Below are 57671 nucleotides of genomic sequence, written 5' to 3'. Positions count from 1 at the left end.
CACCCGCGGTTCCGCGCGGGCCCGCCCCCGACCCGGTGGCGTGGAACGGCTGCCGCCTCCCCCGGACGCAGCCTGCGCAAGCCGCCCACTCCACGTGGGAAGCTTCGCTGCGGGAGGGGCGAACACGGGCCCGCTGCCGGCCGTAAGGGCGCGGACGTTCGAATCACGCCTGTGCAGGGTCGGTGCGCCGGCCGCGCTCGGCCCCGGTCCGCGTACGGCACCGTCGTCGCCAGTACGGTCGCGAACCGCACGTTCGTCTCCAGCGGCGGCTCGGCCGTGTGCCGCACCGTGCGGGCCACGCCCGCGACGTCCCCCACCGGTTCCGGAGCGGTCTCCCCGTTCGCCCGGAGCGCCCCGGACCCCCGTGCGGCCGGCGCCGCCGTCTCCTCCAGCGGCTCCTCGCGGCGCCCGGCCAGCACCACCGGCCACCCCCGCGCACCGGTTCCACCGTCACCGCGCGCCCGGTGCCGGAGCCCGCCCCGGTGACCACGGCGATCCCTGTCCGTCCGTTCGCCGGGCGTTCATGGGCCCGCAGCGTACGGGGGTCCGTCATGCGGACCTCATGCGACCGTCATGCGAATGCTGTGTACGCGTCAATGCGTGGTCGTCCCCGGCCACTCCAATTCCTCCCGCATCCATATGCCAGGGGAGGAACGGATGACATCCGAGGCCCGTCAGTCCCAGCACGCCCCCGAACTCCGCGCGGCTGCCCGCCACATCGGCCGCCGCCGGTTCCTGACCGTCACCGGCGCCGCCGCCGCGCTCGCCTTCGCGGTCGACGTGCCCGGCGCGGGCACCGCGGCCGCCGCCGAACTCGACGCCGCGCAGCTCACCGACGACCCGTTCACGCTCGGAGTCGCCTCCGGCGACCCGCTGCCCGACTCCGCCCTGCTGTGGACGCGCCTGGCTCCCGCCCCCTACCAGGCCGACGGCGGACTGCCCGCCCGACGCGTCCCCGTCGGCTGGGAACTCGCCCTGGACGAACGGTTCCGCCGCGTCGTCGGACGGGGGGAGGCCACCGCCCACCCCGAGTTCCACCACACCGTGCACGTCGAGGCCGGCCACCTCGCCCCCGGCCACGTCTACTACTACCGTTTCCGGGCCGGCCGCTTCGTCAGCCCGGTCGGCCGCACCCGCACCGCGCCCGCCACCCGCGGCAGGGCCGACGGCCTGACCTTCGGCGTGGTCTCGTGCCAGCGCTACGACCAGGGCTACTACACCGCCTACCGGCACCTCGCCGAGGAGGACGTGGACGTCGTCTTCCACCTCGGCGACTACCTCTACGAGTACGCGGTCAACGCCGTCGCCGGCTCGCGCGCCTATCCCGCGGGCACCCTGCCCGCGCTGTTCGGCCGCGAGACGGTGACGCTGGAGGACTACCGACTGCGGTACGCCCTCTACAAGTCGGACCCCGACCTGCGGGCCGCGCACGCCGCGCACCCCTTCGTCGTCACCTGGGACGACCACGAGACCGAGAACAACTACGCCGGCGACATCCCGGAGAACAACGTCCCGCCGGAGGAGTTCCTGCTGCGCCGGGCGGCCGCCTACCGGGCCTACTGGGAGAACATGCCGCTGCGGCGCCCACAGCTGCCCGAGGGCCCGGACCTGCGGCTGTACCGCCGCCTGCACTGGGGCCGGCTGGCCCAGTTCGACGTGCTCGACACCCGCCAGTACCGCTCCAACCAGGCGTACGGGGACGGCTGGCAGTACCCGGGCCCGGAGTCCGAGGACCCGGCGCGCACCCTGACCGGGGACGCCCAGGAGCGCTGGCTGCTCAACGGCTGGCACCGGTCGGACGCGGTGTGGAACGTGCTGCCCCAGCAGGTCACGTTCTCCCAGCGGTTCAACTCGGCCACGGCGCCCTCCAAGGTCTCCATGGACTCCTGGGACGGCTACCCGGCCTCCCGCGAGCGGGTGCTGGCCGGCGCGCAGGCCGCCGGTGTCGAGAACCTCATGGTCCTCACCGGCGACGTGCACGTGCACTACGGCTTCGACGTCAAGCGCGACTTCTCCGACCCGGACTCCCGGACCGTGGGCACGGAGATCGTCACGACCTCCGTCACCAGCGGCGGCAACGGCTCGGAGAAGCCCTCCGACTGGGACACCTACATGGCCGCCAACCCGCACATGAGGTTCTACAGCGGGCTCCGCGGCTACACGACGGTGTCGCTCGGCCGTGAGCTGGCGCGCGTCGACTTCAGGACGGTGCCCCACGTGACCACGCAGGGCGCGCCGCTCACGACCGCCGCCTCCTTCGTCACGGAGGTGGGGGAGCAGGGGCTCAAGCCGGCGTGACGGCCTGCCGGTCCTGCTCCGTCTCGCCGGGGTAGCGGACGCCGACGCGGTCCCGGATCGCGTCGAGCGTCCGCATCACGGCGAGGGTGCCGTCGAGCGGGACCAGCGGCGACTCGGTCTCGCCGGCCCGCAGGGCCCGCATCACCTCGGCGGCCTCGTGCTTGAGGCTGGCGCGGGGACCGTCGGCCGGGTCGGCCGTGAACTCCTCGGCGTCCCGGCCGTCCCGGTGCAGCACGAACCGCTCCGGGAAGAAGAAGCCGTACGGGATGTCGATGCGGCCCTTGGAACCGGTGATCGAGGCGGAGGTCGCCGTACCGCCCACGATGGAGCAGTGCACCGAAGCGAGAGCGCCGCTCTCCCACGAGAGCAGTGCCCCCGTCTGGAGATCGACGCTCTCCTCCGAGAGCATCGCTCGCGCCGTGATGTCCGACGGTTCCCCGAGCAGCAGGTGCGTGAACGACACCGGGTACACGCCCAGGTCCAGCAGCGCGCCCCCGCCCAGTGCCGGGTCCCGCAGCCGGTGCGACGCCGGGAACGGCCCCGCGAGACCGAAGTCCGCCTGCACATGGCGCACTTCACCGATCGCGCCGTCGTCGACCAGCGCCTTCAGCCGCCGCACCATCGGATGGCAGTACATCCACATGGCCTCCATCAGGAAGCGCCCGTTGCCCCGTGCCAGCGCGACCAGCTCCTGAGCCTCCCGCGCGTTCAGCGTGAACGGCTTCTCGCACAGCACGTTCCGCCCGGACTCCAGCATCAGCCCGGCCGCCGCGCGGTGCGCCGAGTGCGGAGTGGCGACGTAGACGACGTCGACCTCCTCGTCGAGCGCCAGGGACCGCCAGTCACCGTACGCCCGCGGTATCCCGAACCGCTCGGCGAACGCCTTCGCCGGCTCCGCCGACCGCGACGCCACCGCCACGACCTCCGCGTCCGGCATGTCGACCAGGTCCGCGGTGAACGTCGCGGCGATCCCTCCGGTCGCCAGAATGCCCCAGCGCACCTTCTGCTCCGTCATGTGTCCCACCCTGTTCGTGTCGTTCGTCACATCGTGAAGGAATGTAGGTGGAAGCGCTCCCATGACATCGCCGTCGACGCCGAGCACTCCGTACGAGCTGAGAGCATAGGGAGCCGATGGCATGAAAAGGGAGGGGCCACATGCCCGAAAGCAGGGCGTCCATATCGAACTCGGCGGCGAACCCGACAGCGAACCCAGGAGCGAGCGGGGCACCGGACAAGACCGGTCCGGACCCGACGACGGCCAAAGCGGCGCTCCGCGCGACCGCCGCCCGCCGCACCAGCCTGCTGGTCACGCTTCTCCTCGGCGGCCTCACCGCCACGCCCCCGCTGGCGATGGACATGTACCTCCCCGCGCTCCCGGAGGTCACCCGGTCCCTGCACGCGCCCGCCGCCACCGTCCAGCTCACGCTCACCGCCTGCCTGGCCGGCATGGCGCTCGGGCAGCTGGTGGTCGGCCCGATGAGCGACCGGTGGGGTCGCCGCCGGCCGCTGCTCGTCGGCCTCGCGGTCTACGTCGTCGCCACCGCGCTGTGCGCCTTCGCGCCGACCGTCGAACTCCTCGTCGCCTTCCGGCTGGCGCAGGGCCTCGCGGGCGCGGCCGGCATCGTCATCGCGCGGGCGGTCGCCCGCGACCTGTACGACGGCATGGCCATGGCCCGCTTCTTCTCCACCCTCATGCTGATCTCCGGGGTCGCGCCGATCGTGGCGCCGCTCATCGGCGGGCAGATCCTGCGGGTGACGGACTGGCGGGGCGTGTTCGTCGTCCTCACCGTCGTCGGGGCGCTGCTGACGGCCGTCGTCTGGGCGAAGCTGCCGGAGACGCTGGCGCCGGCCGACCGGCACGGCGGGGGCGTCGGCGAGGCGCTCGGCTCGATGCGCGCACTGCTCGCCGACCGGGCCTTCACCGGCTACATGCTCGTGGGCGGATTCGCCTTCGCCTCCCTCTTCGCCTATGTCGCGGCCTCCCCGTTCGTCGTGCAGGAGATCTACGGCGCCTCCCCGCAGACCTTCAGCCTGCTGTTCGGACTCAACTCGATCGGCCTGATGATCATGGGGCAGGTCAACGGCAAGGTGCTGGTCGGCCGGGTCAGTCTGGACAGGGTGCTCGGCATCGGTCTCGTCGTCGTGGTGGTCGCCGCGGTCGCGCTGCTGGTGATGTCGCTGGGTGTGTTCGGTGAGGCCGGGCTGGTGCCGGTGGCCGCCGCGCTGTTCGTGCTGATGTCCGCGATGGGCATCACCCTGCCGAACACGCAGACGCTCGCCCTGATGCGCACCAGGCACGCCGCCGGCTCCGCGTCGGCGCTGCTCGGCACGACGTCCTTCCTCATCGGGGCGATCGCCTCCCCGCTGGTCGGGATCGCCGGGGAGGACACCGCCGTCCCGATGGCCGTCGTCCAGCTGGCCGCCGCCCTGGTGGCGCTGGTCTGCTTCCTGGGAATGTGCCGTCCGTGGGGTGGACGGACGGGCGCGAAGGGCGGGAAGGGAGGGGGCGTCTGAGCGCGCCGCGGCTGCGTGAGGGCACACCGGAACGGGCCGGACTCGACGCGCGGGAACTCCGGCGCCTGGTTTGGGAGGTCCGGGCCCGCACCGGTGGCGAGCGGCCCTGGGCGGCGGGCGCCGTCGTGGTCGTCGGGCGCGGCCCGGTGCTCGCCGTGCAGGAGGCGGCGGGCTGGGCCGTGCGCTACGCGGCGTACGACGGGGAGACGGACACCCCGGTCGAGCTGCCGCCGGCCGAACGCGTCCCGATGACCGTGGACACCCCCTTCGACCTGGCGTCGCTGACCAAACTGTTCACCTCGGTGGTCGCGGTGCAGCAGATCGAACGGCGCACGCTGGGCATCGACGCGCGGGTGGGCGCGTACCTGCCGGACTTCACGGGGGCGGCGCGGCACGGGATCACCGTCCGCCAGCTGCTCACCCACACCTCCGGGCTGCGCCCCGAACTCCCGCTGTACGACTGCGCCGACGACGCGCAGCGACTGGCGCTGCTGCGCGCGGAGCGGCCCGTCGGGGCGCCCGGCGCGTACTGCTACTCCGACCTCAACATGCTGCTGCTCCAGCACGTGCTGGAGCGCGTCACCGGCCGAACGCTCGACGTCCTCGTGCACGACGGCGTCACCCGGCCGCTCGGCATGACCGCGACCGGCTTCGGTCCGTGCCCGGACGCGGCGGCGACGGAGGACCAGCGGCGGCCGTGGGCCAAGGCGGACCGGGGGATGCTGCGGGGCGAGGTGCACGACGAGAACGCCTGGGCGCTGGGCGGGGTGGCGGGCCACGCCGGGCTGTTCTCCGTCGGGCGGGACCTGGCGGTCTTCTGCCGGACCCTGCTGGCGGGTGGTTCGTACGGTCCCGCCCGTATCCTCGGTCCCGGCTTCGTGGACCTGCTGTTCACCCCGCCCGGCCTGGGCTTCGCCCTGGACCAGCCGTGGTTCATGGGCGAACTGGCGGGGCGGGGGGCCGCGGGCCATACCGGCTTCACGGGCACGTCCCTGGTCCTGGACCGGGCCACGGACACGTACGTGGTCCTCTTGGCGAACACGGTCCATCCACGTCGCCCCTCGACGCCGGACAACACGCTCAGAGCGGCGGTGGCCACGCGGGTGGCCCGTGCGGTGAGAGGAATGTGAGCACTGCTCCCGGTGGCGAGTACTGCTCTCAGCGGTGAGCGGTGCTTCCGGAGGTGAGCGGTGTTCTCGATGTGAGCGGTGCTTCCGGAGGTGAGCGGTGCTCCGCCCCCCGTTCGGCCTCGTAGAATCGCCGGGTGAACGCCCCCGCCTCCCTGCCCACCGCCGAAACGCTGCGCTCCGCCCTCGCCGGGCTGCTCGACGGGCTTCCGGCGCGGCAGGCCGCACAGGCCGTCGAGCGGCTGATCGCCACCTACCGGGGCGCCACCCCGACCGAGGCGCCGATCCTGCGGGACCGGGCCGACGTGGCCGCGTACGCCGCCTACCGGATGCCCGCGACCTTCGAGGCGGTGCGGTCCGCGCTCGAGGCGTTCGCGGACGCCGTGCCCGGATGGGCGCCCGGCGGCCACGTGGACGTCGGAGGCGGCACCGGCGCGGCGGCCTGGGCGGCGAGCGCGACCTGGGGCGGGGAGCGCCCCGTGACCGTCCTCGACTGGGCCGAGCCCGCCCTCGCCCTCGGCCGGGAACTCGCCGCCGCCCACCCCGCCCTGCGCCACACCCGATGGCACCGCTCCCGTATCGGATCGGCGCTCACCATCGAGAGCACTGATCTCGTCACCGTCTCCTACGTCCTCAACGAGCTCACCGCCCCCGACCGCGCCGCCCTTGTCGACGCCGCGGCCGCCGCCGCACAGGCCGTCGTGATCGTCGAACCAGGCACCCCCGACGGCTACGCCCGCGTCATCGAGGCCCGCGACCGCCTGGTCTCCGCCGGCTTCCACGTCGCCGCCCCCTGCCCGCACAGCGCCGCCTGCCCCATCGCCCCCGGCACGGACTGGTGCCACTTCTCCGCGAGGGTCAGCCGTTCCTCCCTGCACCGCCAGATCAAGGGCGGTTCCCTCGCCTACGAGGACGAGAAGTTCAGCTACGTCGCCGCCACCCGCCTCCCGGTCGCCCCGGCCCCCGCCCGCGTCGTCCGCAAGCCGCAGATCCGCAAGGGCCAGGTCCTCCTCGACCTGTGCGAGAAGGACCCGGCCCTGCGCCGCACCACGGTCGCCAAGCGCCACGGCGACCTGTACCGGGCCGCCCGGGACACCGACTGGGGCGACCCCTGGCCGCCGGGCGGCGACGTATGACCGGCGCCTGACCGAGCGACGTTCCCTTCCTTTCGTCCCCTTCCCCGCCGGCTCCCGCCGCTTCCCCTCCGGCCCGCGCGGCAGTTCCCGCTTCTGCGTCTGCGGGCCGAGCCCGTCCCCGGCGTGTCCGGCGTGCCCGCCGCCGCGCGGGGCCTCGCGGTCCAGGCGTCGTCGGGTGCCGCCGATGCCCAGCGTGTTTCCGGCTCCGCCCCGCGCACGGCGATCCTCTCCCGCTGACGCGAGGCGCTTCGTCCCGCTTCCGGCGGTCGCCACTGCCCGGCGAGACGCACCGTATTGTCGAGTGGTAGATTCGCCCCATGGCCCAGAACCAGCCCGCCCCCGACGCCACCCGCCGCAGCGAGCGCTCCCGGCGGGCCATCTACGACGCCGCCCTCGCCCTGGTCGTCGAGGTCGGCTACCCGAGGACCACCATCGAGGGCATCGCCTCCCGCGCCGGAGTGGGCAAGCAGACGATCTACCGGTGGTGGTCGTCGAAGGCGGACGTGCTCCTGGAGGCGTTCCTCGACATGGCCGAGCGGACGGCGGCGGCGGCCGGCCAGGCCTCGTACGCCTTCCCGGACACCGGCGACCTCGCCGCCGACCTCAAGCTCGTCCTGCGCGCCACGGTCGACGAACTGCGGGACCCCTCCTTCGAGGCTCCCTCCCGTGCGCTGGCCGCCGAGGGCGTCGTCGACGGGGAGCTCGGCCGCAGGCTCGTCACCCAGCTGCTGGAACCCCAGCTCCAGCTGTACGTCGACCGGCTGCGCTCCGCCCAGGCCGCCGGGGGCCTCCGCCCCGACGTCGACCCGCGCATCGCCCTGGAACTCTTCGTCTCCCCCCTCGCCCAGCGCTGGCTCCAGTACACGGGCCCGATCACCTACGACTACACCGACACCCTCGTCGACTACGCCCTCAACGGCCTCGCACCCCGCTGACCGGCACGGACGGCCGGCGGCCTCACCGTCCCGGCACCGTGCTCACGCCCCCGGCACCCGCGCCGGAGGCCGGGCCGGCCGCTCCGGCGCGTCCGTGATGACGCCGTTGCGGTCCAGCGACGCGGCGCGGTCGCGTCAGGGTCGCGTCGTGGAAGACCGCCGACGTGCCGTCCCGCGGCGCCCGCGTGTCGAAGTCCGGCACCCGCGCCGTACCGGGCCGGTACGCCGCCGTCGGCCCCGACATGCCGTTCCCCGGGACCTCGCGGGCCCCGCCCCGGTGGGCGGCGTGGGGGCGCGCGGCAGCGAGTCCGCCGTCGGCGGCCCGGCGCTCACTCCAGAGGGCGGTGCCGCCGTGGCCCGTGAGCGTCGGCGAGGCCACGGAAGCCGCGGCCGCCAGCCCTGTCGACGCGACACGTGCGAGCAGGAGGACCACGGTGGGTCCGTGGATCACCGCGGACCGCCCCATGACACCCGAACCGGTGCGGACGCCCCTGTCGTGCTCCCCTGCCGTGCGCCTCCGTCACCCCTCCTGCGCCGTGCGCGCCCCCTTCACCACCGCTCGTCCCGTCGGATCCCCCTTCGTCCCACCTGCGCCGATTGTGCGCTCCGGCCCCCCGACGCGCACGATCGTGGGACCATGGGGCATGCTGTGTGGCACGACGGCGAGGCGAGGGGATAGATGAGCGCGGAGTTCGACGGCCGGACCGGCCGGCAGGGCAGGCTCTCCCAGTGGCTGCGAGGACGCCGCCCGAAGCAGGCCGCCGACGAGGGCGGCCGTGAGACCCTGCTGCTCGCCGCCGCCGAAGCGGGACTGCCGCTCGCGCCCGCCGCCCACCCCGCCGTCGGATACGGCTGCTCCTGCGACCGTGTGGGCTGTCCCACCCCCGCCCGGCACCCGGTGTCGTTCGCCTGGCAGACGCAGTCCACCACCGACCGCGCCCAGATCGAGAGCTGGGCCCGCCATCAGCCGCAGGCCAACTTCATCACCGCCACCGGCATGGTGCACGACGTCCTGGACGTCCCCCTGGACGCAGGCCGCGAGGCGCTCACCCGCCTCCTCGACGCCGGCACCGAGGTCGGCCCCGTCGCCGAGAGCGACGACGGCCGCATGCTGTTCTTCACCCTCACCCGCGGCACCCCCGAGGACGAGGACGAGTGGTGGCCGTGCGAGCTGGACTGCCACCCGGAGACCATGGACGAGCACCCCGGCCTGCGCTGGCACTGCCGCGGTTCCTACGTCCTGGTCCCGCCCGCCCGTCTTCCCGGCGACGACGACCAGTCGGTGCACTGGGTACGCGGCCCCGAGCATCCCCTCCCGGACCCGCTGAGCCTGCTGGAGGTCCTCACCGACTCCTGCGCCCGCCACGTCGGCGGACAGTCCGATCACGCGGGCGCGGCCTGGCCCCTGCGCCACTGACGGGCGGGTCCGCCGCTACTCCCCTTGTGCCGACGTCAGCCCCTGGAGCCGCCCCAGGATCCCCACCTCGCCGTCGGCCGGATCTAGCGCCACCCCGTTGGAGACGAACTCCATCGTCAGCGACTGCCGTATCTCCCCGGTCGTCAGCGCCAGCACGTCCCTGTTCGGCGTCGGCACCGACGCCCCTGCCGCGGCGGTCCGCTTCTCGAAGTGGCGGGTGGCGAAGAACACCAGCGCCCCGCCGTCCTCCGTGCGCAGCGCCAGCGGCGCGTAGTCGCCGTCGGTCAGCGGCTCGTCGATGTACTGCGTGGCCAGCCCCGGCCGCGACGACTTCTTCCCGCGCTGCGCCCGCCACCCGCTGGTGTACGGTCCGTCGGCGAAGGCGTCCCCGCCGTCCTTCAGATACGTGACGTAGTGGTTGCTCAACTCGCCCGGCTTCACAGCCAGTTCGGTCGAGTTCGCGGGTACGGCCTCGGCCCACCCGTCCTTGTCGGTCCTGAACTCCGGTATGTCGTCCGGGGCGACCAGCGTCAGATACGCCGCTTCCCAGGTCTCGTCCAGCCCGTTCCGGGTGAACACCAGCAGCCAGCGCGACTCGCCGCCCTTGTTGCCGGCCGCGTCGGCGAGGAACCAGCGCGGCCAGCCGGCCTTCTTCGGGATGGTGAACTTCGCGTCCGTCAGCTCCAGCGGCGTGTGCGAGGCGTTGCCCTGTGGGCTGTTGGCCCGCCCGGCCTTCAGCCGCGCCCCGTCGATGTCGGCGAGGGCACCGGCGGTGTGGTCGGCGTCCAGGGAACTGTCGTACGCCTTGTCGGCCTTGTTGTACGCGGCCGTGAACTCCTCGAGTACCTCGGCGGCTTCGGCGCGGGTGGTGGCCGGGAGCACCTCGCGCTCACCGTGCACCACCACGCAGCCGCTCGCCGTGACCGCCAGAGCGATCACGAGCACGCACGAGTCGAGCCTGCGGTGCCTGCGGAGCCTTCGAAGGCCGAGATCCCTGCTCATCCGGTTCCTTCACCTTCCCCTTCCCGGAGGCGAACCCTACCGGGGTGGGGAGCGGCGCGAGCGCCGGGACCGGATCCAGCGGCCTCACCGTGACCCGGCGGACGGCCGGGCCGGGCCGTCGTGCTCCGGGCGGTCAAGGAGGTCACGGCGCACTGCGCGGTCACGGGAGAGCACCCGCGGACCGCCTTCGGCGACCCGGCGCCCACGCCGTCCAGGTCGCCGGGCGGCCGGCGCCGGCGGACCGGGCGGCACGACGCCGTGGGGACGAGCTCAGCTCCATGCTCAGGAGGGCAGGGGACGTCGCCGGTCCGTGACCGGTCGAGGTGCCCTCCGTCACGGCCGGTGCACGGGCTCCGGTGCGGCTTCCCTCCGTTTGAGCGCCGGAGTCGGTGATGCCGATCCCGCCGGACGAGTGCCGACGGGTCGTCAAGGAACGCCGGTAGGACGGCCTCCCCGCCCCACGACGACGCCCACTCCCGCCTGGCCCGTCCCCGGTCGCCCTTGTGACCTGGCACGACCTCGCGGCTCGCGCGGTGCTTGAATGCCGTCCGTGACTGACTACGACGTGCTGCGCGTCTTCTGCGGACCTCGCGGCGGGTACGGCAACGAACTGGGTGTCGTGCGCGAGGGTTCGGTGATGCCCGAGCGGGAGGACCGGCAGGCGTTCGCCGCCGAACTCGGCTTCAGCGAGACCGTGTTCGTCGACGACCCGGAGCGCGGGGTGATCGACATCTACACCCCCACCCTGCGCCTGCCCTTCGCCGGCCATCCCTGCGTCGGTACGGCCTGGCTGCTGGACGTGCCCGAGCTGGTCGTGCCGGCCGGGGTGGTGGGTGCCCGGCAGGACGGGGAGTTCTGCTGGATCGAGGCGCGGGCGGAGTGGGCGCCGCCGCGCACCCTGCGCCAGTACGCGAGCGCCGCCGAGGTGGACGACCTGCCCGTGCCGCCGAAGGGGGAGTGGATCTACGCCTGGGCCTGGCTGGACGAGCCGGCCGGCCGGATCCGGGCCCGCGCCTTCCCCGGCCGGGACGACGGCATCGACGAGGACGAGGCGACGGGCGCCGCGGCCCTTCTCCTCACCGACCGCCTGGGCCGCGCCCTGAACATCACCCAGGGCACGGGCTCCCAGATCCTCACCGCCCCCCAGCCGGAGGGCTGGACGGAGATCGGCGGCCGGGTCCATCTGGAACGCTGACGGCCGTCGGCCCGACCGTGCGGGACACGCTCCCGTGCGTCCCGTCCGCAGGGGAACCCGAGGCGGCCGGGCCCGTCAGCACGCCACCGGTACGATCAGGGCCATGACGGCACCGGAACCGACCATCCTCGCGACCTCCGGCGGACATCGTGTCGGGGGACGGACCAGGGTCGTGTTCGACGCCCTGGTGCACCACGCGGTCGACCTCTCCGGGGTGCACGGCCGACGCCCGCGCATCATGTACGTCGGTACCGCCGTCGGGGACGCCGAGCACTTCACGGCCCGTATGACCGAGGCCGCGCGGGTGGCGGGATTCGACCTGACGCCGCTGCACCTGTTCCCCATGCCCAATGTCGACGACGTCGAGGGCACGGTCCTCGACCACGACGTGGTCTGGGTCATGGGAGGCTCGGTGGTCAATCTGCTGGCGGTGTGGAGGGCGCACGGCCTGGACCGTGTCATGCACCGCGCCTGGCAGGCCGGCGTCGTGCTGAGCGGGGTCAGCGCGGGCTCCCTCTGCTGGTTCCGGGGAGGCGCGACCGACTCGTTCGGGCCGGAGCTGCGTCCGGTCACGGACGCGCTCGGTTTCCTGCCGTACGGCAACGGCGTGCACTACGACTCGGACGAGGGCCGGCGCCCGTTGATCCACCGGCTGGTGGCGGACGGCACCCTGCCCGCCGCGCACTGCACGGATGACGGAGTCGGTCTGGTGTACCGGGGGACGGAACTGGTGGAGGCGGTGACGGAAATCCCCGGCAAGGGCGCCTACCTGGTCGAGAACGTCGGAGGCAGGGCGGTGGAGGAGCGCATCGAACCCCGCGGCCTCGCTCTCTCCGGGCGGTGACCGGGTCGTTCGGGCGGCAGGGTCACGCCGGCAGCGGGAACTCCTCGTCCAAGGCCCGGAAGAGGTCCGTGTGCAGGACGAACGCCCGCTTGCACTCGCTCACGACGCGCTGCCTCTCCAGATCGTCCACCGGGACCGCGTCCAGGAGTTCGCGGTAACCCCGCTTGAAGGCCGTCGGGTCGGGGATCTCCTCGAGGACGTGGAAGCGGACGCCGTCGCCCTTTCCGACGGGGCGTCGGTAACCTCCCACTCCGTCACGGCACGGGAGAAGCCCGCCCCTCCGGAACTCCTCCGGAAAGGGGCGGGCCGGGAGCAAGGGGGGGGACGGGAGAAGCGTTACGGCAGCGTCAGGATGTCCGCGCCCGTGTCCGTCACCACCAGCGTGTGCTCGAACTGGGCCGTGCGCCTGCGGTCCTTCGTCACGACCGTCCATCCGTCGTCCCACATGTCGTACTCGTGGGTCCCCAGCGTCAGCATCGGCTCGATGGTGAAGGTCATCCCCGGCTGCATCACCGTCGTCGCGTGCGGACTGTCGTAATGCGGAATGATCAGGCCCGAGTGGAAGGACGAGTTGATGCCGTGGCCCGTGAAGTCACGGACCACGCCGTAGCCGAAGCGCCTGGCGTACGACTCGATCACCCGGCCGATGATGTTGATCTGCCGGCCCGGCTTGACCGCCTTGATCGCGCGGTTGAGGGACTCCCGGGTGCGCTCCACCAGCAGGCGGCTCTCCTCGTCCACCTCCCCGACCAGGTACGTGGCGTTGTTGTCGCCGTGCACCCCGCCGATGTACGCCGTCACGTCCAGGTTGACGATGTCGCCGTCGCGCAGCACCGTCGAGTCCGGGATGCCGTGGCAGATGACCTCGTTGACCGACGTGCACAGCGACTTGGGGAAGCCGCGGTAGCCGAGCGTCGACGGGTAGGCGCCGTGGTCGCACATGTACTCGTGCGCCACCCGGTCCAGTTCGTCCGTCGTCACGCCGGGAGCGATCAGCTTCGCGGCCTCCTCCATCGCCCGCGCGGCGATCCGGCCGGCGGTCCGCATCGCCTCGACCGTCTCGGGCGTCTGCACCTCCGGACCGGTGTACGGAGCCGGGGCGGGCTTGCCGACGTACTCGGGACGACGGATGTTCCCGGGCACGGAACGGGTGGGGGACAGCTCCCCAGGGACGAGCAGCGACTGGCCAGACATGCCGGCGAGTCTAGTTCAGCGGCGACGGGGGACCATCCTCCTGGTGAGACGGCGAGAGGAGACGGTCATGCCCCTGTTCAAGAAGCGGACGGTCGGAAAGCCGGGCGAGTGGTACTACTGCCTGGAGCACCAGAAGGTCGAGGAGGGCCCCGAGTGCCCGGCCAAGGATCGCTTCGGCCCGTACACGAGCCGTACCGAGGCCGAGCACGCCATGGAGACGGCCCGCGAGCGCAACCTCCAGTGGGAGAACGACCCCAGATGGCACGACGCCCCCGCGGACGGGCGGGACGAGGACTGACCGCACCGCTGCGGGCCGCTACCAGCGCGTCGGCGGCGGGGCGGTCAGCAGGTCGGCCAGCCGTGACAGACGGTCCCGGAAGCGGCGGGGGCCCCGGCGGGCCGGCAGGACGTTCTCCCCGGCCGCCGCGCTGACCAGGTGCTGCACGGTGTCCAGGTCCGGCTCGGAGCCGTCGGGCACGGGCAGGATCTCGTGGGCCATCGCGGGCAGCTCGCCCTCGCCGGGGCCCAGCGACAGCACCGTCGCCCCGGCCCGGCGGGCGTCGCACACCCGCTCCAGGAGCGGGGCGGCCGCCTCCCCGGCCGTCTCCCCGGACGGCGCCACCACCAGCAGCGTCTCACCCCGCCGCGCCGCCTCCAGCCGCCCCAGGCCCACCGCCAGGTGCGCGGGGTCCGAGGGGCGCGCGTCGTGCCGTACGAGGGTGGGGGCCAGCTCCGGAGTGCCCGACCAGGCGGCCTCGTCCGCCAGGTGCGCCGCCAGGTGCCAGGGCTCGTACTCCGGCGTGCCCACGAGCAGCAGCCCGCCGCCGTGCGAGACCACCGACCCGCGCAGGGTCCCCGCGAAGTGCCGGGTGGTGCCCAGCCACTCCGTCCCGGCGAGCACTTCCCGCAGCAGCGCGACCCGTACGGCGTCCATGCGGCCGCATCCTTCCCCAGCCGAGCCCCCGCGTCCCGGTGTTCGAACCGGATTCGCCCGAACCGGGGACACGGCCCCGGGGCGCGTGACAGGGCTCACGCCCGCCGGACGCGGTGCCGCCACGGACGTAAGGTCGGTCCATGACCTCCAGTGACAGCGCACAGCAGCCCGCGAAGGCCCCCGCCAAGGACCCCTGGGACCTGCCCGACGTCTCCGGGCTCGTCGTCGGCGTGCTCGGCGGCACCGGTCCCCAGGGCAAGGGCCTTGCGTACCGGCTCGCCAAGGCCGGCCAGAAGGTGATCATCGGCTCCCGCGCCGCCGAGCGGGCGCAGGCCGCCGCCGAGGAGCTCGGGCACGGCGTCGAGGGCGCCGACAACGCCGGGACCGCCCGCCGCAGCGACATCGTGATCGTCGCCGTGCCCTGGGACGGCCACGGCGAGACGCTCGGGTCCCTCCGGGAGGAACTGGCCGGCAAGCTCGTCGTGGACTGCGTCAACCCGCTCGGCTTCGACAAGCAGGGCGCCTACGCGCTCAGGCCCGAGGAGGGCAGCGCCGCCCAGCAGGCCGCCGCGCTGCTCCCGGACTCCCGGGTCACCGCCGCCTTCCACCACCTGTCGGCCGTGCTGCTCCAGGACCCAAAGATCGACGAGATCGACACCGATGTGATGGTGCTCGGCGAGGTCCGCGCCGACGTCGAGATCGTGCAGGCGCTGGCCGGGCGCATCCCCGGCATGCGGGGCGTCTTCGCCGGGCGGCTGCGCAACGCCCACCAGGTGGAGTCGCTGGTCGCCAACCTGATCTCCGTCAACCGCCGCTACAAGGCGCACGCCGGGCTCCGCGTCACGGACGTATGAGGCGATGGGGGACACTGGACGCCGTAGCAGTGTCCCCCGACAGGAGCCTCCGACCATGCCCCGCCTCTCCCTCTACGCCCTCGCCGTCTGCCTCCTCGCCGTCGCCGCGGCCGTCGTCTCCTTCGTCCGGGGCAGCGTGCTCATCGGCGTCGTCTGGGTGCTGCTGGCGGGACTGTCGTCCAACATGACCTGGTACTACCTGCGGCGCGGGCGGGCGGCGAGGCGGGACGGCGGCCCGGTCACGGGCTGACCGCGCAGAAGCCGTCCTCACCGCGCCAGAAGCGGAACAGCTCGTAACCGCAGTACGTGTCGAACTCGTGGATGCCGAGCGCTCCGAGCAGCGAGTCGACCACGTCGAAGAACGCACCGTTCACCGACGGCACCCACAGCAGCGCGAACACGAACAGCAGACCGAACGGGGCGAACGGCTCCACCTGCCGCCGGACGCCGTGCGACAGCCAGGGCTCGATCACGCCGTAGCCGTCGAGTCCCGGCACCGGCAGGAAGTTCAGGATCGCGGCCGTCACCTGGAGCAGCGCCAGGAACGCCAGCGCGAACCGGAAGCCGGCCGGTACGCCGTCCAGCGCGTCCAGCCAGAACGGCGCCGTGCACACGATCGCGAACAGCACGTTCGTCAGCGGGCCGGCCGCCGAGATCAGGCTGTGCCGCCGGCGCCCCCGGATCCGCCCGCGCTCGATGAACACGGCGCCGCCCGGCAGACCGATCCCGCCCATGATCACGAAGACGACCGGGAGCACGATGCTCAGCAGGGCGTGCGTGTACTTCATCGGATTCAGCGTGAGATAGCCCTTCGCGCCCACCGATATGTCGCCGCTGTGCAGGGCGGTGCGCGCGTGCGCGTACTCGTGCAGGCACAGGGAGACGATCCAGGCGGCCGTCACGAACAGGAACACGGCGACCCCGGAACGCTCCGCGAACCCGGTCCAGGTGGCCCACCCGGTGACCGCCGTCACGGCCAGGATGCCCAGGAAGACCGGGCTGATCCTCCGGTCGCTGTGACGGGTGGCGGCGGTGGTCATGGGGCTCCTCAGACGGTCGGGCGCACGCGGGGACTGCCCGACGGTACCGGGCGCACCCGGAAAACGTCTCGCGCCGGCGGCCGGTTCCGCGCAGGGTGGGGACGGCCACGCCGGCCGGGCCCCGTGCCCCGCCACCACCGGAGACAATGGACCCCGTGCGCTACCGCATCCTCGGCACCACCCAGGCACTCCGTCCCGACGGCACCGTCGTCCCGGTGGGCGGGGCGCGGTTGCGCGCCCTGCTGACCGTGCTCGCCCTGCGGCCCGGACGCGTCGTGCCCGTGGCCCTGCTGGTCGACGAGGTCTGGGACGGCGATCCGCCGGCCGACGCGACCGGGGCGCTGCAGGCGCTGGTGGGACGGCTGCGCCGGACGCTCGGCCCGGACGAGATCGCCTCCGTCGACGGCGGCTACCGGCTGACCGCCGCGCCCGACGACATCGACCTGCACCGCTTCGAGCGGCTGGCCGGCGACGGCCTGCGCGCCCTGGCCGACGGCGACCCGGCGAAGGCGGCCGTCGTCCTCGACGACGCCCTCGCCCTGTGGCGCGGCCCCGCCCTCCCCGGTCTGCCCGACCGCACGGCCGACGCGGCCCGGCTGGAGACCCGGCACCTGGACGTGCTGCGCGCCCGGCACACCGCTGCCCTCGCCCTCGGCGAGGCCGAGCAGTCCCTGCCCGAACTGACCGCGCTGTGCGACGGCCACCCCCTCGACGAACCCCTCCAGGCGCTGCGGTTGCGCGCCCTGCGCGACACGGGCCGCACCGCCGAGGCCCTGGCCGCCTACGAGGACGTACGACGCCTGCTCGCGGACCGCCTCGGCTCCGACCCCGGCGCCGAACTGCGCGCGCTGCACGCCGAGTTGCTGAAACCCGGACCGGCGCCCACGTCCCGGGCCACAGGGAGCGCTCCGCCCGGCAACCTGCGGGCCCGGCTGACCTCGTTCGTCGGCCGGGAGGCCGACATCGAGACCATCCGCGCCGACCTCGCCGCCGCCCGGCTGGTCACCCTGCTCGGGCCGGGCGGGGCCGGCAAGACCCGGCTGTCGCAGGAGGCCGCCGAGACCGTGCGGCAGAGCGTCCCCGACGGGGTGTGGCTCGCCGAACTCGCCCCGGTCGACGACCCCGACGCCGTCCCTGAGGCCGTCCTCACCGCCGTCGGCGCCCGCGAGACAGTGCTCTACGGGGCCGGCGCCGAGAGCATGCGGGCCGTCACCGACCGGCACGACGACCCGGTGGAGCGTCTCGCCGAGCACTGCGGCCCGCGCCGTATGCTGCTGATCCTGGACAACTGCGAGCACGTCGTCGAGGCCGCCGCCCACCTCGCCCAGGCGCTGCTGGAGCGCTGTCCCTGGCTCACCGTCCTCGCCACCAGCCGCGAACCGCTCGGCGTGAGCGGCGAGTTACTGCGCCCGGTGGAGCCACTGCCCGAGCCGGTGGCGCTGCGTCTGCTCGCCGAGCGGGGGGCCGCCGCACGCCCCGGCTTCCGCACCGATGTTGACGCCGACACCGCGGCGGCCTGCGCGGAGATCTGCCGCCGCCTCGACGGCCTGCCGCTGGCCATCGAACTCGCCGCCGCCCGGCTGCGGATGCTCACCCCGCGCCAGATCGCCGACCGGCTCGACGACCGTTTCCGGCTGCTCACCTCCGGCAGCCGCACCGCCCTGCCCAGACAGCAGACCCTGCGGGCCGTCGTCGACTGGTCCTGGGACCTGCTCGACGCGGACGAACGCGACGTACTGGGCCGGCTGTCGGTCTTCGCGGGTGGCTGCGACCTCGCCGCCGCCGAGGCCGTCTGCGGACCGGCCGCGTTCGACGCGCTCGGCTCCCTAGTCGACAAGTCCCTGGTGGTGGCCGTCCCTTCGGGCGACAGCGGGATGCGCTACCGGCTCCTGGAGACCGTCGCCGAGTACGCCGGCGAACGCCTCGACGAGTCCGGCCGGCGACCCGAGGCGGAGCGGGCGCACCTGACGTACTTCCGTGAAGTCGCCCGTACCACCGAGCCGATGCTGCGCGGCCCGCACCAGGTGGCCGCCATCGCGCTGCTGGAGCGGGAGTACGAGAACGTGCGCACGGCCCTGCGCCACGCTCTCGCCCTGCGCGACGAGCAGGAGGCGCTCTGCATCACCCTGTCGCTCGTCTGGTACTGGCAGATGCGCGACCTGCGCATCGAGGCCCGCCACTGGTGCGCCGAGGTCATGGCCCTCGCTCCCGACCCGTTCACCGAACCGGTGCGGCCCGCCGCCCCGCTGTGGCAGCGCTGCACCGCCGCCCCGCCCCCGATGACCGGCGAGGTCCTCGCCGAGGCCCGCCGCGGGGTGCACCTGGCCCATCTGGCCCACATGGACACCGGACTCGACGACTGGCAGACCCCGCAGGCCCAGCACAAGCTGCGCCTCGTCGGCGCGACGTACGAGCCGGGCATGCCGCAGGTCTGCCGGTCGCCCGGCCTGCTCTGGGTGTTCGCGGTGTTGCTGACCGGCGACATGGAGCGGCTGCGCCACGTGGTCGACGCGGCCATCCGCACCTGCCGGGCGAACCCCGGGTTCGAGTGGGAGCTGGCCTCCAACCTCCAGCTGCGCGCCAACTTCCTGGCCAACCGCAGCGACTGGGCCGGCGACGCCCGCCGCGACGCCGACGAGGCCCTGGAGATCCACCGCCGGCTCGGCGACACCTGGGGCATCGCCGAGGCCCTCTCCGCGCGCGGTGAGGCCCGCGAACGGGCCGGCGCGTACGGGGACGCCGCCGCGGACTACGAGGCGGCGATCGAGTACGCCGACCGTCTCGGCGCCCGCGCCCACACGGCCTTGCTCACCACCCGGCTGGGCAGCGCGCTGCTGGAGACGGACGAGACGGAGCGCGGTGAGCGACTGCTGCGCGAGATCATCGACGACACGAGGGGCCGGCACACCGAGGCCCTGCCCGCCGCCCGGCTCTTCCTGACCGGCTGGCTGTGCGCCACCGGGCGTACGGCGGAGGCCCGGGAGCACCTGCGGGCCCTGCGCAAGGAGTTCCGCCTCGCGCAGTACGTCCTCTTCGACGCGTTCATCCTCGGCGCCGAGGGCTGTCTGGAGGTTGCCGACGGCAACGACGAGCAGGCCCTGGTCGTCCTCCGAGAGGCGATCCGGCAGGCGGGCGATCCGTTGTCCGCCGCCATGGCGCCCCACATGCGCTCGGCGTACCTCACCACGGGTGCCGCCGCCCTCGCCGGAGTCGACGGCGGGCGGCGCGCCCGGGAGGCGGCCCGCTGCCTCGGCGCCGCCGACTCCTGGCTGCCGCCCGGGCACAGCGCCCCGCGCCTGGAGCGCGAGATACGCGCACGTGCCGAGGCGCGCGCCCGGGCGGCACTCGGTGACACGGCGTACGAGAGCGCGTACGCCGAGGGCGCCGGCCTCCTCCCGGAGGAGGCCGGCGCCCTGCTCGGACCGGAGTGATCAGCTCTTCGTGCGGAACTTGTGAATCGCGACCGGCGCCATCACCGCGGTGATCCCCACCGACCAGGCCAGCGTCATCCACAGGTCGTGGGCGACCGGGCCGCCCGCCATCAGCCCGCGTGCGGCGTCCGCCAGCGCGGACAGCGGGTTGACCTGGGTGAAGGACTCCAGCCAGCCCGGCATCGACCCGGTCGGCGCGAAGATCGACGAGCCGAACTGCAGCGGCATCAGCACCAGGAAGCCCATCGCCTGCACCGACTGGGCGTTCTTCATCACCACGCCCAGCGTGAGGAAGACCCACATCAGCGCCGAGCCGAAGACCGCGGACAGTCCCACGGCGGCGAACAGCCCCGGCCAGTTGGTGATGTCGAAGCCGACGAGCACGCCGACGACCATGAGGATCGCGGTGGCGATGAGCATCCGCATCATCTCGACCGAAATCTTGGCGAACAGCACCGAGCCGCGCCCGATCGGCAGCGACCGGAAACGGTCCATGACCCCGGTGTTGAAGTCCTGGTTGAACCCGGTGCCCACCCCCTGGGCCATGTTCATGCCCATCATGGCCATCAGGCCGGGCACGATGTACTGCACGTACGCCTGCTGCCCGCCGCCCAGCGACTGCCCGATCGAGCCGCCGAAGACGTACACGAACAGCAGGGTGAAGACGATCGGGAACAGCACGGCGTCGAACATCGACTCCGGGTCCTGCCGTATCCACAGCAGGTTGCGGCGCACCAGGGCGCCGGTGTGCCGCAGGTGGGCGCGCAAGGGGATGCGCGCGTCCGCGCGGAGGTCGGTCGTGGTGGCGGCGGCACTCATACGGCGACGGCCTCCTCGTGGGTCTCGGTGGGCGCGGCGTCCTGCGGGGCACTGGCGCGGTGGCCGGTGAGGGACAGGAACACCTCGTCCAGGCTGGGCAGTTCGGTGGTGATGGAGCTGAGCGTGATGCCGCGCGCGGTGACCGCGCCGACCACGGCGGTCAGCTGCTCGTCGCTCAGCACCGGGACGAGCACGGCCCCCCGCCCGGCGTCCACGGTGGCCGTGGCGAGCCCGGTGAGGCCCAGCGTGTCGAGGGCGTCCGCCAGCGGGCGCAACTGCAGCGGGTCGGCCGGGCGGACCCGCAGCGTACGCCCGCCGACCTTCGCCTTCAGCTCCTCGATGCCGCCGCCCGCGATGACCTTGCCCCGGTCCACGACGGTCAGCTCGGAGGCGAGCTGCTCGGCCTCCTCCATGTACTGGGTGGTCAGCAGTACCGTCACCCCGTCCCCGACCAGCCGCTTGACCTCGTCCCACACCTCGTTGCGGGTACGGGGGTCCAGTCCCGTGGTCGGCTCGTCCAGGTAGAGCACGGCCGGCCGGCCGATCATCGAGGCGGCCAGGTCCAGGCGCCGCCGCATGCCGCCGGAGTAGGTGGCCGCCGGCCGGCGGGCCGCGTCGGTGAGCGAGAACCGCTCCAGCAGCTCGTCGGCGCGGGACCGGGCCTCCTTGCGGGACAGGTCGAGCAGCCGCCCGATCAGGTACAGGTTCTCCCAGCCCGGAAGCTTCTCGTCCACGGAGGCGTACTGCCCGGTCAGCCCGATCACCCGGCGCAGCTGCCTCGGCTGGCGGACCACGTCGTACCCGGCGACGGTGGCGTGTCCGGAGGTCGGCGTCAGCAGGGTGGACAGGATCCGCACCAGCGTGGTCTTCCCGGCCCCGTTCGGCCCGAGCACCCCCATCACGGTGCCCTCGCGCACATCCAGGTCGACCCCGTCCAGCGCCCTGGTCCCCCCGTAGTGCTTGACCAGCCCCCGCACGGTGACGGCGCTCCCCGCGCCCCCTGGGTCATTGTCGTTTCGCGTCATGCGGAGAACCGTCCCAGCCCCCACCGACAAACCCCCGACATCCCACCGACAGGGGCGTTACCGCCGGCAGTCGTGTCCCCCGGTGCCTGAACGGCCCGGGAGGCACCCCGGGGGTGGCACGGGGGTGGCACGGGGGTGGCACGGGCGGGCGCGGGGACGCCTCCCACTCGAGCGGAGCCGGGAGCGGGGGAGGCACCCCGCGAGCGCCGGGCTGCGCAGCACCTCCCCGTCCGGCCCCGGACGTGCGCCGGCCCCGCCGACGGGGGAAGATCGACGGGGCCGGCCGGTGGTGCGGCAATGGCTCGACAGCAGCAGAGCTGCTCAGTGCACGGAGTGCGCCTCCTCCGGGAACGTCCCGCCGACCACGTCCTCGGCGAACGCCCGCGCCGCCCCGCTCATGACCTCACGCAGATCCGCGTACCGCTTCACGAACTTCGGCACACGCCCACCCGTCAGCCCCAGCATGTCGGTCCACACCAACACCTGCGCGTCCGTGTCCGGCCCGGCCCCGATCCCGACGGTCGGGATGTGCAGCACCCGCGTCGCCTCCGCCGCCAGCTCCGCCGGCACCAGCTCCAGCACCACCGCGAACGCCCCCGCGTCCTGCACGGCCTTGGCGTCCCGCAGCAACTGCTGCGCCGCCTCCTCGCCACGCCCCTGCACCCGGTAGCCCATCGCGTTCACCGACTGCGGCGTCAGTCCGATGTGGGCCATCACCGGGATCCCGGACTCCACCAGCAGCTCGATCTGCCGGTGCGACCGCTCGCCGCCCTCCAGCTTCACCGCGCCGACACCGGCCTCCTTCACCAGCCGGGTCGCCGAGCGCAGCGCCTGCACCGGGCCCTCCTGGTAGGAGCCGAAGGGCAGGTCGCCCACGATCAGGGCGCGCGAGGTGCCCCGTACGACCGCGGCGGACAGCATGGTCATCTCGTCGAGGGTGACGGGCACGGTGGACTCGTACCCGAGGTGGCAGTTGCCCGCGGAGTCGCCGACGAGGATCACCGGGATGCCGGCCTCGTCGAACACGGACGCGGTCATCGCGTCGTACGCGGTGAGCATGGGCCACTTCTCGCCGCGCTCCTTGGCGGCGGCGATGTCGCGGACAGTGATGCGGCGCGTGCCCTTGCCCCCGTACAGCGTCCTGCCGGTGGAGGGGGAACCGGGCGTCGTCCCGGTCCGGGCAGCCGAAAGCTGCGTCATGGAACCGTCTCCCAACACGTCATCTCGAGGCGCCCTGACGGCGTCCCCGGACCACGTCCATGGTGGCACCTCACCCGGAAGAGGGCCAGAGGTACCCCCGTGAGTTCCGCCGTGCGATATTCCGGAAGGATCTGGGCGAAACGCTTACGATACGAGACGGTATCGTATTGTAAATGGCTACTCTGAGCCGCATGACTTCTCCTGCCGCCCCCGCCCGCCGGGTCCCGGAGGCCGTGCACCGACGCCGTTGGGCGATCCTCGGCGTGCTGATGCTGAGCCTGCTGATCGTCGTCCTCGACAACTCGATCCTGAACGTCGCCATCAAGACGATCTCCACCCCCGCACCCACCGGCCTGGGCGCCACGCAGAGCGAGCTGGAGTGGGCGATCAACGCCTACACGCTCGTCTTCGCCGGCCTGCTCCTCAGCGCGGGACTGCTGGGCGACCGGCTCGGCCGCAAGAAGGTGCTGATCGGCGGTCTCGTCGCCTTCGGCACCGGTTCGGCGCTCGCCGCGTTCTCCGGCTCACCGGCCGAGCTGATCGGCTTCCGCGCGGTGATGGGCCTGGGCGCCGCGTTCGTCATGCCGGCCACCCTGGCCGTCCTGATGAACGTGTTCGAGCGCGACGAGCAGCCGAAGGCCATCGGCGTCTGGACGGGCGGCGTGGGCCTGGCCATCGCCATCGGCCCGATCACCGGCGGCGTCCTCCTGGAGCACTTCTGGTGGGGCTCGGTCTTCCTCGTCAACGTGCCGATCGTCGTCCTCGCCGTCGTCCTGATGCTGTGGCTGGTCCCCGACTCCCGCGACCCGGACCCGGGCCGGATCGACCCCGTCGGCGTCGTCCTGTCCGTGGCCGGACTGGTCCTGCTGGTCTACGGCATCATCAAGGGCGGCCAGCTCGCCGACTTCACCGACGCCACGGTGCTGTCGGCCGTCGGCGCCGGTCTCGCCGTACTCGCCGCGTTCGTGGTCTTCGAGAAGCGCAGCGACCATCCGTCCGTCGACGTCGCCTACTTCAGGAACAAGGTGTTCTCCGCCGCGATCGTCGCGATCGCGCTGGTCTTCTTCGCGCTGACGGGCGTGACGTTCTTCGCGGTCTTCTACACCCAGAGCGTGCGCGGCTACTCGGCGCTGGAGACCGGACTGCTGATGCTGCCGCTGGCCGCCACGCAGATGGTCTTCGCGCCCCGGGCCCGCCTCCTGGTGGACCGCATCGGCAACAGGGCCACCGCGACCGCCGGCCTGGTGGTGCTCGCGGGAACGCTGGCCGCCTTCGTCGTCCTGGACGGGGACACGCCGATCTGGGTCCTGGAGGTCGTCTTCTTCCTCATGGGAGCCGGCATGGCGCACGTCATGACGCCGGTCAGCGTCGTCGTCATGCAGGCCCTGCCCCGCGAGAAGGCGGGCTCCGCCTCCGCGCTGAGCAACACCTTCCGCCAGGTCGGCGGCGCCCTCGGCATCGCGGTACTCGGCTCGGTGCTGTCCACCGCCTACCGCAACGGCATCGAGGACGAGCTCGGCCCGCTGCCGCCCGGCGCACGGCACGCCGCCGGAGAGTCCATCGAGGCCACCCTGGCCGTGGCGGACCGGCTGGGTGCGCGCGGCGAGGCCCTGGCCGGCGCGGCCGACGACGCGTTCCTGCACGCGATGCACGTCACGGCACTGTGGGGGGCGGGTGTCGCGGTGCTGGGCGCGGTCGTCATCGCCGTGTTCCTGCCCGGCCGTGCGCCGACGCCCGAAGGGGGCGAGGAGAAACACGAGTTGGTGTCGGCGGCGGACTGAAACCCCCGGCCGGTGGACCGTCGCCACCGCCCACCGGGGAGAATCGTCCCAGCCCACCGAAAGGACCCGACGACGTGAGCCCGGCCGACACCGGCCCCCGGCAGGGCGGTCCCGTACGGGGCCGCCCCCGCAGCGAGGCGGTCGAACGCGCCATCATCGAGGCGGTGACGAAGCTCCTGGAGGACGGTGTGCCCCTCGCGGAGCTCTCCATCGAGCGCATCGCCCGCACCGCCGGCGTCGGCAAGGCCACCATCTACCGCCGCTGGAGCGGCAAGGAGCAACTCCTCGTCGACGTCCTGCGCGCCGCCGAGCCCCCGGACCCCGAACTCCCGGGCACCTCCGTGCGGGACGACCTCGTCGTCCTCCTGGAGTCCCTGCGCCTGCGCGGTCTGGCCGGCCGGACCTCGGCGATCCTGCACAACGTGCGCGCCCAGATGAAGAGCAGCCCCAACCTCTGGGCCGCCTACCACGACACCGTCATCCTGCCGCGCCGCAGACTGGGTCTGGAGGTGCTGCGCCGGGGCCGGGAGAACGGCGAACTGCGCGCCGACGTCGACCTGGAGGTCCTCAACGACATCGTCGTGGGCCCCATCCTCGTCCGCACCGTCCTGCGCCCCGACGCCGACCTCCCGGACGGCCTCGCCGAACAGGTGGTCGACACCCTCCTCCAGGGTCTACGCCCCGTCAGCGGCTAGCCCCCATGTGCGCGTTTCGTCACAGAGGGCGCTCTCGCCACCCCCGCCCGGAACTCCCCGGGCGCCCCCGCACGTCCTCGCCCCCGTACGGCCGTCGAGGGGCGGCAGGAACGGAACCGATCATCCCCTAGGGTCTTACGGACACGGGGTGACGGTGCGCACGGCAGGTTGTGAGGCGACGGTATGGCGCAGCAGGCGTACATGACGGAGACGGACAACGGCGGTCCGGGGTCCGAGCAGCAGCCGACCCGGCTCCGGCGCCTGCGCGAGCGCCTCACCAGAGGCTGGCGCGACGACCGCGGCATCTGGCGCCGCGGCGTCGTCCTCGCCGTCTGCTCGCCCCTGACGGCCCTGGTCATGCTGGCCCACACCCACATCCCGAACGCGATCGGCAACCTGGGCAGCCTGGTGGACACCTTCCTCCCCTGGGCGGGCCTGCTGATCCCCGTGCTGCTCGTCCTCGGCCTGATCCGCAAGTCGGCGACGGCACTGATCGCGACGGTCCTGCCGGCGGCCGTCTGGCTGAACCTCTTCGGCGGCCTGCTCACCGACAAGACCACCACGGGCGGCGACCTCACGCTGGTCACGCACAACGTCAACGCCGACAACCCGGACCCGGCCGCCACCGCCCGCGACGTGGCCGCGTCGGGCGCGGACGTGCTGGCCCTCGAGGAGCTGAAGGCGTCGGAGGTCCCCACGTACGAGCGGGCGCTGGAGTCGACGTACAAGTACCACGAGGTGGTCGGCACCGTCGGCCTGTGGAGCAAGTACCCCCTGAACGACGTGAAGGCGGTCGACATCCGCCTCGGCTGGAAGCGCGCGATGCGCGCCACGGTGACCGCGCCGGCCGGCCAGGTCGCCGTCTACGTCGCGCACCTCCCCTCCGTCCGGGTGAAGCTGGAGGCCGGTTTCACGGCCCGCCAGCGGGACAAGAGCGCCGACGCCCTGGGCGAGGCCATCGCCGACGAGCCACTGCCGAACGTCGTCCTGCTCGGCGACCTGAACGGCACGATGAACGACCGCGCCCTGAACGCCGTCACCTCCCAGATGCGCTCCACCCAGGGCGCCGTGGGCAGCGGCTTCGGCTTCAGCTGGCCGGCGTCGTTCCCGATGGCGCGGATCGACCAGATCCTGGTCAAGGGCGCCGAACCGGAGAGTTCCTGGACCCTGCCGGCCACGGCGAGCGACCACCTGCCCATCGCGGCCCGGGTGAGGCTCACCGCGCAGGACGACTGAGGACCGCAGGGTGACGCCGGGGCGGTGACTTCGCCCCCGGTGGTCGTGGTGTCCGCGCGGCCCGGCGTTCTGCGGGCGCCCCGTGCCGGCGTGGGCCGGGTGCGGGGTTGAGCGGCCCGGCGCTCGCGGTACGCCTCCCCACCCCGGCTTCTCCCCACTCCCGGTCCGCTCGAGCGGGAGCCCTCCGTGAACGGGAGACACCCATCGCCCTGGAGGAGCCTCCCGGGCCTTCACGGCACCGGGGGAGACACGACTTGACCGTGGGGGCTGAGGCGGGCGGCCACGTGCGGCGGGGGAGGGGCCGGAGCGAGGGCGGCCGCGTACGGCGGGAAGGGGCCGGGGCGGGGGCGGCCGCCCGCAGCGGCCGGCGCGTCCGCACCCCACGCCCCCTCCGGCGGACGTGATCCGCGCCGGTCCGATAACGGACACCCCCGACACGGCCCCGCCCCACCCACCGACCGCAGGCGCCACCCGAGCCCCCACCGGACCGAAAGCCGCGCCGCAGGTGTTCCGCGGATGCGCGTCAGACGCGCGCGCCCTCGCGCCAGCCGTTCGTGATCGGAAGACGGCGGTCCTTGCCGAAGCCCTTCGGCGAGATCTTCGTGCCCGGCGGGTACTGCCGCCGCTTGTACTCCGCCCGGTCCACCATTCGCAGCGTCCTCGTCACCAGCTCCGCGTCGAACCCGGCCGCCACGATCTCGTCCGCCCCCCGGTCCCCGTCCACGTACAGCGCCAGGATCGCGTCCAGCACCGGGTAGTCCGGCAGCGAGTCCGTGTCCACCTGCCCCGGCCGCAGCTCCGCACTCGGCGGCTTCGAGATCGAGTTCTCCGGGACCGGCGGCGTCTCCCCCCGCTCCACCGCCGCCCGGTTGCGCCACCGGGCCAGCCGGAACACCGACGTCTTGTACACGTCCTTGATCGGCCCGTACGCCCCCACGGAGTCCCCGTACAGCGTCGAGTACCCCACCGCCAGCTCCGACTTGTTCCCCGGCGCCAGCACGATGTGCCCCTCCTGGTTGGAGATCGCCATCAGCAGCGTCCCCCGCAGCCGCGACTGAAGGTTCTCCTCCGCCAGCCCCGTCAGCCCCAGCGCACCCATGTACGCGTCGAACATCGGCTCGATCGCGACGGTCCGGTAGTTCAGCCCGGTCCGCCGGGCCAGCTCCGCCGCGTCGTCCTTCGAGTGCTCCGACGAGTACTTCGAGGGCATCGACACGCCGTACACGTTCTCCGCCCCGACCGCGTCACAGGCGAGCGCGGCGACCAGCGCCGAGTCGATCCCCCCGGACAACCCGATCAGCACCGACCGGAACCCGTTCTTCGCGACGTACGCCCGCAGCCCGACCACCAGCGCGGAGTACACCTCCTCGTCGTCGTCGAGCCGCTCGGCGTACCCCCCGGCCGACGAGGCGTCGTACGCGGGCACGGGCTCCTCCGACAGCACGACCCGGTCGATCCGCAGCCCGTCGTCGACCACCCCCGACGGCGCGTCCGCCTCCGCCGCCGGAAGGTCGAGGTCGACCACGACACACACCTCGGCGAACTGCGGCGCACGCGTCACGACCTCGCCGTCACGGTCCACCACGATCGAATCCCCGTCGAAGACCAGCTCGTCCTGCCCGCCCGTCATCGCGAGGTACGCGGTCGTGCACCCCGCCTCCTGCGCCCGCTTGCGCACCAGCTCCAGCCGGGTGTCGTCCTTGTCCCGCTCGTACGGCGAGGCGTTGATCGACAGCAGCAGCCCGGCCCGCGCCGACCGGGCCGCCGGCACCCGCCCCCCGTCCTGCCACAGGTCCTCGCAGATGGCGAGGGCGACGTCGATCCCGCGCACCCGCACCACCGGCATGGTGTCACCGGGCACGAAGTACCGGAACTCGTCGAAGACGCCGTAGTTCGGCAGGTGGTGCTTGGCGAAGCCCAGCACCACCTCACCCCCGTACAGCACGGCGCCCGCGTTCTGCGGCGCACCGGCCGGCTGCCCGTACTTCGGCTGGGCGGCGCCGCTGCGGTCGAGGTACCCGACGATCACCGGAAGGTCCCCGAACCCCTCCTCGGCGAGCCGTGAGGCGAGGGAGCGCAGGCCGGCCCGGGAGGCCTCCACGAAGGACGACCGCAGGGCCAGGTCCTCCACGGGATACCCGGTCAGAGCCATCTCGGGGAACGCCACGAGGTGCGCCCCCTGCTCGGCGGAGTGCCGGGTCCAGCGGACAATCGTTTCGGCGTTGCCGGCGAGGTCGCCGACGCTCGAGTCGATCTGGTTCAGGGCGAGACGTAGTTGAGGCACGGGCCCAGTGTAATCGTCAAAGCGACGCGATGTCCCGGAGCCCCGTCCGCTACGACCGGGCCGCCGCCCCCCGCCGCTCCAGCATGTCCGCCATCAGCGTGATCTCCGACTCCTGCCCCTCCACCATCCCCCGCGCGAGCCGCTTCCCGGCCCCCACCTCGCACGCGCGGACGCAGGCCTGGGCCATGTGGACCCCGCCCTCGTGGTGGTCCGTCATGAGCTGCAGGTAGAAGACCTCCGCCCGCTCCCCGCTCAGCGAGCCCAGCCGCTTCATCTCGGTGTTGGTCGCCATCCCCGGCATCAGCGCCCCGTCCTCGCCCGAGGCCGCGTCCGCCATGCCCATCCAGGCCATCGGCGGATCCGCGGACGCCTTGGGCAGCTCCCACAGGTCCAGCCAGCCCAGCAGCATGCCCGGCTGGTTGGCCTGCGTCTGGGCGATGTCGTAGGCGAGCCGCCGGACCTCCTCGTCGTCCGTGCGGTCCCGCACGACGTACGACATCTCGACGGCCTGCTGATGGTGCACGGCCATGTCCCGGGCGAACCCGGCGTCCGCGGACTCCGCGGACGGGACCGCGTCCGGGGACCCCGCGTCCCCGGCCACCGCGTAGGTGATCGCCCCGGCCGCGATCAGCGCCGTGGCCGCGGCCCCCGCGATCAGCCCCGTCTGCCTCACCTGGACAGCCCGTTGGTGCAGGCGGCCCCCGGCTCGGGCGTCTGCTCCCCCTGGACGAACTTCTCGAAGAACGCGTCCAGGGCCGGATCGTCCGCACCGCTCACCGTGCGCTGGTGCCCCCAGGCGGACAGCATGATCGGGTCCTTCTGGCCGTCCACCGGGCTCATCAGCGTGTACGGCGTCTTCTTCACCTTCGCCGCCAGCGCGTCGACGTCCGCCTCGTCGGCCGAGGCGTTGTACGTCACCCACACGGCGCCGTGCTCCAGCGAGTGCACGGCGTTGGTGTCGTTGATCTCGTCGGTGTAGACGTCCCCGTTGCAGTTCATCCACACCGGGTTGTGGTCACCGCCGACCGGGGGCGAGACGGGGTAGTCCACCGCCTTGGTCACGTGGTTGCGCCCCAGTTCGCCCTCCCACTTCCGCACGCCGTCGTCGCCCGTGACGAACGTGTCCGAACTCTCGGACTCGGCGGCGGCGGCGGCGGTGCCGCCGCCGTCCGACTGCGACTGGACGAGCACCACACTGCCGGCGACGAGCCCGGCGACGGCCGCCGGGAGAGGAGGAGTGGGACGAACGGATCAGCTGATCGTAAGGGGGAAGGCGGGGCGAGCCGCAGGGGGCGGGGGGACCCGGTCCGGCACCCACCCACCCACGCGCACGCCACCCGCACAGGTCCTCCACTCCGAATGGTTTGAACCCTATATACGTATTGCCTACGCTGCCTGGTATGCGGCTCCTCCGCTCCACCGACCTGGCTCTCCGGGTCCTCATGCGCCTCGCTGCGGCCGGCGACTCCAACCCGACGACGCGGGACGTCTCGACGGTCATGGACGTGCCGTACACCCACGCCGCGAAGGTCGTCGCCGTGCTCCGGCACATGGGCCTGCTCACGGCCCGGCGCGGCAGGGGAGGAGGCCTCGCGCTCACGGAGGAGGGCCGTACCGCCTCGGTGGGCGCGGTGGTCCGGGCCTTCGAGGGCGAGGGCGACGTCGCCGACTGCGAGGGCGCCGCCACCTCGTCCCCCTGTCCGCTGAGCTCCGGCTGCCGACTGCGCGGCGCCCTGCGCGGGGCCCAGGAGGCGTTCTTCGCCTCGCTGGACCCGGTCACGGTGGCGGACATCGTCGAGGCGCCCACGGGCCCCCTCCTGCTGGGCATCTCCCCGAGGCCGTGAGCCGCCCGTTACGGACACCGGCCCGGAACGGGCAGGATGGGCCCCGGAGCGGTACACCTGTCGTGTGCGGGGCGTTCATGCCGCGGCAGGCCGGCCGATCGAGGTCGGCAACGCGTGTGAAACGCTGATGTGGTGGGATGCTCGCAATGCCCGGCCGTCTCCCCAGGGTGTGGGAGCGGACGGGCGGCCTGACCGGCAAGGATGGGGAAGCGGAAGATGGACAAGCAGCAGGAGTTCGTGATCCGGACGCTGGAGGAGCGCGACATCCGGTTCGTGCGCCTGTGGTTCACCGACGTGCTGGGCTTCCTCAAGTCCGTGGCCGTCGCCCCCGCCGAACTCGAGCAGGCGTTCGACGAGGGGATCGGCTTCGACGGCTCCGCCATCGAGGGCTTCGCCCGGGTGTACGAGTCCGACATGATCGCCAAGCCGGACCCGTCGACGTTCCAGATCCTCCCCTGGCGCGCCGAGGCCCCCGGGACGGCCCGCATGTTCTGCGACATCCTCATGCCGGACGGCTCCCCGTCCTTCGCCGACCCGCGCTTCGTTCTCAAGCGCGCCCTGGCCCGCACCTCCGACCTGGGCTTCACCTTCTACACCCACCCGGAGATCGAGTTCTTCCTGCTGAAGGACAAGCCGCTGGACGGCAGCCGCCCGACCCCCGCGGACAACTCCGGCTACTTCGACCACACCCCGCAGAACGTCGGCATGGACTTCCGCCGCCAGGCGATCACCATGCTGGAGTCGATGGGGATCTCAGTGGAGTTCTCCCACCACGAGGGCGCCCCCGGCCAGCAGGAGATCGACCTGCGCTACGCGGACGCGCTCTCCACGGCGGACAACATCATGACGTTCCGCCTGGTCATGAAGCAGGTGGCGCTGGAGCAGGGCGTCCAGGCCACCTTCATGCCCAAGCCCTTCTCCGAGCACCCGGGCTCCGGCATGCACACCCACCTCTCCCTCTTCGAGGGCGACCGCAACGCGTTCTACGAGTCCGGCGCCGAGTACCAGCTCTCCAAGGTCGGCCGCTCCTTCATCGCGGGCCTGCTGCGGCACGCGGCGGAGATCTCCGCGGTCACCAACCAGTGGGTCAACTCCTACAAGCGCATCTGGGGCGGCACGGAGCGCACGGCCGGCGCCGGCGGCGAGGCCCCCTCGTACATCTGCTGGGGACACAACAACCGCTCGGCGCTGGTCCGCGTGCCCATGTACAAGCCCGGCAAGACCGGCTCGGCGCGCGTGGAGGTCCGCTCCATCGACTCCGGCGCCAACCCGTACCTGACCTACGCCGTCCTGCTGGCCGCCGGCCTGAAGGGCATCGAGGAGGGCTACGAGCTCCCGCCGGGCGCCGAGGACGACGTCTGGGCCCTGTCCGACGCGGAACGCCGCGCGCTGGGCATCGAGCCGCTGCCGCAGAACCTGGGCGAGGCCCTGACCCTGATGGAACGCAGCGACCTGGTCGCCGAGACCCTCGGAGAGCACGTCTTCGACTTCTTCCTGCGCAACAAGAAGCAGGAGTGGGAGGAGTACCGCTCCGAGGTCACCGCCTTCGAGCTGCGCAAGAGCCTGCCGGTGCTGTAGGCGCGGGCCGGGACGGAGATCCGGTCGGGCAGCGGGCGCACGGGGCCGGCGACCGTGCGCCCCGGCCCCCGTACGGGGGCGCCCGGCGGTCAGCCCATGCTCTTCGCACCGTCCAGCGATTCACGGACGATGTCGGCGTGGCCGGCGTGCTGGGCGGTCTCGGCGATGATGTGCAGCAGCACCCTGCGGGCCGTCCACCGCGCGCCGGACTCGAACCACGGGGCCTTCGGCAGGGGCCATGCGACGTCGAGGTCGGGCAGGGCCGCGACCAGGCCGTCGGTCCGGGCGGCCACGTCGGCGTAGTCGGCCAGCACGCCGGCCAGCGTCTCACCGGGCAGCATCCGGAACTCGTCGGCCCGCCGGGTCCAGTCCTCCTCGGTCATGGCCGTGAAGTCCCCCATCGCCGAGGGGCCGTTCAGGATGAAGTCCACCCAGCCCCGCTCGACCGAGGCGACGTGCTTGATCAGGCCGCCCAGGCAGAGCTCGCCGGCGGTCGTCCGCAGCCCGGCCTGCTCGTCGGTCAGATCACGGGTGGTGAAGCGCAGGAAGTGCCGGTGCTTGGCGAGCGTCTCCAGCAGGTCGGCGCGCTCACCGGTCACCGCCGGGCCCTCGGCGGGGTCGCTGGTGGTCAGCTCGTTCACGGTCATGGTCTTCGCCTTCCGTCGTTCCTGTTCCGCGGTCGAGGACCACGCTAGGAGCGATATAGGACGGATTCCGACCTAGGGCGGGGGTGCCTGCCCCCGCGGAAGCGGAAGTATCACTTCCGTAACTGCGCGGAACCTTGTCAGTCCCTCGGATGTGGCCCTACTGTCACGACAGAATCAGGAAAGCGCTTTCTCGCCGATGAGCCGGCCCACCCAGCCTTCCCTTGTCGGCAGTACTGACATGCCCATGACATAAGGCAGCTCGGTGCGGAACGCACGGCACACGAGAGCGAAAGGCGATACGGGAATGAGACGATCAGTCGCAGTGCGACTCTCCGCTCTACTGGCCACGGGAGCCCTCGCGGCGGCGACCGGCGTGGCCCTGTCCACGTCCACGGCGTCCGCCGCCACCGGCGGCGTCACCGGCTACGCCACCCAGAACGGCGGGACCACCGGCGGTGCGGGCGGCCAGACGGTCCGCGCCACCACCGGTACCGCGATCCATCAGGCCCTGTGCAGCCGGGCCAGCAGCTCCACCCCGATCACCATCCAGGTCGAGGGCACCATCAACCACGGCAACACCGCCAAGGTGTCCGGCAGCAGCTGCAACACCGCCGCCGGCGTCATCGAGCTCAAGCAGATCAGCAACGTCACGATCGTCGGTGTCGGCAACGGCGCCGTCTTCGACCAACTGGGCATCCACATCCGGGAGTCCAGCAACATCATCATCCAGAACGTGACGATCCGGAACGTCAAGAAGTCGGGCTCGCCCACGTCGAACGGCGGAGACGCCATCGGCATGGAGAGCGGTGTCCGCAACGTCTGGGTCGACCACACCACCCTGGAGGCGTCCGGCGGCGAGTCGGAGGGCTACGACGGCCTCTTCGACATGAAGAACAACACCCGGTACGTGACGCTGTCCTACAGCATCCTGCGCAACTCCGGCCGCGGCGGCCTCATCGGCTCCAGCGAGAGCGACACCTCGAACGGGTACGTCACGTTCCACCACAACCTGTACGAGAACATCGACTCCCGTACGCCCTTGCTGCGCGGCGGCGTCTCGCACATCTACAACAACCACTACAGGAACCTGAACGAGTCCGGGATCAACTCACGCGCCGGCGCCCGCGCCAAGGTGGACAACAACTACTTCGAGGACTCCAAGGACGTCCTCGGCACGTTCTACACCGACGCGGCGGGCTACTGGCAGGTCAGCGGCAACATCTTCGACAACGTGACCTGGTCCTCGCGCAGCGGTGACAACAACCCGGCCGGTCCGAACCCGACGTCGAACACGTCGGTCGGCATCCCGTACGCCTACACCCTCGACGCGGCCGACTGCGTGCCGGGCGTGGTGAGCCGGACGGCGGGCGCCGACCAGGGCCTGAGGGTCTCGAACGGCAGCTGCACCCCGCAGAGCCCGGACCCGGACCCGACCGACCCGGACCCGACCGACCCGGACCCGACCGACCCGGACCCGACCGACCCGCCCACCGGCACCAACCTCAGCCTCGGCGCGGGCGCCGACGGTTCCTCCAAGGCATCCGGGACGAGCTACGGCAACGTCGTCGACGGCAGCACGAGCACGTACTGGTCGCCGTCCGGCTCGACCGGCTCCGTCTCGGTCAAGTGGGGCTCCGCCACCAAGGTGTCCAGGATCGACATCCGGCAGGCGTCGGGTTCCGGCACCGTCCACTCCTACCGGGTCGTCAACCACGACACGGGCGCCGTCCTGGCCTCCGGCAGCGGAGCGGGCGTCATCAGTTTCCCCGCGACCTCCCTGAAGAAGATCACTTTCGAGATCACCGGTGCCTCGGGCACCCCGAGGATCGCCGAGTTCGAGACGTACGCGAGCTGACACGCACCGGGGGCCGCCCTCGCGGCGGGTCCCGGCCCCGGCCGGCGTGACGCGTCACGAAGCGGCCCCCGTCGCCGCCGTGAGGGCGGGACGGGGGCCGTCGGGGGTCCCGGAACCCCGGACGTGGCCGGAGCAGGGGGCATCGCGACCTCGACGCAGTCGCCGGGATCGCCGCTGTCGCCGTAGCCGCTCATGCGTCCCCTCCGCCGTACGCGTCGTGCCGCGACACGGCTCACGCCGGACAGTACGGTGACGTCACACCGCGGGACCGGCCACGAAGCACGGCATCGGGTGACTCCCCGCACCGCCGCACACGTTCGGGGCGGCGGTGCGGGGTACCCGGCGGACATGTTCTTCTTCTTCAGCAATCGGATCGGCTGCGTCGGGTCGCTGCTCATCAGTGCGGTGGCGACCGTCATCCTGATCCTGATCCTCACCCGTTGACCGAGCGCCGGTCCGGGGCCGCTCCGGAAGGGACGGAACCGGAAGGACGGAAGGAGCCCTGCTCCGGGCCCGGACGGGCCCGGAGCAGGGCTCCTTCCGCTCGACGCCGTCGGTGTCCGGTCCTCAGGCGGGGCCGGAGCGCCCGTGGGTCCCGTCCTTGAGGCTGCGGCCGGAGTCCCTGGCCTGGTCGGTGACCTGGCCGGCCTGGTCGCGGGCCTCGTCCTGGGTGGTGCGGGCCGCCTGCTGTGCGGTGCCCTTCACCTCGGCGGCCGCGCTCTGTGCGGCCTCCCTGGCGTCCTCCTTCAGGTGCTGCGCGGACTCGGCGGCGGCCTGCTTGACCGGCTCCAGCGCCTCGGCGCCGCGCTCCATCAGCTCGGACGCCTTCTGCTGCTCCTTCTCGGAGGCGGGGATCACCGAGGCGGCCAGCAGGCCGACGCCGAAGGCGACCAGGCCGGCGGCGATCGGGTTGCCCTGCGTCTGGCGGCGGGCCATCTCGGGCGTCTGCTGGATGGCCTCTCCCGCCTGACCGGCGGCCTCGCGTGTCGAGTCGGCCGCGTGTCCGGTGCCCTCCTGCACCGAACCGGCCGCCGACCGGGCGGTGTCGGCCACCCCGTGCGCCGTGTGGGAGGCGGTGCCCATGACGCGGTCACGGACGCCCGACACCGTGCGGCGCATCCGCGCCTTGCGGCGGCGGGCCATACGGCGCGGGCTGGCCCGGTCGGCGAGCCGGTCCACGTCCGCGGACAGCTGGTTGCGGGTGGCCGCTATCTCGGCCCTCATTTGGTCGGGTGACGTGCCCATTCCGCGTCCTCCTTCAGCGTCTGGACGGTGTGCTCGGGCTTCGGCGAGACGGTGCGCATCCTCGCGCGGCCCTTCTGGTACAGCACGGCCGCGGCGACGGCCCACAGCGCGGCGACGATCAGCGCGGCCCAGCCGCCGTCCATCACGTTGGCCAGGCCGAACATGGCCGCCAGCGACAGGAACAGCAGGACCATGTAGCCGGCGAGGCCGGCGCCGCCGTACATCCCGGCCGCCTTGCCCGCCTTGGCGCCCTCCTCCTTGACCTCGGTCTTGGCCAGCTCCACCTCCTGGCGGAAGAGGACCTGGAGGTCGGAGGTCACCCGGGACAGCAGCTCACCCGCGGAACGCTCACCTTCGTGCGGCTCGGCCGAGCGGGCCCGGGACAGCGGTGACAGCGTGGCCATCTCACACCTCCGGGAACGGACGGCCCGGCGTGCCGAGGCTCGGCGGTGCGGGCGGTGCGGTCCCCGGCGGGGGAGCGGCCGGCAGGGTCCCGGCGGCCGGGGCCGCGGTGACCTGGCGCTGTCCGTCCCCGTCGGTCCGGGACGCCGTCTGCGTCGCCTTCGCCAGGCGCCCGACGGCCAGTCCGGCCAGCAGCGCGCCGCCGAGGAAGGCGCCGGGGCGGCGCCGGGCGAAGCCCTGGAGGTCGGCGATGAGGCCTTCGGCCCCCTGCCGCTCCAGATAGTCGGCCGCCCGCGTCCCCTTGTCGCCCGCGCGGGCCGCCAGACTGCGGGCGGGCGAGTCCTTCTCCGCGTGGGCCGCCAGCCCGGAGAAGTCGTTCGCCCACTGCCGCAGCGTGCCGGCCGCCCGCTTCGTCTGCCCGTCCGCCTCGTCGATCGCGCGGGTGCGCAGGTCCTCGATGACCGTGCCGGCCTGCTGCCGCGCCTCGCCCACGACGGTCCGGGCCTGTTCCGCCGCGGTTCCCGCGACCTGCCCCGCGGCCTGCCTGGCCTGGCCGGCCGTCGCGGAGGTCTCTGCCTTGACCTTGTCTCCGGTGCTCCCGGATCCGGTTCGTACGGACTCACTCATCGGCGACTTCCCCTCATCGGATGTGTGCGTACGGCCCGTGTCCGGTGACCCGGTGTGGGCCGGAGCTCGCGCTCCGGACCGCACACGTGGCCGTCCGTCCCACCCCGAGTGGCCATTTGCCATGGTTTGACACACAGGGCGGGCAATGTGTGTCGCGTGGTCGGGCGCCGCCTTCGTTCCATGGGAGCCGGGTGGTCCCTGAGGAGCGCTTCATGACCGTGGTGGTGGAAGTCCCTGGCGCGGTCGATGTCGCTCACGGGGAGGGGATCGCTTCGAGGGGCACGCCCATGGAACAGCGACTCCTTCGTCGACGGCCGGCCCGGCTTCAGGCGAACCGCCACCTGGTCTGGCTGAACGGCTCCCCCTTGCCGAAGCCGAACACGGTCCGCGGCGCCACCGAGAACACGACAGCGTGTCCCGGACCGTGGTGGAAGCACCCGTCGCGGACCTCGAAGCTCCAGAAGTCGCCGTACTTCGCCTCCCACGCCGCCGCCAGCTCGCGCAGCCGGGCCTCGTCGAAGACCCGTACCGCCTCGCCCTCCACCACCACGTCGTAGCCCTCGTCCCAGGTGTTGGTGCCGGTCGTCAGCACGACGTGCGGGTTCTGCGCCAGGTTGCGGGCCTTGCGCTCGTCCGGGCCGGTGCAGAAGTGCAGGGCGCCGGCCCGCCAGACGGCCGGGAGCGGGGTGACGTGGGGGCGGCCGTCGGGGCGGACCGTGGAGACCCAGAACAGTTCCGCCCCGGCGAGCAGCCGCTCCGTCTCCGGCCAGGGTGGTGCCTGGGCCGCCGGATCGCTGTAGCGCGGGTCGAGGCGGGTCTCGGGGGTGTCGCTCACGGGTCCTCCGTCACGGGTCGGCCGTACGTACCGTCCTCACTTTGACTCCGTCCGCCCCCGGAACTCATCGCGGGCCGTCCCGGGCCCGCGGGACCGTACTCCGGATAGGCTCGGGGCCGTACGACCCTGATCCGAGGCATGTGCACCAGGCACAGGCGCGAGGCACGAGGGAGGCCGGGGATGACGTCGGCGCCGGGGCGCAGGAGCAGTACCTTCACACGGCTGCTGCGGCACGGCTTCACCGACCCGTCCGCCGCCGAGCGACTGCTCGACGGCGCCGGGCTGACGCCCGTGCGCAACGACCCCGTACTGCTGGACGCCTTCGGCGCCACCGCCGACCCCGATCTCGCGCTCCGGGGACTCGTACGGCTGCTGGAGGCGCAGGACGGGGCCACCGCCCGCCAGGAGCTGCTGGACACCCTGATAGCCGCCAAGCCGCTGCGGGACCGGCTGCTCGGGGTACTCGGCGCGTCCGAGGCGCTCGCCGACCATCTGGCCCGGCACCCGGGCGACTGGCGGGCCCTCGTCACCTACGAGCCGCGCGACCTGCACCCGGACGTCGAGGAGTTCGAGCGGGGCCTCGCCGGCGCCACCGACCCGGTCTCGCTCCGCGTCGCCTACCGGCGCTGTCTGCTGTCCATCGCCGCCCGTGACGTCTGCGGCACCATCGGGATCGCCCAGACCGCCGCCGAACTCGCCGACCTCGCCACCGCCACCCTGCGCGCCGCCCTCGCCCTCGCCGGGGCCGCCGCACCCGAGGACACCGCGCTGTGCCGGCTCGCGGTGATCGCGATGGGCAAGTGCGGGGGACACGAGCTGAACTACGTCTCCGACGTCGACGTCATCTTCGTCGGCGAGGCGGCCGACGGGGCCGACGAGGACAAGGCGCTGCGCGCCGCGACCCGGCTCGCCTCGCACATGATGCGGATCTGCTCCGAGACCACCGTCGAGGGCTCCATCTGGCCCGTCGACGCCAATCTGCGCCCCGAGGGCCGCAACGGGCCGCTCGTGCGCACCCTTGCCTCCCACCTCGCCTACTACCAGCGCTGGGCCAAGACCTGGGAGTTCCAGGCGCTGCTCAAGGCCCGTCCGGTCGCCGGGGACCGGGCGCTCGGCGAGGAGTACGTCGCCGCCCTCCAGCCGCTGGTGTGGGGGGCCGCCGAGCGGGAGAACTTCGTCGCCGACGTGCAGAAGATGCGCCGCCGGGTGGTGGAGAACATCCCCGCCGCCGAGGTCGACCGGCAGCTGAAGCTGGGCCCGGGGGGCCTGCGGGACGTCGAGTTCGCGGTGCAGCTGCTCCAGCTGGTGCACGGCCGCTCCGACGCCTCGCTGCGCAGCGGCACCACCCTCGACGCGCTGAAGGCCCTCGCCGCCGGCGGCTACGTCGGCCGCGCGGACGCCGCCCAGCTCGACGACGCCTACCGCTTTCTGCGCTCCATGGAGCACCGCATCCAGCTCCACCGGCTGCGCCGCACCCACCTCGTCCCCGAGGACGAGGCCGACCTGCGCCGCCTGGGCCGCTCCCTCGGCCTGCGCACCGACCCGGTCGCCGCCCTGACCCGGGAGTGGAAGCGGCACGCCTCCGTCGTACGGCGGCTGCACGAGAAGCTGTTCTACCGGCCGCTGCTGGACGCCGTCGCCGCGCTCGCCCCCGGCGAGGCCCGGCTCAGCGCCGCGGCCGCGCGGGAGCGGCTGGTCGCGCTCGGGTACGCCGATCCGGCCGCCGCGCTGCGCCATCTGGAGGCGCTGGCGTCCGGTGTCACCCGCAAGGCCGCCATCCAGCGCACCCTGCTGCCCGTGCTGCTCGGCTGGTTCGCGGACTCCGCCGACCCGGACGCCGGTCTGCTCACGTTCCGCAAGGTCTCCGACGCGCTCGGCAAGACGCCCTGGTACCTGCGGCTGCTGCGCGACGAGGGCGCCGCCGCCGAGAACCTGGCCCGGGTGCTGTCCGCCGGCCGGCTCGCCCCCGACCTGCTGATGCGCGCCCCCGAGGCGGTGGCGCTGCTCGGCGACGGCGGCGGGGGGCTCCAGCCGCGCTCCCGCGCCCACCTGGAGCAGGAGATCCTCGCCGCCGTCCGCCGCGCCGACAACGCCGTCCAGGGCGTCACCGCCGCCCGCGGGGTGCGCCGCCGCGAGCTGTTCCGCACGTCCGCCGCCGACATCGTCGGCTCCTACGGCACCGAGTCCCAGCCCGCCGAGGCCGACCAGGGCGCCCTGGTGGACCTGGTGGGCGGCGCGGTCTCCGACCTGACGGCCGCCACCCTCTCCGGCACGCTGCGCGCCGTCGTCCGCGAGGGCTGGGGCGACACGCTGCCCACCCGGTTCGCGATCATCGGCATGGGCCGCTTCGGCGGGCACGAGCTGGGCTACGGCTCCGACGCGGACGTCCTGTTCGTGCACGAACCGCGCGACGGCGTGGACGAGCGGGAGGCCGCCGAGGCCGCGGGCAAGGTGGTCACCGAGATGCGCCGCCTGCTCCAGGTCCCCAGCGCCGACCCGCCCCTGCTCATCGACGCCGACCTGCGCCCGGAGGGCAAGTCCGGCCCGCTGGTGCGCACGCTCAAGTCGTACGAGGCGTACTACCGCCGCTGGGCGCTGGTGTGGGAGCGGCACGCGCTGCTGCGCGCCGAGCACGTCGCCGGGGACGAGGACCTGGGCCGCCGCTTCACCGAGCTGATCGACCCGCTGCGCTACCCGGCCGCCGGGCTCGACGAGGAGGCCGTCCGCGAGATCCGGCGGCTGAAGGCCCGCATGGAGTCCGAGCGACTGCCGCGCGGCGCCGACCCCAAGCTGCACACCAAGCTCGGGCCGGGCGGGCTGTCCGACGTGGAGTGGACCGTGCAACTGCTCCAGCTGCGGCACGGCGCGCGGGAGCCCGGCCTGCGCACGACCCGCACCCGGCAGGCGCTGGCCGCCGCCCGCGCGGCCGGGCTGATCTCCGAGGAGGACGCCTCCACCCTGGACGAGGCCTGGGTGCTCGCCACCCGCGTGCGCAACGCGGTGATGCTGGTCCGGGGCCGGGCCGGGGACACCTTCCCCACCGTGCCCCGGGAACTGGGCGCCGTCGGCCGTTACCTGGGCTACGGCTCCGGCCACGCCGGCGACATGCTCGACGCGTACCGGCGCACGGCACGGCGGGCGCGGAGCGTGGTGGAGGAGCTGTTCTACGGGGCGTCGTGAGGCCCCCGCGGTCATCCCTGCTTCGGCACCGGGATCCGTTCCGGCTCCCGTTCCCTCCGCTCGGGCACCCGCCTCGGCAGGGCGTGCGGCCGGCCGCCGTACCAGAGCAGCGCGACGCCGTAGCCGAAGGCCAGGCAGAGGACGCCGCCCACCGCGTCCAGCCAGAAGTGGTTGGCGGTGGCGACGATGACCACCAGGGTGGCCGCCGGGTACACCAGGCCCAGCACCCGTACCCACGGGACGGTGGCCAGCGCGAAGACCGTCAGACCGGACCAGACCGACCAGCCCATGTGCATCGAGGGCATCGCGGCGTACTGGTTCGACATGTTCTTCAGGTCGCCGGAGGCCATCGAACCCCATGTCTGGTGGACTATGACGGTGTCGACGAAGTCCTGGCCGTTCATCAGCCGGGGCGGGGCGAGCGGGTACAGGTAGTAGCCGACGAGGGCGATGCCCGTGGTGGCGAAGAGGACCAGGCGGGCCGCTCCGTAACGGCCGGGATGACCACGGTAGAGCCACACCAGGACACCCAGCGTCACCACGAAGTGCAGGGTGGCGTAGTAGTAGTTCATGCCGACGATGAGCCAGGTCACCGAGTTCGCGGCGTGGTTGACCGACTCCTCGAAGGCGAGGCCCAGTTGCCGCTCGAACCGCCAGATCCAGTCGGCGTTGCGCAGCGCCTCGGCCTGCTGTTCCGGCACGGCGTTGCGGATGAGCGAGTACGTCCAGTAACTCACCGCGATCAGCAGGATCTCGAACCACAGCCGGGGCCGGCGGGGGACGCGCAGACGGCGCAGGCGAGGTGGTGAGCCCGCTTCCTGCACGACGGGGTGCGCTGTGGCCTCTCCCCGGCCTTCCAGCGTTCCTACCGTCGTGTCGCCCATGAGTACGAAGTCTGCCAGAAAAGATTCGCGCCTCGGATCACCCCCCGGTCGGGCCCGGCCCGCACGCCCTCCTCCGGGAACGGGACCGCTCCCTCCTACCGTGGTAGTGCGCCGGAGGCCCTTCCCTCCGCCCTAGGGACGACTCCGGTCCCCGGGGGCCGAAGCGGTCGAACCGCGCACCACCAGTTCCGGCATGAACACGAACTCGCTGTGCGGCGCGGGCGTTCCGCCGATCTCCTCCAGCAGGGTGCGCACCGCCGCCTGGCCCATCGCGGGGACCGGCTTGCGGACCGTGGTCAGCGGCGGGTCGGTGAAGGCGATCAGCGGGGAGTCGTCGAAGCCGACCACCGAGATGTCCTTCGGCACGTCCAGACCGCGCTGCCGGGCCGCCCGTATGGCGCCCAGCGCCATCATGTCGCTCGCGCACACCACCGCCGTGCAGTCGCGGTCCATGAGCGCGCTGGCGGCGGCCTGGCCGCCCTCCAGCGTGTACAGCGAGTGCTGGACCAGCTCGGTCTCCACCGTCCCGGCGCTCAGGGCCAGTTGCTCCTGCACGGCGCGCACGAAGCCCTCGATCTTGCGCTGCACCGGAACGAACCGCTTCGGTCCGAGCGCGAGGCCGATCCGGGTGTGCCCGAGGGAGGCGAGGTGGGTGACGGCGAGCGCCATCGCGGCCCGGTCGTCGGGGGAGATGAACGGCGCCTGCACCTTCGGCGAGAAACCGTCCACGAGCACGAACGGCACGCCCTGCGCCCGCAGCCGCTCGTAGCGCTGCATGTCGGCGGTGGTGTCGGCGTGCAGCCCGGAGACGTAGATGATGCCGGCCACCCCGCGGTCCACGAGCATCTCGGTGAGCTCGTCCTCCGTGGACCCGCCCGGGGTCTGGGTGGCGAGCACCGGCGTGTAGCCCTGGCGGGTCAGCGCCTGCCCGATGACCTGGGCCAGTGCCGGGAAGATCGGGTTCTCCAGCTCGGGCGTGATCAGTCCGACCAGGCCCTCGCTGCGCTGCCGCAGCCGCACCGGCCGCTCGTAGCCGAGGACGTCGAGGGCGGCGAGCACGGACTGGCGGGTGGTGGCGGCGACGCCCGGCTTGCCGTTGAGGACGCGGCTGACGGTGGCCTCGCTCACCCCCGCCTGAGCAGCGATGTCGGCAAGGCGTGTGGTCACAGGACTGGACTGTAGCTGCCGCTTCTCCCCTTGCGCACCGATCGGACGCCTGGTGCGCGCCGTCGAACGGCCCGTTGCGGGCTGCTGGGTCATCGCGATCCCTCAAGTCGTGGTCGGCGTCCGGTCCGCAAGGGACGATTTCCTCGGCGGCAACGGATGGCAAGTGCTTGCAGAGTCTTGCACAACCGTCCGAACCCCTGTCGTACAAGCGGAAACCACGGTCGTCGAGCGGTCGGGAACAGGTCACGCCGGGGTAACTCCCGGCGTCGCTTGCAAAACTTTTCTGCAAGGTCTTTCGAAACGGTTCCATCGCTGTTACGTTCACGTCGCCCGGCTGCCTCCCCCACTCTCGACTCCGCTCGAGCGGGGGACCCCCATCGGCAAGCCGGCAAGTCGGCAGGACGGCAGACGGGGCCGCACCTGCACTCACGGGCTTAACCCTCAAGGAGAACTCATGCGGCGTGGCATAGCGGCCACCGCGCTGGTGGCGTCCCTCGCCCTCGCGGCGACGGCCTGCGGCGGGGACGGCGACAGCGGCGACTCGGCCGGCGGCCCGACCACCATCACCTGGTGGGACACCTCCAACGCGACCAACGAGGCGCCGACGTACCAGGCCCTGGTCAAGGAGTTCGAGGCCGCCCACAAGGACATCAAGGTCAAGTTCGTCAACGTCCCCTTCGACCAGGCGCAGAACAAGTTCGACACCGCCGCCGGTTCCAAGGGCGCCCCCGACGTGCTGCGCTCCGAGGTCGGCTGGACCCCCGCCTTCGCCAAGAAGGGCTTCTTCCTGCCGCTGGACGGCACCGAGGCCCTCGCCGAACAGGACAGGTTCAAGCCCAACCTGATCGAGCAGGCCAAGTACGAGGGCAAGACCTACGGCGTCCCCTTCACCACGGACACCCTCGCCTTCGTCTACAACAAGGAACTGTTCGAGAAGGCCGGCGTCGAGGTCCCCAGGACCTGGGACGAGCTGAAGAAGGCCGCCGCCACCGTCAAGGACGAGACCGGCGTCGACGGCTACTGGGGCTCCACCGCCGGCTACTACGCCCAGCCGTTCCTGTACGGCGAGGGCACCGACATGGTCGACGCCGACGCCGGGAAGATCACCGTCAAGTCCCCCGAGGCCGAGAAGGCGTACGGCACCTGGCTGGACCTCTTCGACGGCAAGGGCCTGCACAAGGCCGACGTCACCGCCGACGCCTACGCCCACATCCAGGACGCGTTCGTCAACGGCAAGGTCGCCTCGATCATCCAGGGTCCGTGGGAGATCACCAACTTCTACAAGGGCTCCGCCTTCCAGGACAGGAACAACCTCGGCATCGCCACCGTCCCGGCCGGCTCCACCGGCAAGGCGGGCGCCCCGACCGGCGGCCACAACCTCTCCGTCTACGCCGGCTCCACCAAGGAGAAGCAGGAGGCCGCGCTGAAGTTCGTGAACTTCATGACCTCGGCCGAGGCGCAGGAGACCATCGCGCTGAAGAACTCCACGCTGCCCACGCGTGACGACGCCTACACCGACAAGGTCAAGGCCGACCCGGGCATCGCCGGCTACCAGACGGTCCTCTCCGCCGCCCGGCCGCGCCCGGCCCTGCCCGAGTACAGCTCGCTGTGGGGTCCGCTGGACGACGAGCTCCCGCAGATCGCGAGCGGCAAGGAGTCCCTGGACAAGGGTCTGGGCGACGCGGAGACCGCGATCGTCAAGCTGGTGCCGGACTTCAGCAAGTAACGCCCGTGCGGCCGCCGGACCCGCCTCCAGGAGGGGAGGGGCCGGTGGTCGCCGGCCTGTGTGCCGTACTCCTTGATCATCCAGAAGGTGCCGAACCATGACAGTCGCCATCGACCGCGCGACCGGCAAGCGCCGCGGTGACCGCGCGCCCCGCCCCGGGCCGGTCAGCCGCCTGAAGCGCAGTTTCCAGAAGCACTGGTACGCCTACGCCATGATCGCGCCGGTGGCCCTGGTGCTCGGCGTCATCGTGCTGTACCCCCTGGCGTACGGCTTCTACCTCACCCTCACCGACGCGGACAGCCTGAACTCGGCCCGCACCATCGGCGTCAACGAGATCGAGGCCACCTACGAGTTCATCGGCATCGACAACTACGCCGACATCCTGTGGGGCGAGACGGCCTACGACCGCTTCTGGTCGCACTTCATCTGGACGATCGTCTGGACGGCCGCCTGCGTCGCCCTGCACTACGGCATCGGACTGGGCCTCGCCCTGCTGCTCAACCAGAAGCTGCGCGGGCGCACCCTCTACCGGCTGGTCCTGGTCCTGCCGTGGGCCGTGCCGACCTTCGTCACCGTCTTCGGCTGGCGCTTCATGCTCGCCGACGCCGGCATCATCAACACCGCCCTGGACTCCCTCGGCCTGCCGACGCCGCAGTGGCTGGAGGACACCTTCTGGCAGCGCGTCGCCGCCATCATGGTCAACACCTGGTGCGGTGTGCCCTTCATGATGATCTCCCTGCTCGGCGGCCTGCAGTCCATCGACGCCAGCCTGTACGAGGCGGCCGAGATGGACGGCGCGAACGCCTGGCAGAGGTTCCGCCACGTCACCCTGCCCGGCCTGCGCTCGGTCAGCTCCACCGTGGTCCTGCTCGGTGTCATCTGGACCTTCAACCAGTTCGCCGTCATCTTCCTGCTGTTCGGCAACACCGCCCCGGAGGCGCAGATCCTGGTGACCTGGGCCTACCAGCTCGGCTTCGGACAACAGCCGCGCGAGTTCGCCGAGTCCGCGGCCTACGGCATGCTGCTGCTGGCCATCCTGGCCGTCTTCACCTCCTTCTACCGCCGCTGGCTGAACCGCGATGAGCAGCAGCTCGCGATCTGAGGCAGGAGTCCCCATGAGCACCTCCACCGTCACCCCCGCTGCTCCGGCGGACCGGCCTGCCGACGACAAGGCCCCGGCCCGCAGGCCGCGCCGACGCGGCGAGGGCAGCCCGCTGGCCCGCCTCACCACGCACGGCGTGCTGACCGTGGCCGGTCTGATCGCGTTGTTCCCGGTCGCCTGGCTGGTCTTCCTGTCCCTCGGCCCCGACAAGGACGACTATCTGCGTCCCGGCGGCATCTGGGGCAAGATGACGCTCGACAACTACTCGTTCGTCCTGCAGAACACGCACTTCTTCGACTGGCTGAAGAGCTCGCTGATCGTCTCGCTCGGCACCACGGTCATCGGCGTCCTGGTCGCCGCCACCACCGGCTACGCGGTCTCCCGCATGCGCTTCCCCGGCTACCGGAAGTTCATGTGGGTGCTCCTGCTCACCCAGATGTTCCCCGTGGCCGTCCTGATGGTCCCGATGTACCAGATCCTCTCGGACCTGCAGCTCATCGACAGTTACCTTGGACTCGTCCTCGTCTACTGCTCGACGGCGGTGCCGTACTGCGCCTGGCTGATGAAGGGCTACTTCGACACCATCCCGTTCGAGATCGACGAGGCGGGGCGCGTCGACGGGCTGACCCCCTTCGGCACGTTCGCGCGGCTGATCCTGCCGCTCGCCAAGCCCGGGCTGGCGGTCGCCGCGTTCTACAGCTTCATCACCGCGTTCGGCGAGGTCGCCTTCGCCACGACGTTCATGCTCGACGACGAGAAGTACACCCTCGCCGTCGGTCTGCAGAGCTTCGTCAGCGAGCACGACGCACAGCGCAACCTCATGGCCGCCACCGCGGTCCTGATCGCGATACCGGTCTCCGCGTTCTTCTACCTCGTGCAGAAGAACCTGGTCACCGGTCTCACCGCCGGCGGCACGAAGGGCTGACCCCCTCCGTGGAACGACTCCCGCGCGCCCGACTCGCGCGGGTGGGCGGCCGCGGGCGTCCATCCGACCCCGCCGACCCCCGCGGCCGCCTCGTCCCCCCGCCGCACCCCACTCGCCTTCCCGACCGAACTCGTATCAAGGACGACATGAGCCAGCAGCACCCCGCAGCCCCGGCCCCGACCTCCACCACCGACGCGGCCGTCGCCACCGTCGCCCGGCGCCGCGACTGGTGGCGGGACGCGGTGATCTACCAGGTGTACCCGCGCAGCTTCGCCGACAGCAACGGTGACGGCATGGGCGACCTGGAAGGCATCCGCTCCCGCCTGCCGTACCTGCGCGACCTCGGTGTGGACGCCGTGTGGCTCAGCCCCTTCTACGCCTCCCCGCAGGCCGACGCCGGTTACGACGTCGCCGACTACCGCGCCGTCGACCCCATGTTCGGCACCCTGCTCGACGCCGACGCGCTGATCCGCGACGCCCACGGGCTGGGTCTCAGGATCATCGTCGACCTGGTCCCGAACCACTCCTCCGACCAGCACGAATGGTTCAAGCGCGCCCTCGCCGAGGGCCCCGGCTCACCTTCCCGCGACCGCTACCACTTCCGCCCCGGCAAGGGCGCGAACGGCGAGCTGCCGCCCAACGACTGGGAGTCGATCTTCGGCGGTCCCGCCTGGACCCGCGTCACCGAGCCCGACGGCACGCCCGGCGAGTGGTACCTGCACCTGTTCGCCCCCGAGCAGCCCGACTTCAACTGGGAGCACCCGGCGGTCGGCGACGAGTTCCGCTCCATCCTGCGGTTCTGGCTCGACATGGGCGTGGACGGCTTCCGCATCGACGTCGCCCACGGCATGGTGAAGGCGGAAGGGCTTCCCGACCTCGGGTCCCACGAGCAGCTGAAGCTGCTGGGCAACGATGTCATGCCGTTCTTCGACCAGGACGGCGTCCACGACATCTACCGCCAGTGGCGGCTGATCCTCGACGAGTACAGCGATGCAATGGGGCCCGAAGGGCCTTCCGCAGAAGGGCGGGGGCGGGAGACGGGCGGGCGCATCTTCGTCGCGGAGGCCTGGACCCCGACCGTCGAGCGCACCGCCAACTACGTCCGCCCCGACGAACTGCACCAGGCGTTCAACTTCCAGTACCTGGGCACCCACTGGGACGCCGAGGAGCTGCGCACGGTCATCGACCGCACCCTGGACGCCATGCGCCCGGTCGGCGCCCCCGCCACCTGGGTGCTCTCCAACCACGACGTCACCCGGCACGCCACCCGCTTCGCCAACCCGCCCGGCCTCGGCACCCAGATCCGTCTGGCCGGCGACCGTGAGCTGGGTCTGCGGCGGGCGCGCGCGGCGACGCTGCTGATGCTGGCGCTGCCCGGTTCGGCCTACGTCTACCAGGGCGAGGAGCTCGGTCTGCCGGACGTCGTGGACCTGCCGGACGAGGTGCGCCAGGACCCGGCGTACTTCCGGGGCGCCGGCCAGGACGGCTTCCGCGACGGCTGCCGCGTCCCGATCCCGTGGACGCGCACGGGTTCCTCGTACGGCTTCGGCGACGGCGGCAGCTGGCTGCCGCAGCCGGCGAGCTGGGGCGAACTGAGCGTCGAGGCGCAGACCGGGGCGCCCGGTTCGACCCTGGAGCTGTACCGCTCCGCGCTCGCCGTGCGCCGGGACCAGGCCGACCTGGGCGCGGGCGACGCGGTGGAGTGGCTGCGGGCTCCTGAGGGCGTCCTCGCCTTCCGGCGCGGGGCGTTCGTGTGCGTGGCCAACACCACGGGGGAGTCGGTGACCACCCCCGTGTACGGCCGTGTCCTGCTCGCCAGCGGTGAGGTGGAGGAGACGGCCGGCGAGGCGAAGGTGCCGGCCGACACCACCGTGTGGTGGACCACGGGCTGAGGTCCGTCCCGCAGCTTTTCTCATTGAAGTCGGCACGGCCCGCTGCCCTTTCGGGTGGCGGGCCTCTAACATCTGCGTCACCGCAAGGTTGCTGAAGTTTTCTGCAAGAAGCTTCAGGCGGCCCGGGCGGTGTCCCCGCACCCTTCGATGAAGAAGGAGCCCCACATGGCACGCAGAACCCTCGCCGTGGCCGCCGCGTTCGCGGCAGCCTCGGTTGTCATGACCCCGACCGGGGCGCAGGCCTCCCCGCCGGGCGCCAAGGACGTCACCGCCGTCCTCTTCGAGTGGAACTTCGCCTCCGTCGCCCGCGAGTGCGCCACCACCCTGGGGCCCGCCGGATACGGATACGTCCAGGTCTCCCCACCCGCCGAGCACATACAGGGCGCGCAGTGGTGGACGTCGTACCAGCCCGTCAGCTACCGGATCGCCGGCCGACTCGGTGACCGCGCCGCGTTCAAGAGCATGGTCGACACGTGTCACGCGGCCGGCGTCAAGGTCGTCGCCGACACGGTCATCAACCACATGTCCGCCGGCAGCGGTACGGGCACCGGCGGCTCGTCGTACACGAAGTACGACTACCCCGGCCTGTACTCCTCGTACGACTTCGACGACTGCACCGCGCAGATCAGCGACTACGGCGACCGCGGGAACGTCCAGAACTGCGAACTGGTCGGCCTGGCCGACCTCGACACCGGCGAGGAGTACGTCCGCAGGACCGTCGCCGGGTACATGAACGACCTGCTCTCCCTCGGCGTGGACGGCTTCCGCATCGACGCCGCCAAGCACATGCCGGCCGCCGACCTGGCCGACATCAAGTCCCGGCTGAGCGACCCGGGCGTGTACTGGAAGCAGGAGGTCATCCACGGCGCAGGCGAGGCCGTCCAGCCCGCCGAGTACACGGGCAACGGGGACGTCCAGGAGTTCCGGTACGCCTACGACCTCAAGCGGGTCTTCGACAACGAGAACCTCGCCCACCTGAAGAACTACGGCGAGGGCTGGGGCTACCTGAACAGCTCCGTCTCCGGCGTCTTCGTCGACAACCACGACACCGAGCGCAACGGCTCCACGCTGTCCTACAAGGACAACGCCACCTACACCCTGGCCAACGTCTTCATGCTGGCCTGGCCCTACGGCGCCCCGGACATCAACTCCGGATACGAGTTCTCCGACCACGACGCCGGGCCGCCCAACGGCGGCCGGGTCGACGCCTGCTGGCGGAACGGCTGGAAGTGCCAGCACAACTGGCCGGAGATCAAGTCCATGGTGGCCTTCCGCAACGCGACCCGCGGCCAGGCGGTCACCGACTGGTGGGACAACGGAGGCGACGCCATCGCCTTCGGCCGGGGCGGCAAGGGCTTCGTGGCCGTCAACCACGAGTCCGGCTCCCTGACCCGCACCTACCGGACCTCCCTCCCCGCGGGCACGTACTGCGACGTCCAGAACGACACCACGGTGACGGTGAACGGTTCCGGACAGCTGACCGCCACCCTGGGCCCGAACACGGCCCTCGCGGTGTACGTCGGCAAGTCGTCCTGCTGAACGCGCGGCCCGCGCCGCCGTCCCGTGGACGGCGGCGCGGGCCGCATCCGTATGAAAGTTCTTACCGTTACTTTCACGACCCTTGCTGTAAGACTTTCAACGGCGATAGCGTCACGCCCGGCGCCCGGTGACGTGGCCGGAACAGGCCGTCGCCGCGGCGTACGGGGTCGGACCCGAATCGAGCCGCAAGCGCAAGGAGTTCACTGCCTTGATACCCAGATGGCCCGCGCCCCCGGGGCGCCGCACCGCGCGGGGCCGACGTGTCGCCGCCGTCACCGTGGCCGCGCTCGCCGCCGCCCTGGTGCAGCCGGTCGCCGCCGGTGCCGCGACCCCGCCCGCGCCGCCCTCGGACGCGAAACTCGCGAAGTTTCCGGCGCGGCACGATCTGACCCGCGAGCAGTTCTACTTCGTCCTGCCGGACCGCTTCGCCAACGGCGACCCGGGCAACGACCGCGGCGGACTGACCGGTTCGCGCCTCAGCACCGGGTACGACCCCACCGACAAGGGGTTCTACCAGGGCGGCGACCTCAAGGGCCTGACGAAGAGGCTCGACTACATCAAGGGGCTCGGCACCACCGCCATCTGGATGGCGCCCATCTTCAGGAACCAGCCCGTGCAGGGGACGGGAGAGAACGCCTCCGCCGGCTACCACGGCTACTGGATCACCGACTTCACCCGGGTCGACCCGCACTTCGGCACCAACGAGGACCTCGAGACCCTCATCGACAAGGCCCACGACAAGGGCATGAAGGTCTTCTTCGACGTCATCACCAACCACACCGCCGACGTCGTCGACTACGAGGAGAAGTCCTACGGCTACCTGTCGAAGGGCGCCTTCCCGTACCTGACGAAGGACGGCGAGCCCTTCGACGACGCCGACTACGCCGACGGGGCCCGGAAGTTCCCGCGCGTGGACGGCGGTTCCTTCCCGCGCACCCCCGTCGTGCCCGACGCCAAGAAGCGGGTCAAGGTCCCGTCCTGGCTCAACGACCCGGAGATGTACCACAACCGGGGTGACTCCACCTTCGCCGGCGAGTCCAGCGAGTACGGCGACTTCTCCGGGCTCGACGACCTGTGGACCGAGCGTCCCGAGGTCGTCGACGGCATGGAGAAGATCTACCAGCGGTGGGTGAGGGACTTCGACATCGACGGCTTCCGGATCGACACCGTGAAGCACGTCAACATGGAGTTCTGGACCCAGTGGGCCACCGCCCTGGACGCCTACGCGGCCAGGAAGGGCCGGGACGACTTCTTCATGTTCGGCGAGGTCTACTCCGCCGACACGGACGTCACCGCCCCGTACGTCACCCGTGGCCGCCTCGACGCCACGCTCGACTTCCCCTTCCAGGAGGCGGCACGACAGTACGCCTCCCAGGGCGGCAGCGCGCGGAGACTGGCCTCGGTCTTCGGTGACGACTACAAGTACGCCACCGACAAGGCCAACGCCTACGAGCAGGTCACCTTCCTCGGCAACCACGACATGGGCCGCTTCGGGACGTTCCTGAAGCAGGACAACCCGCGGGCGTCCGACGCGGAGCTGCTGAGGAAGGACATGCTCGCCAACGAGCTGATGTTCCTCAGCCGCGGCAACCCGGTCGTCTACTACGGCGACGAGCAGGGCTTCACCGGCGCCGGCGGGGACAAGGACGCCCGCCAGACCCTGTTCGCCTCCCGCACGGCCGACTACCTCGACGACGACCTGATCGGCACCGACCGCACCCACGCCGAGGACGCCTACGACACGCGAGCACCGCTCTACCGGCAGATCAGTGCTCTCGCCAAGCTGCGCAGGGCCCACCCGGCCCTGACCGACGGCATCCAGCAGGAGCGGTACGCGGCCGACGGCGCGGGCGTCTACGCCTTCTCCCGCACCGGCACGGGGAAGGACACCACCGAGTACGTCGTCGCCTTCAACAACGCCGACGAGGACGAGGAGGCCACCTTCGCGACCGGCTCCGCGCGGATGACGTACAAGGGCCTCCACGGCACCGACGCCACCGTCACCAGCGACGCCGACAGGGAGATCACCGTCACCGTCCCCGCGGGCTCGGCGATCGTCCTCAAGGCCTCCGGCCCGCTCGCGAAGCCCGCCGCCGAGCCCACGGTCACCCTGAAGGCCCCCGGGGCGGGCGCCACCGGCACCGTCGAGCTGACCGCCGACGTCGACGGTGGTCAGCTCAACCGGGTCGTCTTCGCCGCCGGGACCGGCGACGGGAAGTGGCGGACGCTCGGCTCGGCCGACCACTCCCCCTACAAGGTCACCCACACCATCGGCGAGGACGTCCCCGCCGGCACCGCCCTGCGCTACAAGGCCGTCGTGATCGACTCGGCCGGCCGCACCGCGAGCGCCCTGGCCGCCTCCACCACCGGCACCCCTCCCGTGGCGGAGCCGCCCACCGCGGCCTCCCGTGACCACGCGATCGTCCACTACAAGCGCGCCGACGGCGACTACGACGACTGGGGCCTGTACGCCTGGGGCGACCTGGCGGACGGCGAGGCCACCGAGTGGCCGGACAGCCACCCCTTCACCGGCCGCGACGCCTACGGCGCCTTCGCGTACGTCAAGCTCAAGCCGGGCGCCTCCGACCTCGGCTTCCTCGTCATCGACGGGGAAGGGAACAAGGACGTCGCCGCCGACCGCACGATCGACCTCACCAGGACCGGTGAGGTCTGGATCGAGCAGGGCAAGGAGACCGTCACCACCGAGCGGCCCGAGTACCCGGCCCAGGACACGAGCAAGGCGGTCCTGCACTACCACCGCGCGGACGGGGACTACGACGGCTGGGGCCTGCACACCTGGACCGGCGCCGCGCACCCCACCGACTGGTCGGACCCCCTGGAGCCGGTGGGGACCGATGCCTACGGCGCTGTCTTCGAGGTGCCGCTCGCCGAGGGTGCCACCAGCCTCGGTTACATCCTCCACAAGGGCGACGAGAAGGACCTCCCCACCGACCGGTCGCTGGACCTCAAGGCCGACGGCCACGAGGTGTGGCTGGTGAGCGGCCAGGAGAAGCACCTGCTGCCCCAGCCGGCCGGCTCCGCGGCGGCCCTCGACCCGGCCACCTCCAAGGCGGTGTGGATCGACCGGGACACCGTCGTCTGGGACGGCTCCGAGGCCGCCGCCTCCACCCAGCTCCTCGCCTCCCGCACCGGCTCGGTCACGGTGCAGGGCGGGACGCTGAGGAGCGACGACGCCCGCTGGCTGCGCCTGGTGAGGACATCCCTCACCGACGCGCAGAGGGCGAAGTTCCCGCACCTGGAGGACGGCACCGCATGGTCCGTCGACCCGCGCGACCGGGACCGGGTGCGCGAGGCCCTGCGCGGGCAGGTCGTCGCCGCCCAGCACGCCGCGAACGGCGCCGTGCTCGCGGCGACCGGTGTGCAGATCGCGGGCGTGCTCGACGACCTCTACGCCGGCCGCGCCGTGGAGGCGGACCTCGGCCCGACCTTCCGCGACGGCCGGCCCACCCTCTCCGTCTGGGCGCCGACCGCGCAGGACGTCTCCCTGGAGATCGGCGGCCGCACCGCCCGGATGCGCCGCGACGACGCCACCGGCGTCTGGTCCGTCACCGGCCCCCGCTCCTGGAAGGGCGAGGAGTACCGCTACAAGGTCGAGGTCTGGGCGCCCGGCACCCGCGAGATCACCACCAACACGGTCACGGATCCTTACTCGGTGGCCCTGACCACCGACTCCGAGCGCAGCCTCGTCGTCGACCTCGGCGACCGGGACCTCGCCCCCGAGGGCTGGTCGTCCCTGACCAAGCCGAGGGCCGTGCCGATCGAGGACGCCCAGATCCAGGAACTGCACATCCGTGACTTCTCCGTGGCGGACCGTACGGCGGAGAACCCCGGCACCTACCTCGCCTTCACCGACAAGGACAGCGACGGCAGCAAGCACCTGCGCGAGCTGGCCGAGGCCGGCACCTCGTACGTGCACCTGCTGCCCGCCTTCGACATCGCCACCATCCCCGAGAAGAAGTCCGATCAGGTGACCGTCGGCTGCGACCTCGCCTCCTATCCCGCCGACTCCGGCAAGCAGCAGGAGTGCGTGGCGAAGGCCGCAGCCGAGGACGCCTACAACTGGGGTTACGACCCGTACCACTACACGGTCCCCGAGGGCTCCTACGCCACCGACCCGGACGGTGCCGGGCGCACCGTCGAGTTCCGCGAGATGGTCAAGGCGCTCAACGAGGACGGCCTGCGGGTCGTGATGGACGTGGTCTACAACCACACCGCAGCCGGCGGCCAGGCGAAGACCTCCGTCCTGGACCGGATCGTCCCCGGCTACTACCAGCGGCTGCTCGCCGACGGCTCGGTCGCGAACAGCACCTGCTGCGCCAACACGGCCACCGAGAACGCCATGATGGGCAAGCTGGTCGTCGACTCGGTCGTCACCTGGGCCAGGGAGTACAAGGTCGACGGCTTCCGCTTCGACCTCATGGGCCACCACCCGAAGGCCAACATCCTCGCCGTCCGCGAGGCCCTCGACGCACTGACCCCCGAGAAGGACGGCGTCGACGGCAAGGAGATCATCCTGTACGGCGAGGGCTGGAACTTCGGCGAGGTCGCCGACGACGCCCGCTTCGAGCAGGCCACGCAGCAGAACATGGCCGGCACCGGCATCGCCACCTTCTCCGACCGGGCCCGCGACGCCGTGCGCGGCGGCGGTCCCTTCGACGAGGACCCCGGCGTGCAGGGCTTCGCCTCCGGTCTCCACACCGACCCCAACTCCTCGGCGGGCAACGGTACCGAGGCCGAGCAGAAGGCCCGCCTCCTGCACTACCAGGACCTGATCAAGGTGGGCCTGAGCGGCAACCTCGCCGACTACACCTTCACCGACACCAGCGGCGAGGAGGTCAAGGGCTCCCGGGTCGACTACAACGGCGCCCCCGCCGGATACGCCGCCGCGCCCGGCGACGCCCTCGCCTACGCCGACGCGCACGACAACGAGTCGCTGTTCGACGCGCTCGCCTTCAAACTGCCGAAGGACACGTCCGCCGGCGACCGGGCCCGTATGCAGGTCCTCGCCATGGCGACGGCCACCCTCTCGCAGGGACCGGCCCTCTCCCAGGCGGGCACCGACCTGCTGCGCTCCAAGTCCCTGGACCGCAACTCCTACGACAGCGGGGACTGGTTCAACGCCGTCCACTGGAACTGCGCGGACGGCAACGGCTTCGGCCGGGGCCTGCCGCCGGCCGCCGACAACGAGTCCAAGTGGCCGTACGCCAAGCCCCTGCTGGGCGCGATCGAGGTCGGCTGCCCGCAGATCGAGGGCGCCTCGGCCGCGTACCGGGACCTGCTGAGGATCCGTACGACGGAGAGGGACTTCTCCCTCGACACGGCCGCGCAGGTGCAGTCCCGGCTCTCCTTCCCGCTCTCCGGAAGGGGCGAGACACCCGGCGTGATCACCATGGCCCTCGGTGACCTGGTCGTGGTCTTCAACGCCACGCCCGAGCGGCAGGAGCAGCGCGTCGCCGCGCTCGCCGGGACCGGCTACCGCCTGCACCCGGTGCAGGAGGCGGGCGGGGACGCGGTCGTGAGGACCTCGTCGTACGCGGAGGGGTCCGGCACGTTCACCGTTCCGGCGCGCACGGTCGCGGTGTTCACCACCGCCGGCTGACCCCGTGGGGAGCTGCGGCTAGGGTGAGCCCTCCCGACCCGGATCAGGAGGGCTCATGCCGCAGATCACCGTCGACTACTCCGCGCGACTGGCGGACGGCTTCGACCGGCCCGCCTTCGCGCGGGACCTGCACACCGCCGTGGTGGACATCGCGGCAGCCAGGCCGCCGGCGTGCAAGACGCGGTTCCGGCCCGCCGAGGACGTCGTGGTCGGCCCCGACACCGACGGGCACGTCCTTGTGCACGTCCACATCGCCCTGCTGGCCGGCCGCACCGACGAGACCAAGGCCCGGCTCACCGAGGCCGTCCTGGAACTGCTGCGGCAGTACGTCAAGCCGGCCGAGGGGCTGATGCTGCACGCCTCCGCCGAGGTCCGCGACCTGGACCCGTCGTACCGGAAGTCCGAGGGCGAGTAGGGCCGTGGGGCCGGACGGGCCGGGGCACGGCACGTCGTGCCGGGTCGGCCGTACCGGGACTCCGTCCTCGTCCGGCTGTCCGGGCTCCACCGGTGCCGTCGACTCAGGTGGTGGAGCGGCGGGTGGCGGGGCCGGTACCTCTGCCCCGGGTTCCGGGGCGTGGGCGCGTCGGATCCCTCCAGCGGTTCCGCCACCGTGAACCGGGACGCGAACGACCGTCACGTCCCGTCGGCCACGAGCAGGAACCCGTCGCCCGTCCGCGACGGGCCACGGCGCCCGGTGTTCACGGGGTGGCACCGGCGAGTGGCTCCGTACGTCGCCCCGGCTCGGCGAGCGCCTCCTTCCGGTACCCGGTGACCTGCGCCGGCCCCGCCTCCACGCGCCCGCACTCCCCGGCGCCCACGGTCGTCTTGGCGACCGGGCCCCGTGTCGACGTGGCGCTCACGGCGACGCCAGCGAGATCAGCCGGGTGGCGAGGTCGGTGAACGGCCCGTCGCCCGGCTCGTTCCCGACCAGGTCGCGCAGCAGCGCGGCCAGTTCCTCGTCGTGGGCGGCGGCGACGGCGGCCAGCGCGGCGAAGTCCTGCACCAGCTGGACCTCCAGTTCCTCACGCGGCACCCGCCGCCCGTCCAGCCAGATCAGCGCCGTCGACTCGACGAGGGAGATCCAGGACCGGACGACCAGTTCCAGCCGTGCCGGCGCCGGGCCCACCACACCCATGTGCGACAGCATCTGGTCGTACGCGGCCTGCCGCACGGAGTCGATCAGCGCGTTCGTGGCCGAGACTGTGCTCATGGAGCAGGCTCCGCCTGCGGAGACTGCCGGGCCGCCGCGCATCAGGGCGGCGAAACCGGGCCCGTGCTCGTCGACGAAGTCGAAGAAGCGGGCCATCACCCGGCGCAGCCGCGGCCACAACGGGCCCTCCCGCGGCTCCTCGAACCGGGACGCCAGGTCCTCCGCCGCCCGTCTCAACGCAGCTTCGTACAGGCTGAGTTTACCGGGGAAGTAGTGATAGACCAGCGGGCGGGAGATGCCCGCCCGTGACGCTATCTCGTCGATGGAGACCTCGTCGGGGGAGCGCCGGCTGAACAGTTCGAGGGCCACGCCGATCAATTGCTGCCGCCGTTCCTCCACGCCCATCCTGCGCCGCGCCCCGGTAGTCATGCGAACACTTTACCGATCGATTCCGGCCTCGAACGGTCCCGACGGGACGGCGGTGTTCGTCCG

General features: G+C 72.3%; 44 protein-coding genes and 3 pseudogenes. 26 read left to right on the top strand and 21 right to left on the bottom strand.

Going from position 1 to position 57671, the window contains the following annotated elements; all coding sequences use genetic code 11:
- Positions 1-657: 657 nt before the first annotated feature.
- Complete coding sequence (locus tag KYY02_RS27435; RefSeq protein WP_371242487.1) at positions 658-2298, top strand: alkaline phosphatase D family protein; 1641 nt, start codon at positions 658-660, stop codon at positions 2296-2298.
- Here KYY02_RS27435 and KYY02_RS27430 read toward each other — a convergent pair.
- A complete protein-coding gene (locus KYY02_RS27430; RefSeq protein ID WP_371242485.1) occupies positions 2285-3313 on the bottom strand; it encodes a Gfo/Idh/MocA family protein in 1029 nt (342 codons plus the stop codon). The two genes, KYY02_RS27435 and KYY02_RS27430, sit on opposite strands and share 14 nt — an antisense overlap.
- 140 nt (positions 3314-3453) lie before the next feature.
- Between KYY02_RS27430 and KYY02_RS27425 the strand changes: the two genes are divergently transcribed.
- From KYY02_RS27425 to KYY02_RS27405, 5 genes are all read left to right on the top strand, one after another.
- A complete protein-coding gene (locus tag KYY02_RS27425) occupies positions 3454-4812 on the top strand; it encodes a multidrug effflux MFS transporter (protein ID WP_371242483.1) in 1359 nt (452 codons plus the stop codon).
- A complete protein-coding gene (locus KYY02_RS27420) occupies positions 4764-5942 on the top strand; it encodes a serine hydrolase domain-containing protein (protein WP_371242481.1) in 1179 nt (392 codons plus the stop codon). Before KYY02_RS27425 ends, KYY02_RS27420 begins: the two co-directional genes overlap by 49 nt.
- 134 nt (positions 5943-6076) lie before the next feature.
- Entirely contained in the window at positions 6077-7075 is a 999-nt protein-coding gene (locus KYY02_RS27415; RefSeq protein WP_371242479.1) for a small ribosomal subunit Rsm22 family protein, read from the top strand.
- 317 nt (positions 7076-7392) lie between these two features.
- Positions 7393-8010: a TetR/AcrR family transcriptional regulator gene (locus KYY02_RS27410; RefSeq protein ID WP_371242477.1), complete on the top strand. Its 618-nt coding sequence runs from the start codon at positions 7393-7395 to the stop codon at positions 8008-8010.
- Between the two features lie 679 nt (positions 8011-8689).
- Positions 8690-9427, top strand: a complete 738-nt coding sequence (locus KYY02_RS27405) for a bifunctional DNA primase/polymerase (RefSeq protein WP_371242475.1) — start codon at positions 8690-8692, stop codon at positions 9425-9427.
- Positions 9428-9442: 15 nt separating this feature from the next.
- Here the strand turns inward: KYY02_RS27405 and KYY02_RS27400 are convergent, their stop codons facing one another.
- Together KYY02_RS27400 and KYY02_RS27395 are read right to left on the bottom strand one after the other, a co-directional pair.
- Complete coding sequence (locus KYY02_RS27400; RefSeq protein ID WP_371242473.1) at positions 9443-10429, bottom strand: SCO2278 family lipoprotein; 987 nt, start codon at positions 10427-10429, stop codon at positions 9443-9445.
- Positions 10392-10547 (bottom strand): annotated as a pseudogene (locus tag KYY02_RS27395) (iron transporter); the annotation flags it as partial. The gene KYY02_RS27400 and the pseudogene KYY02_RS27395, both read right to left, overlap by 38 nt.
- Positions 10548-10979: 432 nt before the next feature.
- Here KYY02_RS27395 and KYY02_RS27390 point away from each other — a divergent pair.
- A complete protein-coding gene (locus KYY02_RS27390; protein WP_371242471.1) occupies positions 10980-11624 on the top strand; it encodes a PhzF family phenazine biosynthesis protein in 645 nt (214 codons plus the stop codon).
- A 103-nt stretch (positions 11625-11727) separates the two neighbouring features.
- Positions 11728-12468, top strand: a complete 741-nt coding sequence (locus KYY02_RS27385) for a Type 1 glutamine amidotransferase-like domain-containing protein (protein ID WP_371242469.1) — start codon at positions 11728-11730, stop codon at positions 12466-12468.
- A gap of 22 nt (positions 12469-12490) precedes the next feature.
- Here the strand turns inward: KYY02_RS27385 and KYY02_RS27380 are convergent.
- Both KYY02_RS27380 and map read right to left on the bottom strand, forming a co-directional pair.
- Positions 12491-12691 (bottom strand): annotated as a pseudogene (locus KYY02_RS27380) (biliverdin-producing heme oxygenase); the annotation flags it as partial.
- Positions 12692-12804: 113 nt separating this feature from the next.
- Entirely contained in the window at positions 12805-13662 is an 858-nt protein-coding gene (gene map, locus KYY02_RS27375) for a type I methionyl aminopeptidase (RefSeq protein ID WP_371242467.1), read from the bottom strand.
- Positions 13663-13729: 67 nt separating this feature from the next.
- Between map and KYY02_RS27370 the strand changes: the two genes are divergently transcribed.
- The gene (locus KYY02_RS27370; RefSeq protein WP_371242465.1) at positions 13730-13960 is read left to right on the top strand and encodes a hypothetical protein; all 231 of its coding nucleotides are present in this window, start codon (positions 13730-13732) and stop codon (positions 13958-13960) included.
- 18 nt (positions 13961-13978) lie between these two features.
- Here the strand turns inward: KYY02_RS27370 and KYY02_RS27365 are convergent, their stop codons facing one another.
- Positions 13979-14596, bottom strand: a complete 618-nt coding sequence (locus KYY02_RS27365; RefSeq protein WP_371242463.1) for a hypothetical protein — start codon at positions 14594-14596, stop codon at positions 13979-13981.
- Positions 14597-14736: 140 nt separating this feature from the next.
- Here KYY02_RS27365 and npdG point away from each other — a divergent pair, with 140 nt between their 5' ends.
- Complete coding sequence (npdG, locus tag KYY02_RS27360) at positions 14737-15450, top strand: NADPH-dependent F420 reductase (RefSeq protein WP_371242461.1); 714 nt, start codon at positions 14737-14739, stop codon at positions 15448-15450.
- Positions 15451-15454: 4 nt separating this feature from the next.
- Complete coding sequence (locus KYY02_RS27355; protein WP_371242459.1) at positions 15455-15700, top strand: hypothetical protein; 246 nt, start codon at positions 15455-15457, stop codon at positions 15698-15700.
- Here the strand turns inward: KYY02_RS27355 and KYY02_RS27350 are convergent.
- Positions 15690-16490 (bottom strand): site-2 protease family protein, encoded by an 801-nt coding sequence (locus KYY02_RS27350; RefSeq protein ID WP_371242457.1) that lies wholly within the window; start codon positions 16488-16490, stop codon positions 15690-15692. The two genes, KYY02_RS27355 and KYY02_RS27350, sit on opposite strands and share 11 nt — an antisense overlap.
- A gap of 146 nt (positions 16491-16636) precedes the next feature.
- Here KYY02_RS27350 and KYY02_RS27345 point away from each other — a divergent pair, with 146 nt between their 5' ends.
- On the top strand, positions 16637-19921 hold the full coding sequence (locus KYY02_RS27345; RefSeq protein WP_371242455.1) for an AfsR/SARP family transcriptional regulator: 3285 nt from the start codon (positions 16637-16639) through the stop codon (positions 19919-19921).
- Here the strand turns inward: KYY02_RS27345 and KYY02_RS27340 are convergent, their stop codons facing one another.
- The 3 genes from KYY02_RS27340 to panB form a co-directional block, all read right to left on the bottom strand.
- Complete coding sequence (locus KYY02_RS27340) at positions 19922-20740, bottom strand: ABC transporter permease (RefSeq protein ID WP_371242453.1); 819 nt, start codon at positions 20738-20740, stop codon at positions 19922-19924.
- A complete protein-coding gene (locus KYY02_RS27335; RefSeq protein WP_371242451.1) occupies positions 20737-21765 on the bottom strand; it encodes an ATP-binding cassette domain-containing protein in 1029 nt (342 codons plus the stop codon). Before KYY02_RS27335 ends, KYY02_RS27340 begins: the two co-directional genes overlap by 4 nt.
- 321 nt (positions 21766-22086) lie before the next feature.
- Positions 22087-22965, bottom strand: coding sequence for a 3-methyl-2-oxobutanoate hydroxymethyltransferase (gene panB, locus KYY02_RS27330; protein ID WP_371242449.1), 879 nt, complete (start codon positions 22963-22965; stop codon positions 22087-22089).
- Between the two features lie 191 nt (positions 22966-23156).
- On the opposite strand from panB, the gene KYY02_RS27325 reads away from it, so the two are divergent.
- The 3 genes from KYY02_RS27325 to KYY02_RS27315 all read left to right on the top strand — a co-directional run bounded on the left by KYY02_RS27325 (position 23157) and on the right by KYY02_RS27315 (position 26677).
- Positions 23157-24746, top strand: coding sequence for a DHA2 family efflux MFS transporter permease subunit (locus KYY02_RS27325; RefSeq protein WP_371242508.1), 1590 nt, complete (start codon positions 23157-23159; stop codon positions 24744-24746).
- Positions 24747-24820: 74 nt separating this feature from the next.
- The gene (locus KYY02_RS27320; protein ID WP_371242447.1) at positions 24821-25441 is read left to right on the top strand and encodes a TetR/AcrR family transcriptional regulator; all 621 of its coding nucleotides are present in this window, start codon (positions 24821-24823) and stop codon (positions 25439-25441) included.
- Between the two features lie 183 nt (positions 25442-25624).
- Complete coding sequence (locus tag KYY02_RS27315; protein ID WP_371242445.1) at positions 25625-26677, top strand: endonuclease/exonuclease/phosphatase family protein; 1053 nt, start codon at positions 25625-25627, stop codon at positions 26675-26677.
- Positions 26678-27200: 523 nt separating this feature from the next.
- Here KYY02_RS27315 and KYY02_RS27310 read toward each other — a convergent pair.
- From KYY02_RS27310 to KYY02_RS27300, 3 genes and pseudogenes are all read right to left on the bottom strand, one after another.
- The gene (locus KYY02_RS27310) at positions 27201-28961 is read right to left on the bottom strand and encodes an NAD+ synthase (RefSeq protein WP_371242443.1); all 1761 of its coding nucleotides are present in this window, start codon (positions 28959-28961) and stop codon (positions 27201-27203) included.
- Between the two features lie 49 nt (positions 28962-29010).
- Entirely contained in the window at positions 29011-29634 is a 624-nt protein-coding gene (locus tag KYY02_RS27305) for a DUF305 domain-containing protein (RefSeq protein ID WP_371242441.1), read from the bottom strand.
- Positions 29631-30179 (bottom strand): annotated as a pseudogene (locus KYY02_RS27300) (thioredoxin-like domain-containing protein); the annotation flags it as partial. The pseudogene KYY02_RS27300 and the gene KYY02_RS27305, both read right to left, overlap by 4 nt.
- A gap of 182 nt (positions 30180-30361) precedes the next feature.
- Between KYY02_RS27300 and KYY02_RS27295 the strand changes: the two are divergent.
- Entirely contained in the window at positions 30362-30805 is a 444-nt protein-coding gene (locus tag KYY02_RS27295) for an RrF2 family transcriptional regulator (RefSeq protein WP_371242439.1), read from the top strand.
- Between the two features lie 216 nt (positions 30806-31021).
- Positions 31022-32383, top strand: coding sequence for a gamma-glutamylpolyamine synthetase GlnA2 (gene glnA2, locus KYY02_RS27290; protein WP_371242437.1), 1362 nt, complete (start codon positions 31022-31024; stop codon positions 32381-32383).
- 89 nt (positions 32384-32472) lie between these two features.
- Here the strand turns inward: glnA2 and KYY02_RS27285 are convergent, their stop codons facing one another.
- Complete coding sequence (locus KYY02_RS27285; protein WP_371242435.1) at positions 32473-33030, bottom strand: DinB family protein; 558 nt, start codon at positions 33028-33030, stop codon at positions 32473-32475.
- Positions 33031-33334: 304 nt separating this feature from the next.
- Between KYY02_RS27285 and KYY02_RS27280 the strand changes: the two genes are divergently transcribed.
- Entirely contained in the window at positions 33335-34885 is a 1551-nt protein-coding gene (locus KYY02_RS27280; RefSeq protein ID WP_371242433.1) for a pectate lyase family protein, read from the top strand.
- Between the two features lie 567 nt (positions 34886-35452).
- On the opposite strand, the gene KYY02_RS27275 is transcribed toward KYY02_RS27280, so the two are convergent.
- The 4 genes from KYY02_RS27275 to KYY02_RS27260 form a co-directional block, all read right to left on the bottom strand.
- The gene (locus KYY02_RS27275; RefSeq protein ID WP_371242431.1) at positions 35453-36130 is read right to left on the bottom strand and encodes a DUF3618 domain-containing protein; all 678 of its coding nucleotides are present in this window, start codon (positions 36128-36130) and stop codon (positions 35453-35455) included.
- Positions 36106-36534 (bottom strand): phage holin family protein, encoded by a 429-nt coding sequence (locus KYY02_RS27270; RefSeq protein WP_371242429.1) that lies wholly within the window; start codon positions 36532-36534, stop codon positions 36106-36108. The genes KYY02_RS27275 and KYY02_RS27270 overlap by 25 nt, the downstream gene beginning before the upstream one ends.
- 1 nt (position 36535) lies before the next feature.
- A complete protein-coding gene (locus tag KYY02_RS27265; RefSeq protein ID WP_371242427.1) occupies positions 36536-37159 on the bottom strand; it encodes a hypothetical protein in 624 nt (207 codons plus the stop codon).
- Positions 37160-37484: 325 nt separating this feature from the next.
- Positions 37485-37994, bottom strand: coding sequence for a pyridoxamine 5'-phosphate oxidase family protein (locus KYY02_RS27260; protein ID WP_371242425.1), 510 nt, complete (start codon positions 37992-37994; stop codon positions 37485-37487).
- A 180-nt stretch (positions 37995-38174) separates the two neighbouring features.
- On the opposite strand from KYY02_RS27260, the gene KYY02_RS27255 reads away from it, so the two are divergent.
- The gene (locus KYY02_RS27255; RefSeq protein WP_371242423.1) at positions 38175-41174 is read left to right on the top strand and encodes a bifunctional [glutamine synthetase] adenylyltransferase/[glutamine synthetase]-adenylyl-L-tyrosine phosphorylase; all 3000 of its coding nucleotides are present in this window, start codon (positions 38175-38177) and stop codon (positions 41172-41174) included.
- Between the two features lie 11 nt (positions 41175-41185).
- On the opposite strand, the gene KYY02_RS27250 is transcribed toward KYY02_RS27255, so the two are convergent.
- Complete coding sequence (locus KYY02_RS27250) at positions 41186-42058, bottom strand: phosphatase PAP2 family protein (protein WP_371242421.1); 873 nt, start codon at positions 42056-42058, stop codon at positions 41186-41188.
- Between the two features lie 132 nt (positions 42059-42190).
- Positions 42191-43225: a LacI family DNA-binding transcriptional regulator gene (locus KYY02_RS27245; protein ID WP_371242419.1), complete on the bottom strand. Its 1035-nt coding sequence runs from the start codon at positions 43223-43225 to the stop codon at positions 42191-42193.
- A 454-nt stretch (positions 43226-43679) separates the two neighbouring features.
- Between KYY02_RS27245 and KYY02_RS27240 the strand changes: the two genes are divergently transcribed.
- The 7 genes from KYY02_RS27240 to KYY02_RS27210 all read left to right on the top strand — a co-directional run bounded on the left by KYY02_RS27240 (position 43680) and on the right by KYY02_RS27210 (position 56444).
- Complete coding sequence (locus tag KYY02_RS27240) at positions 43680-44951, top strand: extracellular solute-binding protein (protein WP_371242417.1); 1272 nt, start codon at positions 43680-43682, stop codon at positions 44949-44951.
- A 97-nt stretch (positions 44952-45048) separates the two neighbouring features.
- Entirely contained in the window at positions 45049-46053 is a 1005-nt protein-coding gene (locus tag KYY02_RS27235) for a carbohydrate ABC transporter permease (RefSeq protein ID WP_371242415.1), read from the top strand.
- A 13-nt stretch (positions 46054-46066) separates the two neighbouring features.
- Positions 46067-46978, top strand: a complete 912-nt coding sequence (locus KYY02_RS27230) for a sugar ABC transporter permease (protein WP_371242413.1) — start codon at positions 46067-46069, stop codon at positions 46976-46978.
- A 146-nt stretch (positions 46979-47124) separates the two neighbouring features.
- A complete protein-coding gene (locus KYY02_RS27225; RefSeq protein WP_371242411.1) occupies positions 47125-48870 on the top strand; it encodes a glycoside hydrolase family 13 protein in 1746 nt (581 codons plus the stop codon).
- A 165-nt stretch (positions 48871-49035) separates the two neighbouring features.
- Positions 49036-50409: an alpha-amylase gene (locus KYY02_RS27220; protein ID WP_371242409.1), complete on the top strand. Its 1374-nt coding sequence runs from the start codon at positions 49036-49038 to the stop codon at positions 50407-50409.
- 208 nt (positions 50410-50617) lie between these two features.
- Positions 50618-56029, top strand: a complete 5412-nt coding sequence (gene pulA / locus KYY02_RS27215; protein ID WP_371242408.1) for a pullulanase-type alpha-1,6-glucosidase — start codon at positions 50618-50620, stop codon at positions 56027-56029.
- Between the two features lie 55 nt (positions 56030-56084).
- Entirely contained in the window at positions 56085-56444 is a 360-nt protein-coding gene (locus KYY02_RS27210) for a 5-carboxymethyl-2-hydroxymuconate Delta-isomerase (RefSeq protein ID WP_371242406.1), read from the top strand.
- A gap of 441 nt (positions 56445-56885) precedes the next feature.
- On the opposite strand, the gene KYY02_RS27205 is transcribed toward KYY02_RS27210, so the two are convergent.
- Entirely contained in the window at positions 56886-57608 is a 723-nt protein-coding gene (locus tag KYY02_RS27205; RefSeq protein ID WP_371242404.1) for a TetR/AcrR family transcriptional regulator, read from the bottom strand.
- Between the last annotated feature and the right edge of the window lie 63 nt (positions 57609-57671).

Source organism: Streptomyces pimonensis (assembly GCF_041380215.1).
GTDB classification, from domain to species: Bacteria; Actinomycetota; Actinomycetes; order Streptomycetales; family Streptomycetaceae; genus Streptomyces; species Streptomyces pimonensis.
Note: the sequence above shows the minus strand (reverse complement) of the source record. Positions and strands in the feature narration are given on the sequence as shown.

Bases quoted from the DNA above. Each gene is read 5' to 3' on its own strand.
- KYY02_RS27405 (WP_371242475.1), top strand. From the start codon at position 8,690: ATGAGCGCGGAGTTCGACGGCCGGACCGGCCGGCAGGGCAGGCTCTCC.
- KYY02_RS27315 (WP_371242445.1), top strand. From the start codon at position 25,625: ATGGCGCAGCAGGCGTACATGACGGAGACGGACAACGGCGGTCCGGGG.
- KYY02_RS27275 (WP_371242431.1), bottom strand. From the start codon at position 36,130: ATGGGCACGTCACCCGACCAAATGAGGGCCGAGATAGCGGCCACCCGC.
- KYY02_RS27400 (WP_371242473.1), bottom strand. From the start codon at position 10,429: ATGAGCAGGGATCTCGGCCTTCGAAGGCTCCGCAGGCACCGCAGGCTC.
- KYY02_RS27230 (WP_371242413.1), top strand. From the start codon at position 46,067: ATGAGCACCTCCACCGTCACCCCCGCTGCTCCGGCGGACCGGCCTGCC.
- glnA2 (WP_371242437.1), top strand. From the start codon at position 31,022: ATGGACAAGCAGCAGGAGTTCGTGATCCGGACGCTGGAGGAGCGCGAC.
- KYY02_RS27235 (WP_371242415.1), top strand. From the start codon at position 45,049: ATGACAGTCGCCATCGACCGCGCGACCGGCAAGCGCCGCGGTGACCGC.
- KYY02_RS27435 (WP_371242487.1), top strand. From the start codon at position 658: ATGACATCCGAGGCCCGTCAGTCCCAGCACGCCCCCGAACTCCGCGCG.
- KYY02_RS27285 (WP_371242435.1), bottom strand. From the start codon at position 33,030: ATGACCGTGAACGAGCTGACCACCAGCGACCCCGCCGAGGGCCCGGCG.
- KYY02_RS27270 (WP_371242429.1), bottom strand. From the start codon at position 36,534: ATGGCCACGCTGTCACCGCTGTCCCGGGCCCGCTCGGCCGAGCCGCAC.
- KYY02_RS27220 (WP_371242409.1), top strand. From the start codon at position 49,036: ATGGCACGCAGAACCCTCGCCGTGGCCGCCGCGTTCGCGGCAGCCTCG.
- KYY02_RS27240 (WP_371242417.1), top strand. From the start codon at position 43,680: ATGCGGCGTGGCATAGCGGCCACCGCGCTGGTGGCGTCCCTCGCCCTC.
- KYY02_RS27425 (WP_371242483.1), top strand. From the start codon at position 3,454: ATGCCCGAAAGCAGGGCGTCCATATCGAACTCGGCGGCGAACCCGACA.
- KYY02_RS27225 (WP_371242411.1), top strand. From the start codon at position 47,125: ATGAGCCAGCAGCACCCCGCAGCCCCGGCCCCGACCTCCACCACCGAC.
- KYY02_RS27250 (WP_371242421.1), bottom strand. From the start codon at position 42,058: ATGGGCGACACGACGGTAGGAACGCTGGAAGGCCGGGGAGAGGCCACA.
- map (WP_371242467.1), bottom strand. From the start codon at position 13,662: ATGTCTGGCCAGTCGCTGCTCGTCCCTGGGGAGCTGTCCCCCACCCGT.
- KYY02_RS27350 (WP_371242457.1), bottom strand. From the start codon at position 16,490: ATGACCACCGCCGCCACCCGTCACAGCGACCGGAGGATCAGCCCGGTC.
- KYY02_RS27365 (WP_371242463.1), bottom strand. From the start codon at position 14,596: ATGGACGCCGTACGGGTCGCGCTGCTGCGGGAAGTGCTCGCCGGGACG.
- npdG (WP_371242461.1), top strand. From the start codon at position 14,737: ATGACCTCCAGTGACAGCGCACAGCAGCCCGCGAAGGCCCCCGCCAAG.
- KYY02_RS27205 (WP_371242404.1), bottom strand. From the start codon at position 57,608: ATGACTACCGGGGCGCGGCGCAGGATGGGCGTGGAGGAACGGCGGCAG.
- KYY02_RS27355 (WP_371242459.1), top strand. From the start codon at position 15,455: ATGGGGGACACTGGACGCCGTAGCAGTGTCCCCCGACAGGAGCCTCCG.
- KYY02_RS27210 (WP_371242406.1), top strand. From the start codon at position 56,085: ATGCCGCAGATCACCGTCGACTACTCCGCGCGACTGGCGGACGGCTTC.
- KYY02_RS27430 (WP_371242485.1), bottom strand. From the start codon at position 3,313: ATGACGGAGCAGAAGGTGCGCTGGGGCATTCTGGCGACCGGAGGGATC.
- KYY02_RS27255 (WP_371242423.1), top strand. From the start codon at position 38,175: ATGACGTCGGCGCCGGGGCGCAGGAGCAGTACCTTCACACGGCTGCTG.
- KYY02_RS27265 (WP_371242427.1), bottom strand. From the start codon at position 37,159: ATGAGTGAGTCCGTACGAACCGGATCCGGGAGCACCGGAGACAAGGTC.
- KYY02_RS27280 (WP_371242433.1), top strand. From the start codon at position 33,335: ATGAGACGATCAGTCGCAGTGCGACTCTCCGCTCTACTGGCCACGGGA.
- panB (WP_371242449.1), bottom strand. From the start codon at position 22,965: ATGACGCAGCTTTCGGCTGCCCGGACCGGGACGACGCCCGGTTCCCCC.
- KYY02_RS27335 (WP_371242451.1), bottom strand. From the start codon at position 21,765: ATGACGCGAAACGACAATGACCCAGGGGGCGCGGGGAGCGCCGTCACC.
- KYY02_RS27345 (WP_371242455.1), top strand. From the start codon at position 16,637: ATGGACCCCGTGCGCTACCGCATCCTCGGCACCACCCAGGCACTCCGT.
- KYY02_RS27325 (WP_371242508.1), top strand. From the start codon at position 23,157: ATGACTTCTCCTGCCGCCCCCGCCCGCCGGGTCCCGGAGGCCGTGCAC.
- KYY02_RS27385 (WP_371242469.1), top strand. From the start codon at position 11,728: ATGACGGCACCGGAACCGACCATCCTCGCGACCTCCGGCGGACATCGT.
- KYY02_RS27295 (WP_371242439.1), top strand. From the start codon at position 30,362: ATGCGGCTCCTCCGCTCCACCGACCTGGCTCTCCGGGTCCTCATGCGC.
- KYY02_RS27410 (WP_371242477.1), top strand. From the start codon at position 7,393: ATGGCCCAGAACCAGCCCGCCCCCGACGCCACCCGCCGCAGCGAGCGC.
- KYY02_RS27370 (WP_371242465.1), top strand. From the start codon at position 13,730: ATGCCCCTGTTCAAGAAGCGGACGGTCGGAAAGCCGGGCGAGTGGTAC.
- KYY02_RS27340 (WP_371242453.1), bottom strand. From the start codon at position 20,740: ATGAGTGCCGCCGCCACCACGACCGACCTCCGCGCGGACGCGCGCATC.